The sequence below is a fragment of the Micromonospora sp. NPDC047738 genome (assembly GCF_040642675.1).
In the GTDB taxonomy this organism is placed as follows: domain Bacteria; phylum Actinomycetota; class Actinomycetes; order Mycobacteriales; family Micromonosporaceae; genus Micromonospora.
The window spans coordinates 624,509-679,263 of record NZ_JBEYSO010000001.1 but is presented as its reverse complement, the minus strand read 5'-3'; the positions used below and the strand labels follow the sequence as shown (position 1 = coordinate 679,263).

General features: G+C 72.5%; 57 protein-coding genes (1 of these 57 cut by a window edge). 27 read left to right on the top strand and 30 right to left on the bottom strand.

Annotation, left to right across the window (positions count from 1 at the left end):
* The 4 genes from ABZ783_RS03160 to ABZ783_RS03145 form a co-directional block, all read right to left on the bottom strand.
* Positions 1-914, bottom strand: partial view of an ABC transporter permease gene (locus ABZ783_RS03160; RefSeq protein ID WP_357434211.1) — the 5' portion only. Its footprint begins 295 nt before the window's first position; only the first 914 of its 1,209 coding nucleotides appear in the window; its start codon is at positions 912-914; its stop codon lies beyond the left edge, outside the window.
* Between the two features lie 76 nt (positions 915-990).
* Positions 991-1,761, bottom strand: a complete 771-nt coding sequence (locus tag ABZ783_RS03155; protein WP_357434209.1) for an ABC transporter ATP-binding protein — start codon at positions 1,759-1,761, stop codon at positions 991-993.
* Positions 1,758-2,954, bottom strand: a complete 1,197-nt coding sequence (locus ABZ783_RS03150) for a peptidoglycan-binding domain-containing protein (RefSeq protein WP_357434207.1) — start codon at positions 2,952-2,954, stop codon at positions 1,758-1,760. Before ABZ783_RS03150 ends, ABZ783_RS03155 begins: the two co-directional genes overlap by 4 nt.
* An 80-nt stretch (positions 2,955-3,034) precedes the next feature.
* Positions 3,035-3,583, bottom strand: a complete 549-nt coding sequence (locus ABZ783_RS03145; RefSeq protein ID WP_357434205.1) for a hypothetical protein — start codon at positions 3,581-3,583, stop codon at positions 3,035-3,037.
* 131 nt (positions 3,584-3,714) lie between these two features.
* Here ABZ783_RS03145 and ABZ783_RS03140 point away from each other — a divergent pair, with 131 nt between their 5' ends.
* The 5 genes from ABZ783_RS03140 (at position 3,715) to ABZ783_RS03120 (ending at position 7,155) form a co-directional block, all read left to right on the top strand.
* Complete coding sequence (locus ABZ783_RS03140) at positions 3,715-4,371, top strand: response regulator transcription factor (protein WP_198940137.1); 657 nt, start codon at positions 3,715-3,717, stop codon at positions 4,369-4,371.
* Positions 4,368-5,636, top strand: a complete 1,269-nt coding sequence (locus tag ABZ783_RS03135; protein ID WP_357434203.1) for a HAMP domain-containing sensor histidine kinase — start codon at positions 4,368-4,370, stop codon at positions 5,634-5,636. The genes ABZ783_RS03140 and ABZ783_RS03135 overlap by 4 nt, the downstream gene beginning before the upstream one ends.
* A gap of 136 nt (positions 5,637-5,772) precedes the next feature.
* Positions 5,773-6,480, top strand: coding sequence for a hypothetical protein (locus ABZ783_RS03130; protein ID WP_357434201.1), 708 nt, complete (start codon positions 5,773-5,775; stop codon positions 6,478-6,480).
* 13 nt (positions 6,481-6,493) lie between these two features.
* Positions 6,494-6,754, top strand: coding sequence for a hypothetical protein (locus ABZ783_RS03125; protein WP_357434199.1), 261 nt, complete (start codon positions 6,494-6,496; stop codon positions 6,752-6,754).
* On the top strand, positions 6,751-7,155 hold the full coding sequence (locus ABZ783_RS03120) for a hypothetical protein (protein ID WP_357434197.1): 405 nt from the start codon (positions 6,751-6,753) through the stop codon (positions 7,153-7,155). Before ABZ783_RS03125 ends, ABZ783_RS03120 begins: the two co-directional genes overlap by 4 nt.
* Positions 7,156-7,206: 51 nt before the next feature.
* On the opposite strand, the gene ABZ783_RS03115 is transcribed toward ABZ783_RS03120, so the two are convergent.
* The gene (locus ABZ783_RS03115) at positions 7,207-7,800 is read right to left on the bottom strand and encodes a PadR family transcriptional regulator (RefSeq protein ID WP_357434195.1); all 594 of its coding nucleotides are present in this window, start codon (positions 7,798-7,800) and stop codon (positions 7,207-7,209) included.
* 53 nt (positions 7,801-7,853) lie between these two features.
* Here ABZ783_RS03115 and ABZ783_RS03110 point away from each other — a divergent pair, with 53 nt between their 5' ends.
* Both ABZ783_RS03110 and ABZ783_RS03105 read left to right on the top strand, forming a co-directional pair.
* Positions 7,854-8,534: a DUF998 domain-containing protein gene (locus tag ABZ783_RS03110; protein WP_357434193.1), complete on the top strand. Its 681-nt coding sequence runs from the start codon at positions 7,854-7,856 to the stop codon at positions 8,532-8,534.
* Positions 8,535-8,696: 162 nt separating this feature from the next.
* Complete coding sequence (locus ABZ783_RS03105) at positions 8,697-8,945, top strand: hypothetical protein (RefSeq protein ID WP_357434191.1); 249 nt, start codon at positions 8,697-8,699, stop codon at positions 8,943-8,945.
* A 59-nt stretch (positions 8,946-9,004) separates the two neighbouring features.
* Here the strand turns inward: ABZ783_RS03105 and ABZ783_RS03100 are convergent, their stop codons facing one another.
* From ABZ783_RS03100 to ABZ783_RS03075, 6 genes are all read right to left on the bottom strand, one after another.
* Entirely contained in the window at positions 9,005-11,782 is a 2,778-nt protein-coding gene (locus tag ABZ783_RS03100; RefSeq protein ID WP_357434189.1) for a BTAD domain-containing putative transcriptional regulator, read from the bottom strand.
* Positions 11,783-11,902: 120 nt separating this feature from the next.
* Complete coding sequence (locus ABZ783_RS03095; RefSeq protein ID WP_357434302.1) at positions 11,903-12,217, bottom strand: GYD domain-containing protein; 315 nt, start codon at positions 12,215-12,217, stop codon at positions 11,903-11,905.
* Positions 12,218-12,295: 78 nt separating this feature from the next.
* Positions 12,296-12,517 (bottom strand): hypothetical protein, encoded by a 222-nt coding sequence (locus ABZ783_RS03090; RefSeq protein ID WP_357434187.1) that lies wholly within the window; start codon positions 12,515-12,517, stop codon positions 12,296-12,298.
* A gap of 28 nt (positions 12,518-12,545) precedes the next feature.
* Positions 12,546-13,136 carry a dihydrofolate reductase family protein gene (locus tag ABZ783_RS03085; RefSeq protein WP_357434185.1) on the bottom strand — a complete coding sequence of 197 codons (591 nt, stop codon included), beginning with the start codon at positions 13,134-13,136 and terminating at the stop codon, positions 12,546-12,548.
* Positions 13,133-13,588 carry an SRPBCC domain-containing protein gene (locus ABZ783_RS03080; protein WP_357434183.1) on the bottom strand — a complete coding sequence of 152 codons (456 nt, stop codon included), beginning with the start codon at positions 13,586-13,588 and terminating at the stop codon, positions 13,133-13,135. The genes ABZ783_RS03085 and ABZ783_RS03080 overlap by 4 nt, the downstream gene beginning before the upstream one ends.
* Positions 13,585-13,920 carry a metalloregulator ArsR/SmtB family transcription factor gene (locus tag ABZ783_RS03075; RefSeq protein ID WP_357434180.1) on the bottom strand — a complete coding sequence of 112 codons (336 nt, stop codon included), beginning with the start codon at positions 13,918-13,920 and terminating at the stop codon, positions 13,585-13,587. The genes ABZ783_RS03080 and ABZ783_RS03075 overlap by 4 nt, the downstream gene beginning before the upstream one ends.
* A 185-nt stretch (positions 13,921-14,105) precedes the next feature.
* Between ABZ783_RS03075 and ABZ783_RS03070 the strand changes: the two genes are divergently transcribed.
* Positions 14,106-16,031, top strand: coding sequence for a metallophosphoesterase (locus tag ABZ783_RS03070; RefSeq protein ID WP_357434178.1), 1,926 nt, complete (start codon positions 14,106-14,108; stop codon positions 16,029-16,031).
* Between the two features lie 140 nt (positions 16,032-16,171).
* Entirely contained in the window at positions 16,172-19,543 is a 3,372-nt protein-coding gene (locus ABZ783_RS03065) for an AAA family ATPase (protein ID WP_357434176.1), read from the top strand.
* A 122-nt stretch (positions 19,544-19,665) separates the two neighbouring features.
* Here the strand turns inward: ABZ783_RS03065 and ABZ783_RS03060 are convergent, their stop codons facing one another.
* The gene (locus tag ABZ783_RS03060; protein ID WP_357434174.1) at positions 19,666-20,550 is read right to left on the bottom strand and encodes an NAD(P)-binding domain-containing protein; all 885 of its coding nucleotides are present in this window, start codon (positions 20,548-20,550) and stop codon (positions 19,666-19,668) included.
* Between the two features lie 91 nt (positions 20,551-20,641).
* Here ABZ783_RS03060 and ABZ783_RS03055 point away from each other — a divergent pair, with 91 nt between their 5' ends.
* A complete protein-coding gene (locus tag ABZ783_RS03055) occupies positions 20,642-20,953 on the top strand; it encodes a helix-turn-helix domain-containing protein (protein WP_357434172.1) in 312 nt (103 codons plus the stop codon).
* A 170-nt stretch (positions 20,954-21,123) separates the two neighbouring features.
* Here ABZ783_RS03055 and ABZ783_RS03050 read toward each other — a convergent pair whose 3' ends face one another.
* From ABZ783_RS03050 to ABZ783_RS03040, 3 genes are read right to left on the bottom strand one after another with little or no spacing between them, the layout of a single operon-like run.
* Positions 21,124-21,978 carry an ABC transporter permease gene (locus tag ABZ783_RS03050; RefSeq protein WP_357434170.1) on the bottom strand — a complete coding sequence of 285 codons (855 nt, stop codon included), beginning with the start codon at positions 21,976-21,978 and terminating at the stop codon, positions 21,124-21,126.
* Positions 21,975-22,988, bottom strand: coding sequence for an ATP-binding cassette domain-containing protein (locus ABZ783_RS03045; protein WP_357434168.1), 1,014 nt, complete (start codon positions 22,986-22,988; stop codon positions 21,975-21,977). The genes ABZ783_RS03050 and ABZ783_RS03045 overlap by 4 nt, the downstream gene beginning before the upstream one ends.
* Before the next feature lie 22 nt (positions 22,989-23,010).
* Positions 23,011-23,565, bottom strand: a complete 555-nt coding sequence (locus tag ABZ783_RS03040) for an NAD(P)H-dependent oxidoreductase (protein WP_357434166.1) — start codon at positions 23,563-23,565, stop codon at positions 23,011-23,013.
* A 145-nt stretch (positions 23,566-23,710) separates the two neighbouring features.
* On the opposite strand from ABZ783_RS03040, the gene ABZ783_RS03035 reads away from it, so the two are divergent.
* Positions 23,711-24,223 carry a GNAT family N-acetyltransferase gene (locus ABZ783_RS03035; protein ID WP_357434164.1) on the top strand — a complete coding sequence of 171 codons (513 nt, stop codon included), beginning with the start codon at positions 23,711-23,713 and terminating at the stop codon, positions 24,221-24,223.
* Between the two features lie 263 nt (positions 24,224-24,486).
* On the opposite strand, the gene ABZ783_RS03030 is transcribed toward ABZ783_RS03035, so the two are convergent.
* The 3 genes from ABZ783_RS03030 to ABZ783_RS03020 form a co-directional block, all read right to left on the bottom strand.
* Positions 24,487-25,854 (bottom strand): glycosyltransferase family 2 protein, encoded by a 1,368-nt coding sequence (locus ABZ783_RS03030; RefSeq protein ID WP_357434162.1) that lies wholly within the window; start codon positions 25,852-25,854, stop codon positions 24,487-24,489.
* A gap of 296 nt (positions 25,855-26,150) precedes the next feature.
* The gene (locus tag ABZ783_RS03025) at positions 26,151-27,134 is read right to left on the bottom strand and encodes an aldo/keto reductase (protein ID WP_357434160.1); all 984 of its coding nucleotides are present in this window, start codon (positions 27,132-27,134) and stop codon (positions 26,151-26,153) included.
* 98 nt (positions 27,135-27,232) lie between these two features.
* Positions 27,233-27,982 carry an SDR family oxidoreductase gene (locus ABZ783_RS03020; RefSeq protein WP_357434158.1) on the bottom strand — a complete coding sequence of 250 codons (750 nt, stop codon included), beginning with the start codon at positions 27,980-27,982 and terminating at the stop codon, positions 27,233-27,235.
* A gap of 103 nt (positions 27,983-28,085) precedes the next feature.
* Here ABZ783_RS03020 and ABZ783_RS03015 point away from each other — a divergent pair, with 103 nt between their 5' ends.
* Positions 28,086-28,922 carry a helix-turn-helix transcriptional regulator gene (locus ABZ783_RS03015; RefSeq protein ID WP_357434156.1) on the top strand — a complete coding sequence of 279 codons (837 nt, stop codon included), beginning with the start codon at positions 28,086-28,088 and terminating at the stop codon, positions 28,920-28,922.
* 12 nt (positions 28,923-28,934) lie between these two features.
* Here ABZ783_RS03015 and ABZ783_RS03010 read toward each other — a convergent pair whose 3' ends face one another.
* Positions 28,935-29,789, bottom strand: a complete 855-nt coding sequence (locus ABZ783_RS03010) for an aldo/keto reductase (RefSeq protein ID WP_357434154.1) — start codon at positions 29,787-29,789, stop codon at positions 28,935-28,937.
* Between the two features lie 243 nt (positions 29,790-30,032).
* Between ABZ783_RS03010 and ABZ783_RS03005 the strand changes: the two genes are divergently transcribed.
* Genes ABZ783_RS03005 through ABZ783_RS02990 form a run of 4 tightly spaced genes read left to right on the top strand, consistent with a single transcriptional unit; the run spans position 30,033 to position 34,730 of the window.
* Positions 30,033-31,661, top strand: a complete 1,629-nt coding sequence (locus ABZ783_RS03005) for a VWA domain-containing protein (protein ID WP_357434152.1) — start codon at positions 30,033-30,035, stop codon at positions 31,659-31,661.
* Positions 31,658-32,257: a hypothetical protein gene (locus ABZ783_RS03000; protein ID WP_357434150.1), complete on the top strand. Its 600-nt coding sequence runs from the start codon at positions 31,658-31,660 to the stop codon at positions 32,255-32,257. The genes ABZ783_RS03005 and ABZ783_RS03000 overlap by 4 nt, the downstream gene beginning before the upstream one ends.
* Before the next feature lie 9 nt (positions 32,258-32,266).
* Entirely contained in the window at positions 32,267-33,409 is a 1,143-nt protein-coding gene (locus ABZ783_RS02995; RefSeq protein ID WP_357434148.1) for a hypothetical protein, read from the top strand.
* A 13-nt stretch (positions 33,410-33,422) separates the two neighbouring features.
* The gene (locus ABZ783_RS02990; RefSeq protein ID WP_357434146.1) at positions 33,423-34,730 is read left to right on the top strand and encodes a toxic anion resistance protein; all 1,308 of its coding nucleotides are present in this window, start codon (positions 33,423-33,425) and stop codon (positions 34,728-34,730) included.
* A gap of 223 nt (positions 34,731-34,953) precedes the next feature.
* Here the strand turns inward: ABZ783_RS02990 and ABZ783_RS02985 are convergent, their stop codons facing one another.
* From ABZ783_RS02985 to ABZ783_RS02975, 3 genes are all read right to left on the bottom strand, one after another.
* Positions 34,954-35,505, bottom strand: a complete 552-nt coding sequence (locus ABZ783_RS02985) for a DUF1697 domain-containing protein (protein WP_357434144.1) — start codon at positions 35,503-35,505, stop codon at positions 34,954-34,956.
* Between the two features lie 198 nt (positions 35,506-35,703).
* A complete protein-coding gene (locus ABZ783_RS02980; protein WP_357434142.1) occupies positions 35,704-36,150 on the bottom strand; it encodes a Rho termination factor N-terminal domain-containing protein in 447 nt (148 codons plus the stop codon).
* On the bottom strand, positions 36,147-37,157 hold the full coding sequence (locus ABZ783_RS02975; RefSeq protein ID WP_357434140.1) for an AAA family ATPase: 1,011 nt from the start codon (positions 37,155-37,157) through the stop codon (positions 36,147-36,149). The genes ABZ783_RS02980 and ABZ783_RS02975 overlap by 4 nt, the downstream gene beginning before the upstream one ends.
* 348 nt (positions 37,158-37,505) lie before the next feature.
* On the opposite strand from ABZ783_RS02975, the gene ABZ783_RS02970 reads away from it, so the two are divergent.
* On the top strand, positions 37,506-39,635 hold the full coding sequence (locus ABZ783_RS02970; protein ID WP_357434138.1) for a hypothetical protein: 2,130 nt from the start codon (positions 37,506-37,508) through the stop codon (positions 39,633-39,635).
* A 77-nt stretch (positions 39,636-39,712) separates the two neighbouring features.
* On the opposite strand, the gene ABZ783_RS02965 is transcribed toward ABZ783_RS02970, so the two are convergent.
* From ABZ783_RS02965 to ABZ783_RS02950, 4 genes are read right to left on the bottom strand one after another with little or no spacing between them, the layout of a single operon-like run.
* On the bottom strand, positions 39,713-40,222 hold the full coding sequence (locus ABZ783_RS02965; protein WP_357434136.1) for a hypothetical protein: 510 nt from the start codon (positions 40,220-40,222) through the stop codon (positions 39,713-39,715).
* 60 nt (positions 40,223-40,282) lie between these two features.
* The gene (locus tag ABZ783_RS02960) at positions 40,283-40,999 is read right to left on the bottom strand and encodes a hypothetical protein (RefSeq protein WP_357434134.1); all 717 of its coding nucleotides are present in this window, start codon (positions 40,997-40,999) and stop codon (positions 40,283-40,285) included.
* 2 nt (positions 41,000-41,001) lie between these two features.
* Complete coding sequence (locus ABZ783_RS02955) at positions 41,002-41,793, bottom strand: ABC transporter permease (RefSeq protein WP_357434132.1); 792 nt, start codon at positions 41,791-41,793, stop codon at positions 41,002-41,004.
* A complete protein-coding gene (locus ABZ783_RS02950; RefSeq protein WP_357434130.1) occupies positions 41,790-42,686 on the bottom strand; it encodes an ATP-binding cassette domain-containing protein in 897 nt (298 codons plus the stop codon). Before ABZ783_RS02950 ends, ABZ783_RS02955 begins: the two co-directional genes overlap by 4 nt.
* A gap of 132 nt (positions 42,687-42,818) precedes the next feature.
* Here ABZ783_RS02950 and ABZ783_RS02945 point away from each other — a divergent pair, with 132 nt between their 5' ends.
* On the top strand, positions 42,819-44,066 hold the full coding sequence (locus tag ABZ783_RS02945) for a histidine kinase (RefSeq protein WP_357434127.1): 1,248 nt from the start codon (positions 42,819-42,821) through the stop codon (positions 44,064-44,066).
* Positions 44,063-44,746, top strand: a complete 684-nt coding sequence (locus ABZ783_RS02940) for a response regulator transcription factor (RefSeq protein WP_357434125.1) — start codon at positions 44,063-44,065, stop codon at positions 44,744-44,746. The genes ABZ783_RS02945 and ABZ783_RS02940 overlap by 4 nt, the downstream gene beginning before the upstream one ends.
* A 174-nt stretch (positions 44,747-44,920) precedes the next feature.
* Here ABZ783_RS02940 and ABZ783_RS02935 read toward each other — a convergent pair whose 3' ends face one another.
* A complete protein-coding gene (locus ABZ783_RS02935) occupies positions 44,921-45,694 on the bottom strand; it encodes a D-Ala-D-Ala carboxypeptidase family metallohydrolase (RefSeq protein ID WP_357434123.1) in 774 nt (257 codons plus the stop codon).
* 332 nt (positions 45,695-46,026) lie between these two features.
* Here ABZ783_RS02935 and ABZ783_RS02930 point away from each other — a divergent pair, with 332 nt between their 5' ends.
* Both ABZ783_RS02930 and ABZ783_RS02925 read left to right on the top strand, forming a co-directional pair.
* Complete coding sequence (locus ABZ783_RS02930) at positions 46,027-46,668, top strand: hypothetical protein (protein WP_357434121.1); 642 nt, start codon at positions 46,027-46,029, stop codon at positions 46,666-46,668.
* A 44-nt stretch (positions 46,669-46,712) separates the two neighbouring features.
* Positions 46,713-47,177 (top strand): PPOX class F420-dependent oxidoreductase, encoded by a 465-nt coding sequence (locus ABZ783_RS02925; protein ID WP_357434119.1) that lies wholly within the window; start codon positions 46,713-46,715, stop codon positions 47,175-47,177.
* A 5-nt stretch (positions 47,178-47,182) separates the two neighbouring features.
* Here the strand turns inward: ABZ783_RS02925 and ABZ783_RS02920 are convergent, their stop codons facing one another.
* Both ABZ783_RS02920 and ABZ783_RS02915 read right to left on the bottom strand, forming a co-directional pair.
* On the bottom strand, positions 47,183-47,824 hold the full coding sequence (locus tag ABZ783_RS02920) for an NAD(P)H-binding protein (RefSeq protein WP_357434117.1): 642 nt from the start codon (positions 47,822-47,824) through the stop codon (positions 47,183-47,185).
* A gap of 261 nt (positions 47,825-48,085) precedes the next feature.
* Entirely contained in the window at positions 48,086-49,318 is a 1,233-nt protein-coding gene (locus ABZ783_RS02915; protein ID WP_357434115.1) for a serine hydrolase domain-containing protein, read from the bottom strand.
* A 65-nt stretch (positions 49,319-49,383) separates the two neighbouring features.
* On the opposite strand from ABZ783_RS02915, the gene ABZ783_RS02910 reads away from it, so the two are divergent.
* From ABZ783_RS02910 to ABZ783_RS02885, 6 genes are all read left to right on the top strand, one after another.
* On the top strand, positions 49,384-49,977 hold the full coding sequence (locus tag ABZ783_RS02910; protein ID WP_357434113.1) for a pentapeptide repeat-containing protein: 594 nt from the start codon (positions 49,384-49,386) through the stop codon (positions 49,975-49,977).
* Between the two features lie 54 nt (positions 49,978-50,031).
* Positions 50,032-50,484: a pyridoxamine 5'-phosphate oxidase family protein gene (locus ABZ783_RS02905; RefSeq protein ID WP_357434111.1), complete on the top strand. Its 453-nt coding sequence runs from the start codon at positions 50,032-50,034 to the stop codon at positions 50,482-50,484.
* Between the two features lie 121 nt (positions 50,485-50,605).
* Entirely contained in the window at positions 50,606-51,118 is a 513-nt protein-coding gene (locus ABZ783_RS02900) for a hypothetical protein (RefSeq protein WP_357434109.1), read from the top strand.
* A gap of 118 nt (positions 51,119-51,236) precedes the next feature.
* Positions 51,237-51,578 (top strand): DUF1330 domain-containing protein, encoded by a 342-nt coding sequence (locus ABZ783_RS02895; RefSeq protein WP_357434107.1) that lies wholly within the window; start codon positions 51,237-51,239, stop codon positions 51,576-51,578.
* A gap of 78 nt (positions 51,579-51,656) precedes the next feature.
* Positions 51,657-52,628 (top strand): hypothetical protein, encoded by a 972-nt coding sequence (locus ABZ783_RS02890; protein WP_357434105.1) that lies wholly within the window; start codon positions 51,657-51,659, stop codon positions 52,626-52,628.
* A gap of 89 nt (positions 52,629-52,717) precedes the next feature.
* Positions 52,718-53,044 (top strand): hypothetical protein, encoded by a 327-nt coding sequence (locus tag ABZ783_RS02885; RefSeq protein ID WP_357434103.1) that lies wholly within the window; start codon positions 52,718-52,720, stop codon positions 53,042-53,044.
* Positions 53,045-53,089: 45 nt separating this feature from the next.
* Here the strand turns inward: ABZ783_RS02885 and dacB are convergent, their stop codons facing one another.
* A complete protein-coding gene (gene dacB / locus ABZ783_RS02880) occupies positions 53,090-54,682 on the bottom strand; it encodes a D-alanyl-D-alanine carboxypeptidase/D-alanyl-D-alanine-endopeptidase (protein ID WP_357434101.1) in 1,593 nt (530 codons plus the stop codon).
* Positions 54,683-54,755: the final 73 nt, after the last annotated feature.

Sequence of the window (54,755 nt, the reverse complement as noted above, 5' to 3'; positions counted from 1 at the left end):
TCCAGCACCGAGATGACCATCGTGTTCGCCACCCCGACGCCGCCCACCAGCAGGGCGACCGCGCCGAGTCCGAGCAGCAGCCCGGTGAAAGCCTCGTCGGTGGCCTGCTTTGCGGCGAGCGCGTCGGACGGCCGTGCCACCTTCACCTCGTTCGGCGCCTCCGGGTTCGCGGTGGCGCCGAGCACCGCGCGTACCGCCTCGACGGCGGTGTCGGCGGAGCGGGTGTAGACGGTGGTCGGGTGCCCGTCGAAGTCGAGATAGGACTTCGCCGCCTCCCAGCCGACCAGCGCGGACAGGTCCAGCTCCGGGGCCAGCGGCGCGGGCGCCAGGATCCCCACCACGGTGAACCAGCGCCCACCGAGCTGGACCTGCACGTCCGGCCCGGCGGCGCCGATCCCGAGCCGCCGCGCCGTGGTGGCGCCGAGCACCACCGCCGGATAGCGGGCGGTGGCGGCGTTCAGCCAGGTGCCGCTCGCGACCGCCAGCCCGACCGTGTCCCGCAGCTCCAGGCTGGCCGCCCGGGTGGCGATCCCGCCGCTCTCGCCCCGAGCGATCAGATCCGACCGGTACACCTTCGCGTCGGCCAGCAGCGCGGTGGCGGCCACCGCCCGTACCGGCCCGATCCGCCCGATCATCGCCACCGATTCGGTCGGCAGTTGGGCGTCGTCGCCGAAGAGGGTGTTGCCCGGGCTGACAGTGAGCAGGTTGGTGCCGAGTTGGGCGAGCGTGCGGTCCAGCTCCGCCCGGGACGACGCGGAGATCCCGACGACCGCGACCATGGCGGCGATCCCGATCGCGATGCCCAGCGCGGACAGGAACGCCCGCAGCGGCCGGGTGCGCAACCCGACCCCGCCGACCCGCAGGACGTCCCGTGGGCGCAGCCGGGCGGGTGCCAGCCGTACGCGTTCGCTCATGTCGTCGCCTCGCTTCGCTCGCCGACGCCATGAGGCACCACTGCGCTGAGCTGGCTGATTCGCTCGCTGCGCTCGCTCATGTCGTCGCCTCGCTTCGCTCGCCGACGCCATGAGGCACCACTGCGCTGAGCTGGCTGATTCGCTCGCTGCGCTCGCTCATGCCGGCACCGCCACGGTGGTCGGCGACGATCCGGCCGTCGCGCATCTGCACCCGGCGGGGCAGGCCGGCCGCGATCTCCAGGTCGTGGGTGATCACCACGATGGTGGTCCCGGCCGCGTGCAGGTCGCGCAGCAGCGCCAGCACCCCGGCGCCGGACGCGGAGTCCAGGTTGCCGGTCGGTTCGTCCGCGAGCAGCAGCCTGGGTGCACCCACCACCGCGCGGGCGATCGCCACCCGCTGCCGCTCGCCGCCGGACAGCTCGTGCGGCCGGTGGTCGAGTCGGTGCCCCAGCCCCACCCGGTCCAGCGCGGCCTCCGCGCGCCGCCGCCGCTCCCGCAGGGGTACGCCCGCGTAGAGCAGCCCGTCGGCGACGTTGTCCCGCACCGGCACGTTCGGGGCCAGGTGGAACTGCTGGAAGACGAAGCCGATCCGGGACGACCGGAGGGCGGAGAGCTGCCGGTCGGCGAGGGCGGCCACGTCGTACCCGTCGATGCGGACCCGGCCGGTGGAGGGGCGGTCCAGGGTGCCGATCAGGTGCAGCATGGTGGACTTGCCCGACCCGGAGGGGCCGACGATGGCCACCAGTTCGCCGTACCGGATGGTCAGCGACACCCCGTCGAGGGCCCGTACGCCGCCCGGGTACACCTTGGTCACCTCGGCCAGCTCCACCACCGCGTCGCCGGTCACGTCGGCATCCCCACGGTCGCCCCCTCGGCGAGCCCCGCGCCGGAGACCTCCACCCGGCCGGACGCGAACAACCCGGTCTCCACAGCGACGATCCGCGTGGTGGAGCCCTCGACCAGTTGCACGCCGTAACCGCCCTCGGCCAGCGCCAGCAGCGCGGCGACCGGCACGGTCAGCACGTCCCGGCGCTCGGCGGCGGTGAACGCCACCTTCGCCGAGGACTGCTCGAAACCGGTCAGCGCCTTCGGGTCGGCCACGGTCACGGTGACCTCGATCTTGGTCTCCGGGTCGCCCTGGCCGCCCGCTCCGCCGCCGGTGCCGGTGTCGATCACCGTCTCCGTGGCCGCGACCGTGCCGGTGACGTCCTTGTCGTTGGGCAGGGTGACGCTCACCTTGGTGCCCCGCTTCGCCAGCCGCTCGTCGTCGACGTCTAGGGACACCGTCACCACCCGGGCGGTGCCGGTGTAGGTCAGCACCGCCTGGCCGGGCTGACCCGGGTCGCCGAGGTCCGCCTCGTGGCTGTCCACCCGGACCGCGCCGTCGGCGTAGACGACCCGGCCCAGCTCGACCCGGCCGGTCTCGGGCAGGCCCAGGTCGTCCTGCCACCGCCGCACCGCGTCCGCCGTCGCCGAGGTGTAGTCGTCGTCGACGGTGAACCCGGAGTAGCCCAGCGCCTTGAGGTTCTCCTCGAACTGCCGCACGTCGGCGCCGGACACGCCGGGCCCGAGCGTCCGGTACGCCGGCAGCCGCCCGTACAGCAGCAGCACCTTGGCGTTGTCGACCGCGAACAGCGGCTTGCCCCGGCTGACCTGGCTGCCGGTGGCGGCCAGCGAGGTGATCGTGCCGCCGGTGCGCAGCGTCGCGGTGTGGCCGGCGCCGTAGCCGAGTTCCCCGTCGAAGCTCTCCGAGTCCACCAGGGTCTGCCGGGTGACCTGGGCGGTCGCCGGCGGCAGCCCGCCGCTGGCCGGCGTACCCCCGGTGCGGCCCTCGGCCCCGACGGCGGCCGCGACGCCCGCGGCGGCGGCGACCACCACCGCGGAGGCGACCACGATCGGGGTACGCGCGCGGCGGCGGCGACGGCCGCCCCCAGCGGGTGCGGCGGCCGGCGCGGTGGCGGTGGTCGCCGTCTCGGCCGGCGCGGTCGTGGCGCTGGCGCTCAGCGGGACGATCTCCGCTTGCGACTGCGGGGCTCGCAAGTCCGGCTCACTCCTCGCGCTCGCGGAGTTTGTCTCTGTTCGCGACTGCGGGGCTCGCAAACCCGGCTCACTCCTCGCGCTCACTGGGTCCTCTTCATCAGTAGCGGCGCGCCGTCCTGCCGGCACTTCTCCATGGCGGCCTGCACCGTCGGGCTTTTCGGGTCGAAACCGTCCCCGTTGAGTTCGATGGCGCCGTCCGGGCCCGGGTCCGGGAAGTCCGGCACCCCGTTCTCCCGCATGCACCGGGCGAGCTGCCGCACCTTCTCCACCTGCTCCGGGTCGAGCTTGATCTCCTTGCCGCCGTTGGGCATCAGGCTGCGGCACTTCTCCATGGCCGCCTCTCCCTTCGCCCGGTCAGCTCCGTCCGGCATGCGGATGCGGACCTTGCCGTCGGCTGTCTCGGGGTCCGGGAAGTCCGGCAGCCCGTTCTCCCGCATGCACTTGGCGAACTCGCGCTGCCGGTCCTCGTCGCTGACCGGGACGAGGCTGGCGCTCGGCGAGGCACTGGCCGCACCGCCGCCGGCCGTGGCCACCTGCTCCCCGTCCGAACCGGTCTTCGCGCAGCCGGCGACCGCGAGCCCGAGCAGCAGGGGCAGGACGAGCAGTGTGTCCGACATTCGTCGGCGCATGGCACAACTCCTTCCTCCGGGCCGGCGCGGATCGCCGGCCGATACGGACGAGTCGACCGCAGCGGCGGTATCCCGGGCGTAACCGTCGGTGTTAACGCCGTGGTTATCCGTGGCCGCGTCACCATGGGACGGTGCGAGTGCTTGTGGTCGAGGACGAGACGCTGCTGGCCGACTCCATCGCGGAGTGGCTGCGCCGGGAAGCGTTCGCGGTGGACGTCGCCTACGACGGGGACGCGGCGCTGGAACGGCTCGGCGTCACCGACTACGACGTGGTGGTGCTCGACCGGGACCTGCCGGTGGTGCACGGCGACGACGTGTGCCGGGCGGTGGTGGACAGCGGCGGCGAGACGCGGGTGCTGATGCTGACCGCCGCCGCGGCCGTCCGGGAACGGGTGGCCGGCCTGGCCCTCGGCGCCGACGACTACCTGGTCAAACCGTTCGCGCTGGTCGAACTCTCCGCCCGGGTGCACGCGCTGGCCCGGCGGGCCCGCCCGGCCGCTCCGCCGAAGCTGAGCCGGGCCGGCATCGTGGTCGACCCGGCCCGGCGTGAGGTCTACCGCGACGGCCGGTACGTCGCGCTGTCCCGCAAGGAGTTCGCGGTGCTGGCAGAACTGGTCCGGGCCGGCGGGGCAGTGGTCTCCGCCGAGGAGCTGCTGGAGCGGGCCTGGGACGAGCACATCGACCCGTTCACCAACGTGGTACGGGTGACCGTGATGAAGCTGCGCCGCAAGCTCGGCGACCCGCAGGTGGTCGAGACGGTGCCGGGAGTGGGGTATCAGATCCGGTGAAGCGACTGACCATCCGGGCCCGCCTGACCCTGGTGCACGGCGGCCTCCTGCTGCTCGCCGGCGTGGTCCTGCTCGGCGTCACGTACGTGCTGGTCGACCAGCGGATGCGCCAGCCGCTGGCCGGCGTCAAGACCCAGATCACGACGACCAACCCGTTCAGCAGGCTGCCCGGCCCGGGCGAGGCCGACCAGGTGCGGGTCCTGATCCAGGAGGCTCAGGACGAGGCGAAACGGACCGCGCTGGAATCGCTGCTCACCCAGGGCGGGGTGGCGCTGTTGCTGATCTCGGCGATCGCCCTCGGCTTCGGCTGGTTGATCGCCGGGCGGGCGCTGCAGCCGCTGCACCAGATCACCGGCACCGCCCGCCGGATCGCCGCCGCCGGCGCAGTCGGGCGGGGCCTGCACGAGCGGATCGCGTTGCGGGGGCCCCGGGACGAGGTGCAGGAACTGGCCGACACGTTCGACCTGATGCTGGAGCGGCTCGACCGGTCCTTCGACGGCCAGCGGCGGTTCGTGGCGAACGCGTCGCACGAGCTACGTACCCCGCTCGCGCTCAACCGGTCGCTGCTGGAGGTGGCGATGTCCCGGCCGGGCGCCTCCGCCGAGCTGCGGCAGCTCGGCGAGACGCTGCTGGCGATCAACGAACGCCACGAACGGCTCATCGACGGGCTGCTCACCCTGGCCGACTCGGAGCAGCAGGTCGTCGACCGCACCCCGGTGGACCTCGCCGAGATCGCCCGGCACGTCCTCGACCAGGCCGCCGGCACGCCGGAGCTGACCGTACGCCGCCAGCTCGCGTCCGCCGCCACGGCCGGTGACCCGGTGCTGCTGGAGCGGCTCACGCAGAACCTGGTGGAGAACGCGGTCCGGCACAACCTGCCGGCCGGCGGCGAGGTCGACGTGAGCACCGGCCTGGTCAACGGCTGGGTCACCCTGGTGGTCGTCAACACCGGCCCCGTGGTGCCCAGCTACGAGATCGAAACCATCTTCCAGCCGTTCCGGCGGCTGCGTCACGACCGCCTGGCCGGCCCGAGGGGGAGCGCCGGTCGGGGCGGCGCCGACGACCGGGCCGGCGCGGGACGCGGGTTCGGGCTCGGCCTGTCGATCGTGCGGGCGGTGGCCCAGGCGCACGGCGGCGCGGTACACGCCTACCCCCGAAACGGTGGCGGGCTGGTCGTGACGGTCACCCTGCCACCGCTGGGCGCGATCGTCCCCGCCCAACCGGTGCGGACGCTGCCCACCGTGACGCATGGCGGTCAGGCGTGAGTTCGTGCCACAGGAACACCGGTTCACGCCGCCGTTGATCTGCGGCGTTCCTGTCGGGCTCCCGTCACGGGAGCTGTTCATCTGATCGCCTTCGATCGATAGCGTCGTGGCACTGGCCGACGACGAAAGGCCGACGATGAACCACAACGGACACCCGTTCTCGCGCCGGCGGCTCCTCGCCGGCGCCGCGGTTGCCTCGGCGGTCACCGTGACCGGCGTGGCCACCGCCCCGACCGCCGCCGCGGCGAACCCCACCCACGCCACCACCCCACTGGTCACCCGCGACCGGATCGGGTCGGCCCTGCTCCACGACCCGGGCGGCGGCCCGGCCGTGGCGCGCTTCCAGGCCGATTTCCACGACCGGCTCGCCGCCTGGCTCGCCTTCTGGTCGGCGAACTCACCCGCCGCCTGGAGCTCCCCGGTCCAGGTCGTCGGCCGGGTCGACCGGTCCGGCGACACGTTTACCCTGCACGCCGTCCGCTATCGGCGCGCCGACGAACTGCACGACGGCTTCGCCGCCGGCCGGGTGGACGGCAGTCACTGGGCAACCCTGGCGAGCCTGCACCACCACTTCCCGATCGTGGCTCCGCTGCCCGGCGGCCCGGTCCAGGTCGGCGACGGGGTCGCCGGCTTCACCGGCAGCGCCGGGCAACTCGCCTTCGCGGTCGCGGCCTGCCGCGAGCTGTGGGGCGAGCGCGCGGCGACCGCTGTCGGCTGGCGGGAGCACGCCAACCAGGTGCTCAGCCGTGCCGGGCAGCGGGGCGATGTCGCCTCCCGCGCCGGCTGGGCGGCCTTCACCCGGACCAGTCTGCGGCGCGGGCTGGGCACCGAATCGTACGAATGACCGGAGGTAGTACATGTCCCGCAGCGAGTTCCGGTTCGTGGTCGACGGCGTCGACCTGACCACCGAGCAGCAGACCCTCATCTCCCGCGAGATCCAGAAGGCGGGGCTGGCCGCCCTCTCCGCAGCCAACGCCAAGCTGACCAACCCGCTCACCGTCGGCCACTCCAACCTCAAGCTCCGCCCCGAGTGGCGCGGTCTCTGGGTGCTCGACGGGATCAACGCCGACGAGCTGGGCCAAAAGATCAACGACATCGGGTTCTGGATCGAGCGGTGACCGATCCCGCCGTACGTCCTGACCCGTCGGAGCGGATGTGCCCGAGTACGCCCGCGGCCAACGCCACGGTCTTCCTCGGCATGATCACTCCGGCGGGTCGGGTCGCCTACGTCACCCCGGCGACCCCGGCCGAGGTCGCCCTGGCCGCGGCCGGCGACGCCGACACCCCGGTCGAGTCCCGCTACCGGCTCGCCGGGCCCTGCGTCACCTCGTCCTGCGGGTTCTGGACCGGTGACCACTGCGGCCTGGGCGCCCGGCTGGCCGCGTCATATCAGGAGGCCGTCGGCCCGACCGAGGTGGAGCTGCCGAAGTGCGCGATCCGGCGTACCTGCCGATGGTTCGCCGAGCAGGGGCCGGCGGCCTGCCCGGCCTGCTCGCACGTCGTCACCGACACCCGCTGACCGGCGCGGCTCCGTAGCCACGGCTGGACCATCCGGCGACCGGGCCCTCGCTCAGCCCGGCCAGACCGGCGCACCGTCGACGAACGGCCAGGTGATCCGCTCGGCGCGCAGGTCCTCGATCAGGGTGCGGACGTACGCCAGCTCCGCGGCGATGACCTGGCGTTGGTATTCCGACTCGATCGCGAACAGTCGGGGCAGGAACCGGCCGACTTCGATGATCTCCTCGTCGAGCGCGGTCAGCCGCTCCGCGAGCCGGGCGGCGCGGGTGTTCAGCGCGGCGAGGGCGTCGGCCGGGGCGAGGTTCGGCAGGAAGGACAGGGCAGCCGGGAACTCGGGGTACTCCGGGGCCGGGGTGGAGAGCATGACGCGCAGCCACTCTCCCAGGGCCGCCCGTCCGGCGTCGGTGATGCGGTACGTCGTGCGTTCCGGCCGGTTCTCGGCGCGTTCGGTGGACTCCACCGCCACCAGGCCGTCCCGGACCAGCCGCTGGATCGTCTGGTAGACGCTGTTGCGCTGGCTGACGTTGACCACGTCGTCCTTGCGCCGTTCCTTGATCAGTTGCTGCATCCGGTACGCGTGCATCGGCTCCTCGGTGAGCATCGACAGCACGGCCAGCGCGAGCACGGAGCGGCGTGGTGAGGTCACCGGCCGAGCTTAACGCTTGACACTTGCATAGTCATAAAATGTATAGTCACTCCATGACTATAGCGACGATGCTCCCACGCCCCCACACCTCCCGCTCGACCCGACGGCTCGCCCTCGGAGCTGTTGTCGGGCCAGTGCTGTTCACCCTCGCCTGGCTCGTCCTCGGCATCCTGAGCCCCGGATACACCTTCTTCGGTCACCGGTTCACCGACTACTCGCCGATCAGCCAGCCGATCAGCGGGCTGGGCCTCGGCGTGACCGCCCCGTACATGAACATCGCCTTCGTCGTCACCGGGCTGGTCCTGACCGTCGGCGTGGTCGGCGTGTTCCGCGCCCTGCCGCCCACCCGGCCCGCCCTGCGGCGCTGGTCGGTCGCGCTGCTCGCCTGTACCGGGATCGGTCAGGTCGTGTGCGGGATCTTCAACCTCGAAGCCGCGATGCCGCACTCGCTCGGCTTCACCCTCGCCGTCGGGACCCCGATCGCCGCCTTCCTCGTCGCCGGGCGCTACCTCCGCGGCGTCCCCGGGTGGCAGCGATTCGGCACCATGCTGCTGCTCGGCAGCCCGCTGACCCTGGTGCTCCTGGTCGCCTTCTTCGCGACGTTCCAGCCAACCGCCGACGGCGCCGAACACGGCATCGCGGGACTCGTGCAGCGGCTTCTGGTGCTGCAGGTGCACGCCTGGTTCGTGGCCATGGGCTGGCTGGCCTACCGGCACGCTCCGGCCGGTGAGTGAGACTGCGCCACCACGCGCCACCAGGAACGGCCGCGCCGGACCGGTCGACCGGCGACGACGAGGGCCGGCCCAGCAGCAGCTTTCACGCTTCTTCCACAGCGCTTCCACAGACCGCCGCCACAGTTGGCACCAGCAGACTTCCATCCGGGCGCGGGGATTCCCATGCACGACAAGTTCCTGACCATCCGCCAGGGCAGCGAATCGACCCTCCACACCGCCAGCCACAACCTGCCCTACCGGGCGCTGCGCCACCACGAGGAGAATCTCCTGTCGCTGCGCAACCACCTGCTCAGCACACCGTTCCAGCGGCGGTTCGACTCGCACCACCGCGAAAGCCTGCGCCACGACCCGCAGACGGGCGTCGCCGCGACCTCGGACGAGACCGACGACGAGGTCGCCGACCGAGGGTGACCATGCGATCCACCGTGGCGGTGCCATACCGATGACGGGGGGTACGGCACCGCCACGGTCTACCCGTCCGCAGCCAGCAGCGCCCGGACCCGCCCGGCGTCCGGGTGCTCGATCTCGGTGAGGATGTCCAACGCCTGCCGCCAGGACCGCCGGGCCGCATCGGCGTCACCGTACGCGTGCTGGCTCTCGCCGAGATGGCGAAGCGTCACCGCCTCGTTCGGCCGATCGCCGAGCCCCTGGTACAGCAGCAGCGCCTGCTGATAGCAGGAGATCGCCTCGGCGAGGTCCACATGCCGGTACGCGTAGCCGAGGCTGTCCCACGCGCCGGCCATCCCGACCGGGTCACCGAGGCGCTCCAGCAGGGACAGCGACCGCCGGCAGTGCACGATCGCCTGCTCGTGGTCGCCGAGCAGGGCGTGACACCAGCCCACCGAGTTGAGCGTGTTCGCCTCGCCCCGCTCGTGGCCGGCGCGGTGGAACAGCTCCAGCGCCCGCTGATCGTGGCGCAGCGCCGCACCGATGTCGCCCTGCTGCTCGCACAGCCAGCCAAGGCTGCGGCAGGTGAAACCCTGCCCGACCAGGTCGCCGAGGACGCCGAACAACTCCAGCGCCTGCCCGTAGTGCTCCCGGGCGACGGCGAACTGGCGCAGCCGCACGTGCGCGCCACCCAGAATCCGGTGCGCCTCCGCCTCGGCGGCGCGGTCGCCCTGCCGCCGCGCGGCGGCGACCGCGGCCCGGCCCGTGCGTACCCAGTCCGGCCAGTGCCCCCGCCGGGCGAAGAAATTCGTGGCCGCCCACGCCAACCGCCACACGTGCCCGTCGAACCCGCCGCGCGCCGCCTGGTCCACCACGGCGAGCAGGACCGCGTGCTCCGCGGTGAACCACGCCAGCGCCGACGGCCGGTCCTCGAACACCTCGGCGGTCACCCCGGCGGCGACCGGCGGCACGGCCAGCGGATCCCGATGCGGCCACAGCAGCCCGTCGGCGGCCAGCGCGGTGTGCAGGTAGTGGTCCAGGAGCCGCTGCTGCGCCGCCGACAGCTCGTCGTCGCGGCCCAACTCGGCGGCGTACAGGCGGAGCAGGTCGTGCAGCGCGTACCGGCCGGGACGATGCTCACCGACGAGCTGCGCCGTGACGAGTTCCCGCAACGCGGGGCGGACCCGGTCGGCGGGCAGGCCGGCGAGACTGGCCGCCGCGGCGGCGGTGAGGTCCGGGCCCGGGTGCGCCGCCAGCAGCCGGAACAGCCGGGCCGCCGCCGGGTTCAGATTCCGGTACGACCAGGAGAAGACATCCCGTACGTCGGTGCTGGCGTCGCCGCCCGCGAACGCGTCCAGCCCCGGGCGCAGTTCCTCAACGAGCGCGTCGAGCGGGAACTCGGGGTGGGTGGCGGCGCGGGCGGCCACGATGGCCAGGGCCAGCGGAAGCCGACCGCACGAGTCGATGATCCGGTCCACCGCCGCCGGCTCACCGGCCAGCCGGCCGGCGCCCACCCGGCGCACGATCAGCTCCCGCGACTCGCCGCGACTGAGCAGATCGAGCCGCAGCGGGCGGGCGTCCTCGGCCACCACCAGGCCGGGCAGCTGGTTGCGGCTGGCGACCACCGTGGCGCAGCCGGGCGCGCCGGGCAGCAGCGGCCGGACCTGCTCGGCGTCCCGGACGTTGTCGAGCACCACCAGGATCCGCCGGTCGCGCAGCAGGTCGCGGTAGAGCCCGGCCTGCGCCTCCACCGTGGCCGGCAACTGCTCGGGCGGTACGCCGAGCGCGTCGAGGAAGCCCAGCAGTGCCTCAGCCGCCGCCATCGGTGCGCCGGTCGGATCGAACCCGCGCATGTTGACGAACAGCTGCCCGTCCGGGAACTGATCCAGCACCGTGTGCGCCAGCCGCAGCACGAACAGGGACTTGCCGATGCCGGCCGGCCCGCCGACCAGCACGAGCGGCGGCCCGCCCGACGCGGAGGACAGCAGGTCGCGGCCGGTGGCCAGCTCGTCGACCCGGCCGACGAACTGCGGTGGGTCCGGTGGCAGCAGACAGGGGCGCAGTGGCTTGCCGCGGTCCGCCGGCAACAGGCCCGGCGGCAGCCGGCGCTGCAGAATGTCCCGCTGGAGTTCCTGCAGCTCGGGGGCGTCGAGCCCGCGGTCGCGCAGCAGATGCACGCCCGCGCGGCAGACCTCGGCCGCCTCGTCCACCCGCTGCTCGGCGTAGAGCGCCAGGGCGAGCAGCCGCCGGACGCCCTCGTCGTAGGGGTCGTCGACCACCGCACCGGAGAGCTGCGGGATCGCCTCGGCGTGCCGACCGAGCGCGGTGAGCGCCTCCGCGTAGCCACGGCGCGCATCCCGCCGCACGGCGTCGAGCTGGGCGACTCTCGGCAAGACGAAGGAGCGGTCCGCCACGTCGGCGAAGGCCGGACCGCGCCACAGCCCGAGCGCCCGCTCCAGCACCGCGGCGGCCCGTTCGGTCAGGTCGTTGTCGCCGGCGGAGAGCAGCCGGCGACCCTCCGCGCACCACCGTTCGAACCGGTGCGCGTCGACGGCGTCGTGCGGCACATCGAGCCGGTACGCCCCACCGGCGCCCGACCCGACGGTCACCACCACTGGATCGTCCGGCGCGGCGAGCGCGCGGCGCAGGTGCGACACGTGACTGCGCAGCGTGGCCTGCGCCCCGGACGGTGGCGAGCCGGCCCAGAGCAGCTCGACCACCCGGGCGGCCGGCACCGCCGAGCCCGCGTCGATCGTCAGGATCGCCAGCAGCTCGACCAGCTTCGGGCCGAGCCGGACGGGCTGGTGTCCGCGCGTCACCTGCACCGGGCCGAGCACGCTGATGCGCAACACCCAGAACACTCCCCAGTCCCTCGGCAGACCACTACCGTAGTGGATCGCCGCGATGACGCTGAGTGCGCCGACTGGACTTGTCCCGGATGGCGGTCATCGCCCGGCGGGCAGGGTGAGCGCCCCGCCTGATTATCGGCCTGGCGGCTCGTAGGGGGGCTCTGCCCGGGTCGCCTCGTCGATCTCCGCGGGCGTGATCAGCGGAATCACCCGGGTGTCCACCCCGCCCGCCGCTCGGATGGCGATGGCCAGCGCCGCCGCGCTCTTGTGGTCCGGCAGGTCACACAGGACGTAGGTGTCGTACTTACCGAACGAGAAGTGAAGCGAGTCCATCCGTCCGCCGTTGGCCTCGATCGTGTTTCGGACAACCTGGGCGCGTCTGGTCCCACCGTCCGTGATCAGCCCCTTGACCCCGTCGATGGTGTAGGTCGACTGCAACAGGAACATGGACACCTCGATCAACTCCCCGACGTGCTGGCGGCCCTCGGACTGCCGCGACTGCCCGCTCGAATCAGCCCAGGACGCTCAGCGCGTCCCCTGGCGTTGGACCCGCTCGCCGCCCTCGACCCTCGCCCGGCCGTGGTCGCGTTCCGTGCCCGATGTTCCGGTCGCGGCCCGCAGGTGCCGCCGGTCCGGCGAGTGCTCCACCTCAGAGCCCTGCCGGCCCCGTGCCCCGCTGCCCGGATTCCGCCCGGCGCGCGCCGACTCGCCGCCCGGATCATGCTTGTTCTGCTTGTGGCTACCCATGCGGGCGGCGTACCCGCTCCGCCCGCCGCTAGTCCTGCCCGCCCGCGGCGCGCTCGTAGTGCAGCAGCAGCGACCCGGTGCTGGTCGGGGTGCAGCGGGTCAGGGCGTACGACTGCAACGTTCCGTCGGATGGCCAGATCCGCTTGCCGCCGCCGAGGCGTACTGGGTCGACCATCAGCCGCAGCTCGTCCACCAGGTCGGCGGCGAGCAGGGCGGCGGCGAGCTGCGCGCTGCCGATGACGTGCAGCTCGCCCTCGCCGGACCTGGCCAGCTCGGCGACGGCGGGCAGGTCCTGCAGCACCGACGAACCGGTCCACTCCGGGGCGGTGAGCGTCGAGGAGACCACATACTTGGGCTTGTTGTTGAGCGGGTCGGCGACCACCTGCTCCGGCCCGGTGACGTGCGGCCAGTGCGCGGCGAACCGGTCGTAGGTGCGGCGTCCGAACAGGAACGCGGCGGCGGCGTTCAGGTTGTCGACCACCCACTGCCGGGAGGCGTCGTCGAACCAGCGCAGGTGCCAGCCACCGTGCGCGAAGCCGCCGCTGGGGTCCTCGTCGGGTGCGCCGGGCGCCTGCACCACACCGTCCAGGCTCATCCACTCGACCACCACGAGCTTCACGCCGCCACCTCCGCGAGCTTGTCCAGCGCCGACTCCCAGCCGCCCGCGACGTTCGCGGCCACCTGCGGCAGCGCCGCCGCCAGCTCCGCCAACCGCTCGTGTACGAGGGTGAGCGCGGTCCCGCCGTCCGGGTTGCCGTCGAGGGTGACGGTGAGCAGCGAGTCGAAGTGCGGCGCGTCGGTGCGCTGCGGGCCGACGAACCCCCACCGCCAGACGATGCGCCGGTCCTGCTCCAGCTCGACCAGCTCGCAGTCGAAGCCGCCGACCTCGGTGCCGGCGTCGGTGTGCCAGATCCGGTACCGGCCGCCGACTCGCGGCTCGACCTCGGCGCGGGTCACCTCCAGCCCGCCGGGTGCCATCCAGCGGCGCAGCAGGTCGGGGTCGAGCCAGGCCCGGTAGACCTTGTCGGGTGGGGCGGGGATGTCGCGGTGCAGCCGTACGACCGTGCTCATCGTTCGGTCCCTTCGTCGGTGAACAGCGCTTCGAGGGCGTCGAGGCGCTCGGCCCAGTGGCGCTGGTAGAAGTTCAGCCAGGCCGAGGCGGTGGCGAGCGGGGCGGGCTCCAGCCGGCAGACGTGCCGCCGGCCGGTGACCGTCCGTTTCACCAGGCCGGCGCGTTCCAGCACCTGGACGTGCTTGGAGGCGGCGGCCAGGGACATCGCCAGCGGTTCGGCCAGCTCGCCGACCGTCAGCTCCCGCTCGGCGAGCCGGCGCAGCATGGTGCGGCGCGCGCCGTGCGCGAGGGCGTGGAACACCTCGTCCATCCCCACCGGATCCTCAACCATGTGGTTGAGGATAGTGCTCGGCCAGGCAATGTTCAACTGATTGGTTGAGCTTCTGTTCGGCATCCAGGTCGTCCACGGGTGTTGTCGCCGAGTTCACCTCCAAGATCGCCACGATTCCTAGCCTGACCAGGCCCCGGGGCTGTGCCCGTACGCGCGGCCTGCCGGATCGAAGCTTGGAGGGACACATGATCCTGCAACGCCCCCACGGCCGGGCGTTGATGGCCTTCGCCATCACCGGACTGCTCCTCGGCACGCTGGGCGGACCGGCGTACGCAGCGGGCACGACGCCCGCCACCTCCGTCCACGACGGCGACGTCATCCGCGGCGTCACCACCGTCTACGCCACCGGCTCACCCCTGCCCTCGCTGGACCTGGACGGCAGCCCGCTCAGCACCACCGGGGTGTCGAGCCTGCCCGCCACCCTTCGCTTCGAGGGGGAGGGCATCCAGAGCGGATCCCAGAAACTGCTGAACTCGGTCTGGGTGAACGGCAAGATCGTGACCCTGATCAACAAGGACTACCTGGGCTACGCCACGGCCGAGATCCCGATTCCCGCCGGCTACCTGACCGCCGGAACCAACACCCTCACCATCCGCGCCGGCAGCTCGATCTCGCCCACCGACCTCACCGCGAACCACGACGACTTCACCGTCCGCAACGTGCGGATCACCACGCTCGACGGTACGGACATCGCTGATCCCGCCGTCCCGCCAACCCGCAAGGTTTCCCTCGGCGACGGCTACCCGGGCGGCAACGCGACCGAAGAGCAGGTGACCGCCAACTTCGCCATCACCCTCGACGAAGCTCAGGCGCACGGCGTCGCCGCGAGCGTGGACACCCGCCCGTTGCCCGACGGACCGCACGCCCTCACCGTTACCTCGGCCGGCACCGCCACCGTCGTCCGGTTCCTGACCGACAACAGCGGGCCGGTCGTCACCGCCACCACTCCCGCCGACGGCACCACCGTCACCGGGGACCGCATCGAGGTCACCGTGTCGGCGGCCGACAGCGTCTCCGCCGTCGCCTCGGTGACCGCCAAGCTGGACGGTCGCACCATCCCCGTGCCCAACTCCTTCCCGACCGGCAACATCCCGGCCGGCGAGCACACCCTCGCCGTCACCGCCACGGACGCTGCCGGCAACGCGAGTACGAAGAACGTCACGTTCCGGACCCCACCGCCGAGCATCGCGCCCGGCGCCTACGACCGCGGCCAGATCCGGCCCGACCGCCCCATGGCCGGCCCCGACGTGGCCCGCGTCGTGGCCGCGGGCGACATCGCCTGCGCGGCGACCAGCCGCACCACCCCCACGACCTGCCAGCAGGCCGCCGTCGCCGACACGGTGCGGTCGCTGAACCCCGACGCCGTGCTCACCCTCGCCGACAACCAGTACGACGTCGGCACGCTCCCCGCATTCCTCGCCTCCTACGACAAGTCGTGGGGCGCGGTCAAGGACATCACCTACCCGGTCGTCGGCAACCACGAGTACGGGCAGGCCTACCACCCGGGGGCCCGCGCCGACGGCTACTTCGACTACTTCAACGGCGTGGGCGCGCCGGACGGTCGGGCCGGCGACCGGGAGAAGGGCTACTACTCGTACGACATCGGCCGCTGGCACGTGGTGGCGCTCAACAGCGAGTGCGGCGTGGTGTCCTGCGCTCCCGGCTCGGCCCAGTACGCATGGCTCGAGCAGGACCTCCAACGGCACCACAACATGTGCGTGCTGGCCACCTGGCACAAGCCGGTGCACACCGGCACCTTCCGCGGCGGGATCTACGGCAACCCCGACAGCAATTCGCTCTACGAGCTTGCCGACCGGTACGGGGTGGACGTGATCCTCAACGGGCACGACCACAGCTACCAGCGGTTCGCGCCGCAGGACGTCGACGGCAACCCCCGGCCCGACGCACCGCGGGAGTTCATCGTCGGCACCGGCGGCGTCGGCTTCCACGGCACCCCCGACCAGGTCCCCAACCTGGAGGTCGCGCAGGGCGACACCTTCGGGGCGCTGGAGCTGACCCTCAAGCCCACCGGCTACGACTGGCGATTCGTGCCGATCGCCGGCAGCACCAGCGGCTTCACCGACTCCGGCTCGGCGTCCTGCCACCGGTAGTCGCCACCTGCGGTGACCCCGCCGGCCCCATCCGGGTCGGCGGGGTCACCAGTCCGACGAAAATTCGCCGCGGCGAAGCTGCCCGGTCATCCTCCGGGTGTCCTCCCGGTGTCGGAGGCTTCCGCTACGGTCGGAACGTCATGGAGCCGCGGTTCGGCGAGGAGATCATCGGGCGGGAGCACCCCGCCGGGCTGCTGCGCGCCGAAGTCGACCGGGTGACCGCGAGCCACGGCGGCCTCGTCCTGGTCACCGGCGAGCCCGGCATCGGCAAGACCACGCTGGTGACCGCGACGGCAGAGGAGGCCCGGCGGCGCGGCGCGCTCGTGCTCGGCGCCGCCTGCTGGGATTCCGACAGCGCACCCGGCTACTGGCCGTGGGTGCAGGTGCTGCGCGGCCTGCGCCGCTCGCCCGACGAGTGGGCCCTGGCCCGGGAGGCCGCCGAGCCCGGGCTCGCGGTGCTGCTCGGCGAGACCCCCGGCGGTCGTGGCGGCGACGACGGGGACGACGGGGACCAGGAGGAGTTCGCACTGCACGACGCGGTGACCACCGCCCTGGTCGCGGCCTCCCAGCGCCGGCCGGTCGTGGTCGTCCTCGACGACCTGCACTGGGCCGATGCCGCGTCGATGCGGCTGCTGCAGTTCGCCACCCAGCACACCTGGTTCGAACGGCTGCTGCTGATCGGCACCTACCGCGACGCGGAGGTCGAGTCCGGCGACCACCGGCTGCGCCCGCTGCTGATGCCGCTCACCGCGAAGGCCACCACCATCACCCTCACCGGCCTGTCCCGCGACGAGGTGGCCGCGCTGATGACCCGCACGGCGGGTTCCGAGCCCGACGCCGAGCTCGTCGACGAGGTGCACCGGCGCACCGGCGGCAACCCGTTCTTCGTCGAGCAGACCGCCCGGCTGTGGCGCGCCGACGGCCAGGTCAGCACCATCGCTCCCGGCGTCCGGGAGGCCGTACGGCGGCGGCTGGCCCAACTGCCCGCCCCGGTGGCCGAGGCGCTCACCGTCGCCGCCGTGCTCGGCCGCCACTTCCACCGCCAGGTCCTCGCCGCCTGCGTACCCACCCCGGCGGCGCAGGTCGACCGGCTGCTCGACCGCGCGGTGACCGCCCGGCTCGTGATCTCCCGCGGCGGCGGCCGGTTCGCCTTCGCCCACGACCTGGTCCGGGAAACCCTCTACGACGGGCTGCCCGACGACGACCGGCGCGCCCGGCACGCCACCGTAGTCCGGGCCGTCGACCACTCGGCGGCGCTCGCCGAGCGGCTCATCCCCGCCGACCTGGCCCGCCACGCCTGGCTCGCCGGCACCGACCTCGACCCGTCCCGGGCCGCCGACCTGCTCGTCGCCGCCGCCCGCGACGCGGGTGGCCGGCTGGCGGTGGAGGAGTCGGCGCTGCACTTCCGCCGCGCCCTGGAGGTGACCGAGCAGCCGGCGCAGCGGGTCAAGATCATGGTGGAGCTCGCCCAACTGCTGCTCCACATCGTCGGTGACGAGGCCCAGCGGCTGCTCGCCGACGCCGCGGCGCTCGCGCTCACCCTCGACGAGCCGGCGGTGCTGGCCCGGGTCGCGCTCAGCGTCCACCGGCACCAGACCTTCACCGGCCGCCTGACCGACGCCGAGGAGCTGCTGCGCGAGGCGTACCGGCGGTTCATCGGCGAACCCGACGGCCGCATGCCGCTCAGCACCGTCGTCGCCGACCTCATCACCGCCACCGAGACGCTCGCCCGGCGCGGCCAGGACGACGAGGCGCTCACCTTCAGCCTGTGGGCCCGCCACGACACCACCTGGGGGCTCGGCACCGCCGCCGACCGGGCCGCGCTCACCGCCGAGATCCGCGACGTGGCCCGCCGGACCGGCGACCGGGAGACCGAGCTGTGGGCGACCTCGCTGCGCTGGGTCGCGCTGCTCGAACTCAACGACCCGCGCTACCACCAGGAGCTCACCGCCTTCGTCACCGCCGGCCGGGACGGCGACGTCGCCCGCCACAAGATGGCGGCGGCCATCGACGGCGCCATCATCGCCGGCTTCCGGGGCGACTTCGCCCAGGCCGACGAGTTCCTCGCCGAGCTGGCCGACCTCGGTGAACGGGAGCACGCCGACCACGGGTTCATGAACCAGCACCTGCACTGGTCGCGGCTGCTGCTGCAGGGCCGGTTCGACGAGATCGACACCCTGCTCGACGGGGTGGATCCGACCGACCGCTCCCACCTGGAGCTGGTCAGGGCGATCACCGCCGCCGAGCGCGGCGACGCCGAGACAACCGCGAAACTGACCGCCGGCATCGAAGCCGCCGGCACCACCTACGCCCGGCCGATGTCCCCGCTGTGGCTGCGCCTGCGCGCGCAGGCCGCCGCCGCGACCCGCGACCCGCACCGCTGCGCGCAGGCCCGGCAGGCGCTCGCGCCGCACCGCGGCCAGTGGATGGCCGCCCTGTTCGGCTGCGACATCAGCGGCCCGGTCGACCACTGGCTGGCCGTCGTCGACGCCGCGCAGGAGCGCTGGGACGACGCGATCGCCGGGTTCGAGGCGGCCCGCGACGCCGCCGACCGGATGGGCGCCCGACCGTGGTCGCTGATCAGCCGCGCCGCTCTGGTGGACGCCCTGACCGCGCGGGGTCGCGCGGGCGACGCGGAGGCCGCCGCCGAGCTGCGCGCCGCCACCGCGGCCGAGGCGCGAGCGCTCGGCATGGCGCAGGTCCTGCACCGGCTGGGCGTCCCGGCGGCGGCACCCGTCGAGGTGGGCGGCCCGGCGTCGGCCGGATCAGGCCAGGTGCCCGCAACCGCGGGCGGCTTCGTCGCCCCGGCGACGGCGGCCGAGGTCGGGCCCGTTAGTGAGCAGGCCCTGGTGCCGGCGGCACCCGGACCCGAGCACCGGTCCGCCGCGCTGGCGACACCCGGACCCGACCAGCCATCCGCCACGGTTGCCGCCACACGGGCAGCACCCGGCCCGGCTCCGGTTCCGGACTACGAGTTCCGGCGTGACGGCGCCGTGTGGCGGCTCGCGTACGCCGGCACGGTGGTGCACCTGCCCGACGCCAAGGGCCTGCACGACCTGCGCCTGCTGCTGAGCCGCCCGGGCGTCGACGTGCCCGCCGTCGAGCTGCTCGACCCCGCCGCCGGGCCGGAGCTGGTGGCCGCCCGACGCCTCGGTGGTGACCCGGTACTCGACGACGAGGCCAAGGCCCGCTACCGGCGCCACCTGCAACGGCTCGACGACGAGATCGACCGGGCCGCCGCACGCGGCGACGAGGCGAAGGTGGCCGCCTTTGACGCCGAGCGTGCGGCGCTGCTGGACGAGCTGCGCGCCGCGGCCGGGCTGGCCGGCCGCAGCCGCCGGCTCGGCGACGAGGCCGAACGGGCCCGCAAGGCGGTGACCGCCCGGATCCGCGACACCCTGCGCCGGCTCGACGACCGGCACCCGGCGCTGGCTGCCCACCTACGCGACACGGTCTCCACCGGCAGCTCCTGCCGCTACCTGCCCCCGCAGCCGCTGCCGTGGCGCCTCTAGGCCGGGTCGCCGGGCCGGCCCGGCACAACCGGGACCTGGGGTGGTTGGGGTGTCGCGCTCTGGCGCGGGCCGCCTCGGCCGCCATCCGGGCGGCGTCGGCGTCGGCCCGGGCCCGGTCCGCGTCAGCGGCGTCCCAGGACCTCGGCGATCCGGCTGAACCCGTCCGTGCCGTGGCCCAGCCCGATCGTGCGGCGGGCCATCCCCTCTGCCGCCCGCATCACGCCGGCGTCGATGCCGTGGGCCTCGGAGGCGTGCACGATGTGGGCCATGGACGACGCGGCCGAGGTGATCGGGTTGCCCTCGCCGGAGTAGGTCCCGTTCGCCACGTCCTCGGCGAACTGCTCGAAGATCGGCGGGATGATCGCGCCGATGCCCTTGGCGAACGGCGCCAGCTCACGTGCGGTGACGCCCTCCGCCTGCGCCACCGCCAGGGCGTGCGCGTAGCCGGCCATCGCGGTCCAGAAGATGTCGAGCAGCGCGATGTCGTACGCCGCTGCCCGGCCGATCTCCTCGCCGAGGTGGGTGTGGGTGCCGCCCAGCGCGTCCAGCACCGGCCGGTGCTGCTGGTAGAGCTCCTTCGGACCGCTGTGGATGAAGACCCCGGCCGGCGTCCCGATGGTCGTGGCCGGTGTCATGATCGCGCCGTCCAGATAGCCGATGCCGTGGGTGGCCGCCCAGTCGGCGCTGTCCCGGGCCCGGTCCGGCGTGTCGGCGGTCAGGTTCACCACCGTCCGCGCCTTGAGCGCATCGGTGACCGCCGCCGGGCGGAGGATGGCGTCGCTGGCGTCGTAGTTCACCACGCAGACCACGGTCAAGTCGCTCGTGGCGACCGCCTCCTCCGCCGATTCGGCGCCAACCGCACCCCGCTCGACCAACGCCTGGCCTCGGCCCGGGGTCCGGTTCCAGATCGTGGTTCGCACGCCGGCGTCCAGGAACGCACCGGCCAGCGAGCGTCCCATCGGACCCAGGCCGAGCACGGTGACAGACTTTTCGGTGTCCGAGGACATGCCTCTACTCCTCATCGGCAGATACCAACAAACAGTGACGAATGGGGCGGAGATGACGCGCAGTCGTGCCCAGGACCTGAACGTGTGCGGAGTGACCGCCGCGATCGCCGTGATCGACGGCAAGTGGAAGACGATTCTGCTCTGGCTGCTGGAATCCGGTCCGCGCCGTCCCGGAGAGCTACGGCGGAGCCTGCCCGGCCTCACCGAGAAGGTGCTGACTCAGGCCCTTCGGGAGATGGAGGTCGATGGGCTGGTGCACCGGGAGGTACACGACGAGCTGCCGTTGAAGACTGAATATTCCCTTACCGCCTTCGGTCGCGAACTCTCCGAGGCGCTGGCACCCCTGTCGGACTGGGGCCACCGTCGCCTGGCGAAGCTCACCAACGCCCAACCGGCGTCCTGAAGCATCGCCACCTCCGGCTCGTTTCGCACACTGGCGGTCCCTCGACCGCCCATGACCAGCTTGGCCCCGCCGTCAGCCGCCGCCAAGTACCCACAAAAAGGTGGCTACTCAGCTCCGCAAAGGACGGACGACGGGCGCCCCAGCCGGGACGCCCGTCGTCGAGCGGAGGATCAGCGGCGGTTGTAGCGGTACATGGTCAGCGAGCCGAAGACCACGATGAACCCGACGCTCCACAGCAGCAGCCACATCGTGTTCGCCGCGTCGGACGAGCCGGCCATCGCCGCGCGTACCGAGGCCACCAGATGGGTGATCGGGTTGACCTTGACGAACGCCTGCAGCCAGCCCGGCATGGTGCTCGGGTTGACGAAGACGTTGCTCAGGAAGGTCAGCGGGAACAGCACCATCATGCTGACCCCCATCACCGACTTCTCGCTGCGCAGCACCAGGCCGAAGAACGTCCAGACCCAGGAGAACGCGAACGAGAAGACCACCAGCAGGCCGATGCCCGCCAGCACGCCGAGCAGCCCGCCGCCGGGCCGGAAACCGAGCGCCAGCCCGACGCCGAGGATGACCACCGCGGCGAGGATGTAACGCAGCACGTCGCCGAAGATCATCCCGACCAGCGCCGCCGGCCGCCAGACCGGCAGGGTCCGGATCCGGTCGAAGACGCCCTTCTCGATGTCGTTGTTGAGGCCGACCCCGGTGTACATGGTGATCATCACGACGCTGGTCACCATGATTCCGGGCAGGAAGAACTGCAGGTAGTCCCGCGGGCTGCCGGCGAGGGCGCCGCCGAACAGGTACGTGAACATCAGCACCATGATGATCGGGAACGCGGTCACGTCGAACAGCTGCTCCGGCACGTGCTTGATCTTCAGCAGCGCCCGCCAGCCGAACGTGAGCGACGCCGACAAGGCATTCGGCCGCGGTGGCCGGGCACCCGGCGCGAGGACCGTCGCCAACGCCTCGGCGGACGGCACGTAGACGGACGGCGCCCGCCCGGTGGTGGTCGCGGTGTCGCTCATCGGGCTGCCTCCAGCTGGTCGTCCCGCTCGTCGGCCGCGACGGCGGGGTGGTCGGTGAGGGCCAGGAACACCTCGTCCAGGCTCGGCTGGCCGAGGGAGAAGTCGTCGACGACGATGCCGGCGCGGGCCAGCTCCCCGAGCGCCCGAGCGGCCTGCTCGCTGGCCTCGAGGTCGCTGCCCTCCTCGCCGACCCGGGCCGTCATGGCCACCGGATCCGGTTCGAGCTGCACCGGCACGCCGAGCGCCGCCTGGAGCACCTTCTCGGCCTCCGGCCGCTGGCCCGCGTCGCGCAGCCGCACATGGATGGTGCCGGAGCCGACCGACGACTTCAGCTCGCCCGGGGTGCCCTCGGCGATCACCTTGCCGTGGTCGATCACCGCGATCCGGCCGGCGAGCTGGTCGGCCTCGTCCAGGTACTGCGTGGTCAGCAGCACCGTCGTGCCGTGCGCCACCACCGCCCGGACGATCTCCCACACCTGGTTGCGGCTGCGCGGGTCCAGCCCCGTCGTCGGCTCGTCCAGGAAGAGCAGGTCCGGGGTGTTCAGGATGCTCGCCGCGATGTCGATCCGCCGCCGCATCCCGCCCGAGTACTTCTTCACCTGCCGGCCCGCCGCGTCCGTCAGACCGAACGCGGCGAGCAGGCTCTCCGCTCGCGCCCGGGCGGCCGGCTTGGGCAGCCCGAGCAGGCGGCCCAGCAGGACCAGGTTCTCCGATCCGGTCAGGTCCTCGTCCAGCGAGGCGTACTGGCCGGTCAGGCTGACCCGGGCGCGCACCGCGTCGGCCTCCGTCACCACGTCGTGGCCGAACACCCGCGCCCGCCCGCCGTCGGGGCGCAACAGCGTCGCCAGCACCCGCACCGCCGTGGTCTTGCCGGCACCGTTCGGGCCGAGCAGCCCGTAGACGGTGCCGGCCGGGACCTGAAGGTCCAGGCCGTCGAGCGCGCGGGTCGCGCCGAACGAGCGGACCAGCCCGTCGGCCTCGACAGCCAGACCGGTGTTCCGTTTACTCATGATCACTACCTTCCTTCGACAATCAGGAGACGTACGGGCGCGCCGCCCGGCCGTCGCGCAGCGCCAGTCCCCACCAGCAGAGCTCGTCGAGCAGCACCTGGGCGTCCTGGCGCAGTTGGTCCTCGACCTGCGGCGTCGACTCAGCACCGAGCAGGTCGACACCGACGAAGTCGCGCACCGTCACGGCGTGCAGGGCGGTGAAGACCGTCCGGAGCTGGTCGACCGCGTGCAGGCCGACCGAACGGCAGCCGTACGACACGAAGCCGACCGGCTTGGCCTGCCACTCGTCGTACGCGTAGTCGATCGCCTGTTTCAACGAGGCCGGGAAGCTGTGGTTGTACTCGGGGGTGACCACGACGAACGCCTCCGCCCGGCTCACCTCCTCGACGAACGACCGCATGGTGGCCGTCGGCTCAGCGGGGTAGCTGGCGGGAAAGTCGTACGCGGCGAGGTCGACGACCGACACCGCCATGTCGTCGCGCTGCCGCGCCTGGTCGACGAACCAGCGACCGATCCGGTCGCCCATCCGCCCCTCGCGGGTACTGCCGATGATCACGGCGAGCTGTAGCGGCGCCATGCTTCCTCCCCGGCTCCGTCGGGCCTCACCCGTCAGGCGCGAGACGCCGGCCGGCAGCCGCCAGATCGGATCTGGCGGAGCCGCCGAACGCGGCCCGGAGTGTCGGTGGCGGCTGCTTCAATGGCGCCCGAGACGAGGGGGCGGCATGGCCGACGTGCGCATCCAGCCGTGGATCGAGGGCGACCTGGACCTGTTGCGGCAGCTCAACTCGCCGGAGGTGCGGCGGCACACGGGCGGGCCGGAGACCGACGAGCAGGTCGTGAGCCGCAACGCCCGCTACGCGCGGTCGAGCGGCACCGGTCCGGGTTGCATGTTCACCATCGGGCTGCCGGACGGGACCAAGGTAGGCAGCGTCGGTTACTGGGAGCGCGCCTGGCGCGGCGAGCAGGTCTGGGAGTTGGGCTGGGCGGTGCTGCCGGCGTACCAGGGGAGAGGGCTGGCCACCGCGGCGGTGCTCGCGACGCTGGACGCGGCCCGCGCCGAGGGGAGCCGGCGCTGGGCGCACGCCTACCCGTCGGTCGAGAACCCGGCGTCGAACGCGGTCTGCCGCAAGGCCGGTTTCACGCTGCTCGGCGAGACCGAGTTCGAATACCCGCCGGGGCACCTGATCCGCGCCAACGACTGGCGCATCGACCTGACCGGCACGACCGAGAAGTGACGGCGCCGGCGGCTGAGAGACAGCCGACCCCGGCGACGCGTCGTTGCGTCGCCGGGGTCGGTCGGACCGGTCGGGTCAGTGTCGCGGTAGCTTCACCGAGACCGGCGAAGCTTCGGAGCGATCCGCATCAGCGCGGATCCGACAGCCACCATGGCGAACCCCGCCAGCACGACCCAGACGGTGCTGGCTCCGGTGACGGCGAGTCCACCAGAAGTAGCTGCACCAGCAGCCGCAGGGGCAGTCACGTTGTTGTACATCTCTGGTTACCAGTTCCTTTCTCGGCGCAGAATGGCATCTGCGTATGCCTTGGCGTGGACGAATTGCAGAAAGAGGTCAAGGACCAACTCGTACATCGTTGCCGAAGCGAGCATGTACTTCCAGCCGCGATAGCGGACGGTCACCACCCGCTCGACGACAAAGATGCTGGAAATTGCCAGCCAGAACGGCTGGATGTGGATTCCCCCGTAGGCGACCACGGTGTACACGAGGGATCCGAGATACGCGAAGGTGACGAGCACCCCGAGGAGGGTCATCAACTGCCTGCCCCAGTACCGCCACGTCACACGCGTGAGCCCGTACTGAAAGCAGTTCTCGACGGCCCCCCGCTTCCAGCGCAGGCGCTGCCTCCAGAGGTCGCCCCAGGTGCCCATGACCTCGGTGACCAGTGAACATTCCTTGGGGGAGAGGACCGTGTAGCCGAGATGGCGCAGGGCGAAGGTCATCTCATTGTCCTCGGTCAGGACGGTGGTGTCGTAGACGCCACCCACTCCGTCGCCCGTGGGGAGCTTGCCACTGAGTCTCGCCGCGGAGATTTCCTTCAGGGTGCCTGCCCGGAACACCGCAGCGGTCCCGGTGACCACCAGGCACTTCCCGTTCAATCGGGCCAGGTCCCGGGCGTAGCGCATGTACTCGTTGCGTTGCAGGTGGCCGACGAACCCGCTGCCGCTGCTGCCCCGGAACACGCCCCCTACGGCACCCAGCCGCCGGTCGGCGCTGAGCTTCGCCACCGCGTGCGTCAGGAAGTGCGGGTCCAGGACCGAATCAGCGTCCACCACCATCACGAAGTCGTCACTCGCCAGCCGCGGTAGCAGTTGGGCGAGAGCCTGATTCAGCGCGCCCGCTTTTTTGTGTCGGTTCTCGTACGTCGTGAAGACGCGTGCACCGGCCTGTGCGGCCAGTCTCGCCGTTTCATCGCGACAGTTGTCGGCGATGACCACAACCTGTGTGGGCTGGTACGTCTGCCGCAACAGCGCGGTGACCGCTTCGCTGATCCCCTGGGCTTCGTTGTGCGCAGGAACCAGCACGATGAGCCGCCCAGGCACCGTGGCGCTACCACGGGCCGCAGCCGCGTTTCTTCTCATCGAGTGCCCCGCGTCGCGCCGCCCGGCGCCGCGCTGGCGCTCCCGGGCAGGCCGGCGGTGCCGGCCCTGGCGGTGCGGGGTCGGGTGGGGCCGGTGCCACACCTCGGTTGCGGCGCGGCCGGTGATGGCGGCGGTGTCGTTGGAGCGGTTGTTCGGCGCCACGACGGGCCGGTCCACCGGCCGGGTCTGGGCGACCCGTGCCCGCCCCCTGGCCACCTCGTTGTACGCGGGCAGCGCCACCACGACCGGGGGCCGCCGGTAGGTGCTCATGGGATGCGAGGTATCCGTTCCTGTTGGTGCTCGCGCCATCGGCGCCGCCGCCTACAGCCGCGCGGCGTCGATCCTCCGGTCGCTTACAGTATTCGGCGATCGCGATCTGTACCCCACAGCAATACGAACCAATCTCGCTGCCTGACTGTCCCGTCAGCCAGACCCATGTCGCCGGCTTGCCCGGCGGTACGGCCCCGGCCACGCACAGGTGGCGGACCCTGGCGTGCCGGTGAGGGCGGCCGGGCCGCGCGGACGGCCGGGCTGGCCCGGCCGAACGGTGGATCGGTGGGCATCCGTCACCGGGCCGCGTCCAGCCTCGCCCGCTGCTCCGCGGTCAGCACCAGGTCGACCGCGGCGAGGCTCTCGTCCAGCTGCGCCACCGAGGACGCGCCGACCAGCGCGATCGCCGGAATGTCCCCGCCCATCAGCCAGGCCAGGACCACCTGGTTGACCGTGCCGCCGGTCTCCGCCGCCACGGCATGCAGCGCGGCCAGCCGGGCCGGGGTGCTCGGCAGGTCATACTCGACGCCCAACCGGTCGGGCCGGGCGTACGCGCCCTTGAGCAGCGGCGAGTACGCGACCAGGGCGAGGTGCGGCTCGGCCCGCAGATAGCTGGCCAGGTCGGGGCCGACCCAGCCGACGTCGCCGTCCGGGTCCAGCTCGCTGGGCAGGTCCAGCCGCGGGGGCAGGTAGCTGCGGTGATACTGGAGCACCTCGTACCCGGGCAGGCCGGCCGCGGCGGCGATGCTCCGGGCCCGCTCCACCCGCCAGGCGCGGTGGTTGCTCGCACCCAGCAGCCCGACGGTGCCCTCGCCGACCAGCTCCGCGAAACCCTCCACGGTCTCCCGCAGCGACACCGTCCGGTCCTCGATGTGCGCGTAGAGCAGGTCGAGCCGGTCCACGCCGAGCCGCTCCCGGCTCCGCTCGGCCGACTCGCGGATCACCTTCGCCGACAGCCCCTCCGGGTTGTCCACATAGCTGGTGCCCGGGGCCAGGGGCCGCGCGCCGAGCTTGGTGGCGATGAACACCTCGGCGCCGACGCCGCGGCTGCGCCGCCAGCGGCCGAGCAGTTCCTCGCTCTCCCCGCCCTGGCCCCCGTTCTGCCAGAAGGCGTAATTGTCCGAGGTGTCGATGAACGTGCCGCCGGCCTCGACGTAGCGGTCGAGGATGGCATACGAGGTGGCCTCGTCGGTGGCGGTGCCGAACAGCATCGCGCCGAGGCTGAGCACGCTGACCTCGCGGCGGGTGGCCGGGTCGGTGCCGATCGTGCGGTATCTCATGGATTCCTCCCCGTGGGATGAGCGCCGTCGCCGACCACCCTCGACCTTCGAGCCTGCTCGAAGTCAAGCCCGCGCCACGGCGGCAGCCGGGTAGGCCCTCACCACGGCAGCACGCCGTAGCCGCCGCCGGCGTCCATCTGAAAACCCCACAGCAGCCCGCTCGGCCCGTCCGCCGGCAGCGTCGCCAGGTGCACGCTCACCTCCGCGCCCTGCTCCGGGGTACGGAAGCCGGAGTGGTGGTTGAGGTCGGTGGCGCAGTAGCCGGGGTTGGCCGCGTTCACCTTGATCGCGGTGTCCCGCAGTTCCTTGGCGTACATCGCGGTGACCATGTTCAGCGCCGCCTTCGACGACGGGTACGGCACCGAGGTCAGCTCGAACAGGGCGCCCTGCGGGTCGGTCATCACCGCGATGGAGCCGACCTCGCTGGAGACGTTCACGATCCGCGCGGCGGGGGCCTTGTGCAGCAGCGGAAGGAACGCGTTGGTCACCGCTACCACCCCGAACACGTTCGTCTCGTACACCTCGCGCAGCGTGGCGAGGGTGGTCTCGCTGGGCAGCGCCGACCCGTCGGCGCGGATGATGCCGGCGTTGTTGACCAGCACGTCCAGGTGGCCGTACTCCCGCTCGACCAGCTCGGCCACGGCGGCGACCGACGCCTCGTCGGTGACGTCCAGTGGCACGAACCGGGCGTCCGCGCCCTCGGCGCGCAGCGTCCGTTCCGCCTCCCGGCCCCGCGCGGCGTCCCGCGCGCCGACCAGCACGGTCCACCCGCGCGCGCCGAACTGCCGGGCGGTGGCCAGCCCGATTCCCTTGTTGGCCCCGGTGATCAGGGCGATCGTCGTCGTCATGGCACCGAGGCTGCCGCCGCGACGGGCCGGCCGGGAGAGGCCCGCCGAGGCTGGTACCGGCGGTACCACCCTCGGCGGTCGGGGTTGCGGCAGGCTGGAGTGCATGACGAGCCTGCGCCGTGATGAGCTGGCCGACTTCCTGCGCACCCGCCGCGCCCGGTTGCGCCCCGCCGAGGTCGGCCTGCCCGAGGGGGTACGCCGCCGCACGCCGGGCCTGCGCCGGCAGGAGGTCGCCCAGCTCGCCGGCATGTCCATCGACTACTACATCCGGCTGGAGCAGGGCCGGGGCCCGCACCCGTCCCGGCAGGTGCTCGCCGCGCTGGCCCGGGCGCTGCTGCTCGGCCGCGACGAGCGGGCGTACCTGTTCCGGATCGCCGGGGAGAGCCCGCCGGAACCGACCGGGCCGAGCCGGCAGGTGCCGCCGGGGCTGCGGCACCTGCTGGACGCGATGACGGAGACGCCCGCGTACCTGGTCGACGCCGCGTACGAGGTGCTGGCCTGGAACCGGCTGGCCACCTGGTTCGTCGGCGAGCTGTCGGCGGTACCGGCCGACGAACGCAACATGATCCGCTGGATGTTCGGCCGGAAGGTCCCGGAGTCGCACTGGACCGACCCGGAGGCGCTGCGCTTCGCCCGTACCACGATGGCCGACCTGCGGGCCGCGTACGGCCGTTACCCGACCGACCCGGCGATCGCCGGGCTGGTCACCGAGCTGCTGGGGACGTCGCCGCGGTTCGCCGCGCTCTGGGCCGAGCACGAGGTGGGGGAGCGGCGCCCCACCGTCAAGCGGGTGGCCCATCCGGAGCTGGGCCCGCTGGAGTTCGAGTGCCGGGTGCTGCACGTGCCGGAGACCGACCAGCGGCTCATCGTCTACGTCCCCGAGCCCGGCTCGCCGACCCAGGCGGCCTTCCGCCGGATCGGTGAGCGCGTCCGCTCCTGACGGAGTTCCTGGTCAGCTCGGTACGTAGTCGAAGGTGTCCGGGTTCGGCCCCTGCCGGCCGGCCTCGCCCTGGCCCAGGCCGCCGATCCGGTCCATCGTGGCGCCGTCCAGCTCGAAGTCGAAGATCCGGAAGTTCTCCTCGATCCGCTTCGCCGTGGTCGACTTCGGGAAGACCACGTCGCCGCGCTGGATGTGCCAGCGCAGCACCACCTGAGCCGGGGAGCGGCCCATCTCCTCGGCGATGTCGATGATCGTCGGGTCGTCCAGCACCTTGCCCTGGGCGATCGGGGACCACGCCTCGGTGATGATGTTGTGGGCCTGGTCGTACGCGCGGACCTCCTCGTTGCCGAAGTACGGGTGCGCCTCGATCTGGTTCACCGCCGGCATCACCTGCGCCTCGGCGGCCAGCCGCTCCAGGTGCGCCACCTGGAAGTTCGACACGCCGATCGACTTCGCCCGGCCGTCGCGCTGAAGCTCCTCCAGCACCTGCCACGTCGAGACGAAGTCCCCGTCGTACCGCGTGGGGAGCGGCCAGTGGATGAGGAACAGGTCGAGGTAGTCGAACTTGAGCGCCTGCAACGTCGACTCGAACGCCTTGCGGGCGTCGTCGGGGCGGTGGAAGCCGTTGCTGAGCTTGCTGGTGACGAAGACCTCGCCGCGGTCCAGCCCGGAGGTGCGGACCGCCTGTCCGACCTCGGCCTCGTTGCCGTACATCTGGGCGGTGTCGATGTGCCGGTAGCCGACCTGCAGCGCCGTGCCGACGGCCTGCGCGGTCTCCTGCGGCGGGACCTGGAAGACCCCGAAGCCGAGCTGCGGGATGGTGTTGCCGTCGTTGAGTGCGATGGTCGGAACGCCGTTCGCGGCCATGAAAGCCTCATCTCCCATCGTCGGGGGTGCCCGGAAGCGCTTCCACGCCCTCGTCCGGGCCATGCCACCAGCCTCTCCTACCCGATCGGGGCGGTTCCTCACGACGGGCCGACGGTGATCCGCGACAAACGATCATGACACCTGGAGTTCACCCAAGGTTGGCCGTCCCGTTGGTTTGCCGGTGCTACCAACGACCTCGATCCGCCCGAATGCGGATTTCCACCGGACAGGAGCGGGGTGCAGGTGCGGGCCAAGAGACTCACGGCGCTGGCTGTGGCGGTGCTGGTGCTGATCACCGGCTGTACGACGGACAGGCCGACGACGCGGCGGACCGACGGGCCGGCCACCGGCACCCTGCGCATGGTCGCCGGCAGTGAACAGCAAACCGTCGTCGACACCGTCGTGAAGCCGTGGTGCGCCGAGCGGCACTACCAGTGCGAGGTCACCTTCAAGGGTTCGGTGGACCAGGCCCGGATGCTCGCCTCCGGCAGCACCGACTTCGACGCGTACTGGTTCGCCTCCAGCGTCTTCCTGCAACTGGGCGACCGGGCCAGCGCGCTGCGCGACGTGCAGCCGATGTTCCTCACCCCGGTCGTCTTCGCCGCCTGGCGCTCCGAGATGGACAAACTCGGCTTCGCCGGCCGCTCCGACGTGCCGATCGCCGACATCCTGCAGGCCGTCGAATCGGGGCGGACCAGGGTGTGGATCACCAACCCCACCCAGTCCAACTCCGGCGCCACGGTGCTCTTCGGCTTCCTGAACCACTTCGCCGGCAACGGCCCGGGCACCCCGCTCACCCAGCAGCAGCTCGACTCGCCCGCCGTCGAGCAGGGCGTCACCCGGTTCGTCAAGGCGATGGACCAGACCCCGCCCTCCACCGGCACCCTGATGACCGAGTGCCTCGCCCGCCCGGACCAGTGCCGGGCCATGTTCACCTACGAGGACCTGGTCATCGAGAAGAACACCGAGCTGGTCAAGGCCGGCCGGGAACCGCTGCTGGTGGCGTACCCCCGGGGCTCCCTCGCGGTCAGCGACGCGCCGCTGGGCTTCCTGCCACACGACGGCAACGACAACGCCCACCGGATCTTCACCGAGCTGCAGAACCACCTGCTCAAGGACCCCGGTGCGCAGGCCGCGCTGCTCAAGCTGGGCCGCCGCCCCGCCGCCGGCGTCGGGCTCACCCTCGACAAACCCGACCCGGCCGTGTTCAACCCGGCCTGGGGCATCCAGGGCACCATCAACGAGCAGGCCATCCAGTTCCCGTCCGCCCCGGTCATCCAGGCCGCGCTGGACCGCTACCAGACCCGCTACCGCCGGCCGGTCGCCGTCTACTACTGCCTCGACGGCAGCGGTTCGATGGGCGACAACGACGGGTGGACCGGCATCCAGGCCGCCGCCGGGCAGATCTTCGACCCCGAGCAGGCCGCCCTGAACTTCCTGCAGACCCACCCGAAGGACACCACGACCGTCAGCATCTTCAACGGCGACATCACCGGCGGCAGCCCGTGGACCGTGCCCGGCAACGACCCCGCCGCACTGCGCGACCTGGTCCGCAAGGTCACCGGCTACCAGCCCGACGGCGGCACCGACATGTACGCCTGCCTGCTCCGCGCCGCCGACGAACTGGCCCGGCCGCAGCCCGACGACCGCAAGCGGCTGGTCGTGCTGATGACCGACGGCCAGTCCGACAGCAAGCGGCGCGGGAAGGCCCTGGCCGCGCTACGGTCGGCCGGCGTGCCGGTCGTCGCCATCGCCTTCGGCCGCGGCGCCGACCCCACCCAGCTCCAGGAGGTCGCCGACGCCACCAACGGCACCTTCGTCCGACAGGACGACCTGGTGGCGGCCCTGCGGCAGGCGGCGGGGTACAAGTGAGGCGCCGGCTGGCCGCGCCCGTCGCCCTGGCCGCCGCGGTCGGCGCCTTCGCGCTGGTCTTCGCCCTCACCGGCAGCCTGCTCTGGGCGCCGCTGCTCGCCGCCGCCGTCGCGCTCGGGCTCTACCTGATGCTCGACGACCGCTCCGCCGCGCGCGTGGCCAGCGACAGCTACGCCGACGAGGCCGACGACCGGGTGGGCGAGGCGCTGCGCGTGCTGCGCGGCGTCGAGCGACTCGCCCGGGACGTGCGCAGCCCGGCGGCCCGCCGCGCCCTGGACGACGCCTGCCGGTACGTCCCCGAACTGTTCGAGCGGGTCCGCGACCGCTCACCGGACAGCCTCTACTCCACCGCCGCCCAGGTCGGCGGCCATCTGCGCAGCCTCGACGGCGCGGTACGCCAGTATCTCGACATCCAGCGCCAGCCGGTGCTCTACCACGACCCGGAGATGCTGCGCCGCAACGGCGAAGCCGCGTTCCGACGCTTCGCCGACTTCGCCCTGGACAGCGTCCGGCTGGTCAACCAGGGCGACATCGCGCAGTACACCGCCAACCTGGACACCGTCGCCCCACCCAGCCTGCCCGACCTGGGCCGATAAGGAGTCACGTTGAGACTGCCCAGCACCCGGTTCCTGATCGGGCTGGTCACGGTGATCGCCGTCTGCGTCGTCGCGGCGCTGCTCTGGCGCCGCTCCGCGGACACCCCGGCGACCGCCGGCCCACCCACCACGGTCACCTGCGTGGGCGGCTCCGAGAAGTCCGAGCTGATGGCCGACGGCGAGGTCAAGCGGATCCTGCGCGAGGACTACCGGCTGGCGGTCGCCTTCCAGCCGCTGGGCTCCTACGACCAGGTGCAGCTGAGCACCGACGAGATCAAGGCCCGCAAGCTGGACTGCCTCTGGCCCTCCAGCGCCAGCGCCCAGAGCGTCTTCGAGGCCCAGCACGCCGGAGCCTTCCCGGACTACCGGGCGGAGAACCTGCTCCAGTCGCCCGAGGTCATCTACGCCGGACCGCGCGGCACCGACGCGCTCCTGCGCAAGGGCATCGTGCAGCGCCGCGGCGACCGGTACTTCGTGGTCGACATGAAGGGCCTGCTCCTCGACCACGTCGTCAAGCGCGGCACCTGGGAGGCGATCGGCGCGGCCGATTTGCGTGGCCCGATCACCGTGGCCAGCACCGATCCCGCCAAGTCCAACAGCGGATTCACCCTGGCGCAGCTCCAGCTCAACATCATCGCCACCGCCGACGGGTTCTCCGCCCCGAGCCTCGCCCAGGCACGCCGGGCCCTGCCCACGATGCGCGCGCTGCACGACGCGCAGGGCCTGCAGTCCCGCAGTTCCGACTCGGGCTTCCGGGAATGGCTCACCCAGGGCGGCGAGTTCAAGGCCCCGCTGTACGCCGGCTACGAGAACCAGATCATCCAGCAGGTGGTGCAGAGCGGCGACAACAGCGCCAACCTGCTGAAGAACGTCCGGGTGCTCTACCCCGACCCGACCATCTACAGCGACCACCCGGTACTCGCCCTCGACCCGGCCGCCGGCCGGCTCATCGACGCGCTCAAGGACCCGAAGATCCAGGACATCGCCTGGCAGCGGTACGGCTTCCGCTCGGCCGTGCAGGTCGGCGCGAACGACGTCACCGACTTCCCCGACATCGGGCTCGCCGACCAGATCCGGGCTGCTCCCGCGCCCGCCGCCGACGTGACGCTTGCGCTGCTCAGCTGCATGAAGGACGCCACCACCTGCAAGTGAAGGGACCCACGTCATGACCGAGGGACTCCAGATCGACTTCGGCAGCATCGTCGGCGGCTCGGCCGACCCGCCCGCCGGCGCCGCCGACGCGGCCATCACCACCGCGCTGGCCACCGCGGAACCGAAGACCTTCTCCTGCACCGCCCTGCTCACCCCGGCGCAGCGGACCCAGGCCGAGCAGGCCGCCCGCCAGCTCTACCCGACCATGCTGGCCAACACCGAGGCCCTGGCGAACTTCGGCAACCAGGCCTTGGACCAGGTCAACGCGCAGGTCAGCCGGATCTTCCGGGAGGTCGGCCGGGTCGACATCCCGGAACTGACCAGCATCATGCACGAGATCAACGACCGGATGCGCAGCTTCCGCCGCAAGTACGACCCGAGCGACCCCAAGGTGCGGGAGACCTTCACCAAGTTCTCCGACGCCATCCGCGGCCTGTTCCGCAAGGGGCGGGATCTGCTGGAGATGCTGTTCGAGGAGGCCCGGACGGTCGAGCAGCAGCTCGACCGGGTCGCCGGGCAGCTCAGCGACAAGCAGTTGCAGCTACGCCGCAACGTGGTGCTCTGCGACGAGCTCTACAAGGCCAACGAGGCGGCCATCGGGCAACTCGTCGGCGTCATCGCGGTGATGGAACTGATCCGCGACGCGGCGCTGGCGGACGCCAGGTCGATCACCGTCGCCCCCGGCGCGCCCGACGAGCGGGACCAGCAGGAACGACTCTCGCTGGTCACCGAGTTCGTCCAGGCGCTGGAGGTGCGGATCAACGAGTTCCAGCAGCGCCTCTTCGTCGCCTGGTCGACCTCGCCGCAGGTGCGTAACATCCGCACCCTCAACTACGGGCTCGGCCAGCGTCTCGCCCTGCTGATGAACCTCACCATCCCGACGATGAAGCTCACCATCGCCCAGTGGGCGCTGCTGTTGCAGGCCAACCAGGCCGCCGACATGCAGCAGGCGGTCGCCGACGGCGCCAACGACGTGCTGTCGGCGTACGCGGCGGCATCGAAGACGGCCGTGCCGCAGATCGCCCGGGTGATCCAGACCCCCACCGTCCGCCCGGAAACCATCCTGGAGGTAGCCGAGTCGATCGACGCGCAGGCCCGGGGCATCGAGGACGCCGTCCGCTACGGCCAGCAGAAGCGGGCCGAAGTGGTCACCGCCATCGTCACCGCGAACCAGTCCATGTCGGAGTCCGCCCAGCGGCTCAGCCGGACCGTGGTCGACCTGGTCACCCGGGCCAAGGAGCCGGTGGCGCTGCCCCCCGGCCCGCAGCTTCCGACGGCCGTGCTGGAGCAGGCCCCGGCAGTCGTCCCCGCCCCGCGCTGACCGGCGCGTCACCGGCCGGCGTCAGCGCGGCCGGTGACTGGCCCGCCTCGAACAGCACCGGCCACGGGCGGGCGGCCGACGCGACCGCCGCCGGCCCGGGCGCCGGCTCGACCACCGCCAGCACCTCGGCCGCGAGCTGGGCGCAGCCGCGTGCTGCTGCCTGAGTACCACACCGCGTACCACTTCTGACGCCGGCCGCGGCGGGGCCCGGCGGTCCCGCCGCTCAGCCCCCGGTCAGGTCGCGCAGGGCCAGCACCGACTTCCAGTTGCGGGTCGTCGCCACCACCCCCAACTTCTTCTCCAGGTACGCGTTGGTGAACTTCGTCCGCCCGTAGCCGCCGTCCGGGAAGTGCAGGTGCAACTCCCGGCCGGCCACCTCGTACTCGATGTTCTCGCCGGCCGGCACGGTCAGGTCCTTGACCTTCGCCGCGGTGGGCTTGGCCGACAGGAAGGCCACCAGCACCCGGGTCGGGTCGTCCTGCTTCGCCGCGTACGGGCTGGCGTCGGCGACCGCCGCCAACTCGCCGCCGTTGCGGACCAGCACCGGCACCCGCAACCCGAGCTCGTCAGCGAGCTTGCGCTCGATGCCCTCGGCCAGGATCTCGTCCCTCGTCGGTGGGCTGGTGAAGACCACGTTGCCGCTCTGCAGGTACGTCTTCACGTCCTCGTGGCCGAGGTCGGCGACCAGGCGACGCAGGTCCGCCATGGCGAGCCGGGTGCTGCCGACGTTGACACCCCGCAGCAGGGCGGCGTAGCGGTTGCTGCCGTCGGCCATCCTGGGCCTCCTCGCCTCGACATCGCTCCTGCCCAGCGTAGGGCCCTCGGCGCTGCCCGGCTGGCCGCGTCCACCCGCGTGGTGTGAATCGCCTGCGACATCAGGTCGACAGCGACTCACGAGGTATCTGCCGGGCGGCTCAGCAGGCGGCGGCGGACACACTCCTCCTCCCGGACCGCTGCGCCGCGACGTCGCGGCTCAGCGCTGGCGGATGGCGGTGGAGTTGAGCCGGAAGCCGATGGTGCGCTCGACGATCCGCTCGACCAGCTCCATCTTCCGCAGCCCGGCGATCCCGCGCAGTCCCAGCCGGGCGGCCAACGCCCGCAGTTCCCGGGTCGTCCACGACCCCAGGTACGCCGTACCGTCCTCGCGCCGGGGCATCGCCGCGAGCGCGGCCTGGGCCCGCTCCACGTCCTGGATCACGCCCGGCACCCCGCCCGGTGGCGCCGCCCGTCCGGCGGCTGCCGGCGCACTGCCCCCGTTTTCCGGCACCGGGGCGACGCCGGGGGCGGGCGGCGCGGGGTCGGCGGCGGCCGGGAGCAGCGCGAGCCGGGCGCGTCCCGCAGCCAGGTCGGCCACCTCCGTCGCGGACAGACCGCCGAGGAACGCGGCCACCCGGGCCAGCACTTGGGTCGGGTCGCTCATGCGTCCGCCCCCGTCGCGCCGCTGGTGACGGGGACGGCGGGGGTGGCCGCCGCGCCGCTGGCGGCGGGGGAGGAGGGCGCTGCCGCCGAGGCGGGCTGGAGGTGGGCCAGAAACTCGGTGGTGATCTGACGCAGCTCCTCGCGGACCGCCGGCGCGGTGACCCGGTCCCGCAGCACCACCGGCACCCCGCGTGGCGTGTTCGTGGCGAACAGGGTCACGTTCTCCCGCAGCGCGGTGGGGAACACCGGCACGCCCAGCGCCCGTACCTGGTCCATGTAGCCCTGGTGCGCGGCGATCGGCTGCTGCGCCATCAGCTGGATCATCGTGAACACCACGCCCGCGATGTCCGGGGCGACCTTGTGGTGACGCCGGATCTTGGCGAATCGGCGGGAGTCCGCGTTGTACCGGTCGACCAGCTCGCGGACATTGCCGTGCAGGTAGTCGATGCCGAGGGTGGACAGGTAGTCGGCCTTCGCCGGGATGAGCAGGTGGTCGCTGGCGATGATGGCCGACTGGGTGACCACGTTGAAGTTCGGCGGGCAGTCGATGAGTACCAGGTCGTACGGGTCCAGCGCCGGGTCGTGCAGCCCCTGGTCGAGCGAACCGCGGACCCGGAACAGCTCGGCGTCGTACTCGTCGCCGTCGGCGACACCCCGGGCCAGGGCCAGGTCGATGTCGACCAGCTGGAGGTGGGACGCGATCAGGTCGAGCCGCCCGGCACCCTTCAGCTGGGCGTTCGCCGGGCCGGGCGAAACCACCAGCTCCCCGAGGGCCACCGCCGGGGTGTCCCCGCGCAGCCCGTCATACCAGCGCTTGACCGTCCGCTCGTCGCGCAGTCGGTCCCGCCAGTCGTCCGGCTCGTAGAAACTGAACGTCAGGCTGGCCTGCGGATCGAGGTCGATCAGCAGTACCTTCATCCCCCGGTTGGCCAGCTCGGCCCCGAGGTTGGCGGTCATGGTGGTCTTACCCACCCCACCCTTGTAGTTGATCACCGATACGACGTACACCTGCACCTCCCCGACCGGAACGGTAACGGGCGGGCCGGAATCCCGTGCTACCTCCCCGGCTCTCCGGCATCACCGTTCCGAGCGGCTTTCACTCGCCACCGCCCGGCCAACTCCGGGCGGTGCCGGCGTACGGATGGTTCGCGCCAATCGTCCGTATGACGGGACGCGTCGCCCGATCGTGTCGTACTTGTGACCTGCCGCCGCTTCGCAGCGCACTGTCCCAAGTGGTTGCCTGAAGCCAACATCCCCTGGTCAAAAGCTGCTCAGTGGAGCATTCACCGGGGTGACCCTGTTAACCGACGGCGGTGGCCGACGCTGATCACCGCCTCACCAGCAGGAGGAATCCGCGTGCTATTGAAACGACCGAGCCGGATCGCGGCCGCGGTGGCGGGCGCCACCGCGCTCGCCTTCACGGTCTCGGCCCCGGCCCAGGCCAACGATCACGAGAACCTTCCCGGCGAGCCGACCATCACGTTGCCGATCAACGACAGCGCGGCGGGCGGCACCTACAACCAGGACTTCACCCGGGTGTACGCCAACACCACGCCCGACGGCACCCCGGTCTACATCTACGTCCCGAAGGGCACCCCGCTCGACGGCACCGCGCCGGCCGGCGTGGCCAGCCTCGACCCGCAGTTCGACCACAACCCGGGCGACGGGTTCACCCCCTGCGCCACGGCCACGGCGGCGCAGTTCACCCTCACCCAGGCGCAGATCAACTACGTCGGCGACAAGCTCGCCAACCAGATCGTCGCGGTGGACGAGGAGCACTTCGGCCCGATGGACGCGGCCGACCCGGACGAGCCGGCCAGCGACTCGCTGGTCATGGTGCTCTACAACATCCAGGACGACGCGTACTACGACTGCGCGCAGACGTCCTACACCGCCGGCTACTTCGCGCCGGACTTCATCCAGACCAACGGCATGAACGTCATCGTGGTCGACGCCCTGGACTGGGCCAACCGGGTCGGCCCGAACGACTCGCCGTGGCGCGACAACAACCCTGCCAACGACCGCCCCGAGCTGTACGAGGGCACCGTCGCGCACGAGCTGCAGCACCTGCTGCACAACTACAGCGACCCGGGCGAGCTGTCCTGGGTCGACGAGGGCCTGGCCGACTTCGCCATCTTCCTCAACGGGCTGGACGCCGGCGGCTCGCACCTGAGTAACCAGCAGGTCTTCTACGAGGAGACCTCGCTGACCCGGTGGGGCAGCACCCTGGCCAACTACGGCGCCTCCTTCACCTACTTCCAGTACCTCTGGGAGCAGGCCGGCGGCAACGGCGACGGCACCTACACGCCGGACAAGCAGTACGACGGCAAGGCCGGTGACCTGCTCATCAAGAAGATCTTCGAGGAGCAGGCCGACGGCATGACCGGCGTGCAGAACGCCATCGACAGCTTCAACGCGGCGACCGGCGGGCACCTGCGCAGCGCGGCCGACCTGTTCCGCGACTGGTCGGTGGCGGTCTACCTGGACGACGAGAAGTCGCCGATCTACGACATCAAGGCGTTCGACTTCGGCGACCCGGCGGACACCTCCTGGACCATCGACATCGCTGACGACGTCTTCTGGGGCGGCCGGGGCCACTACCAGGGCGCTACTCCGGAGGCCAAGTGGGCGCGGCTGAAGAACCGCCCCGACACCACCGCCGTGCCGTTCGGCATGTCCGTCGAGCGGTTCCGCAACCCCGGCCCGACCGTGGCGCTGGCCTTCGACGGCGACGACGAGACGGTGATCGCGCCGCACACCGGCACGACCCACTGGTACGCCGGGTACGAGAGCCAGGACGACAACATCCTCGACGTCGACACCTCCGGCGGCGTGACCTCGCTGGACTTCTGGAGCTGGTACTTCATCGAGGAGGGCTGGGACTACGGCTTCGTCGAGGCCCTGGTCAACGGCAACTGGGTGACGGTGCCGGTGCGCAACGACGCCGGCCAGGTGGTCACCACCAACGACGACCCGCACGGCAACAACGAGGAGGGCAACGGCCTGACCGGCACCTCCGGCGGCCGGTACTTCGTGGACGACCCGGCCTACCTGCACCTGACCGCCGACCTGCCGGCCGGCGCGACGGACGTGCGGTTCCGGTACTCCACCGACGCCGCGTACATGGACACCGGCTGGTTCGTCGACGACGTTCGGGTCAACGGCGCCGATGCGAACCTCACCTCGGCGGCGGGCAACTGGTTCGCCACCAGCGGCGTGCAGGACAACAACTGGACGGTCCAGGTGGTCAGCCACTGTGATCTCACCCCGGGCGTCACCTCGCCGGGGGAGACCACCGACGGCGCGGGCAACTGGGTCTACCGGTCCACCGGCGACCAGTTCACCGCCAGCGGCCTGAAGACGAAGTGCGCCAACGGCAAGCAGGACGACTTCGCCGTCCTGATCTCCAACCTGCCGACCGGTGACCTCACCTACCTGGACGCGGACTACACGTTCCGGGTGACCAACACCGGCAACGCGAAGTAAGTTCCGTACCCCTTCGGGCCCGCGCCGCACGTCGGCGCGGGCCCGTCGCGGTCACCGGCCGGCCGCGGTGCCGGAGGTCAGGACTCCTGGTAGACCGGGAGGCCGAGGGTGGCCCGTACCTTGTTGGCCTGCTCGCCGCCGTCGTGTGCGGCGGCGGCACGGATCTCCCGCATCAGCGCCTCGGCGCTGGTCGTCTCGGCGGCTAGCTTCCAGTGCCGCAGCGCCACGTCGTTCTCCTTAAGCAGCGCGGTGACCGGGGCCTGCACCGCCGCCGGCCACACTGTGGTCCGCAACTGCTCGGCGTGTGTGGCGCTGGTGACGGCGACGGTCCGGGCCAGGTCACGGCACGTCCGCCACGGCTTGCCAGCCTTGAGCGCCTCCTCCAGCGCTTCCAGCGCCGTGTTGTACGGCGCCACGATCGCCAGGTATCGGCCCTTCGCCTCCTTCGGGCTCAGCGGCGCCGGGGCGGTCGGCGACGGGGTCTGCCAGACCGGCGGCTGGAGGGTGCGGTCGACGCTCTCGCCGCAGCCGGCGAGCAGCAGGACCAGGGCCAGGGCGGCGGGCCAGCGACGCACAGGACTTCCCATCTGGGCGAGGTCAGGTCACCGGGGAGTCTAAGGCCGGCCCGGCGAGCCCATCGGCCCCCGCTACCGGCGGTCGCCGTCCCGCTCGGGCTGGCCCGGCACCAGCCGCCAGTACTGCCGCTTCCCGTCGTCGCGAACCACCACCCCGAGCCGGCCCAGTTCCTCGCGCAGCTCCCGCACCTCGCCGCCACGGTCGGCCTCGACCGCCCGCTGCCGGGCCCGCAGCAGCGCGTCCGCCCCGGCCGGCAGCCCCGGCAGCCCCTCCACCCAGCGCCGGTACGCCGCCCGGTGCGGGTCCTGCTCCAGCCACGGCCAGCCCTGCCCGGTGAACGCGGCACGCAGCCGGCCCTGATCCAGGTCGGACTTCTCCCGGGCCAGTTCCCCACCCTCGGCGTCGAGCAGCACCAGCGCCTTCCCGTCCAGGAAGACCCCCGCGACCCCGGCCCGGGCGACGTCCCGGCCGTGGCCGTCGCGGTGCAGCCGCACCCCGGTCCGGCCCACCGTCACGGTCAACCGCTCCCGGGTGCCGAGGTAGGCGACGATCAGCCCGACCAGCGCCAGCGCCGCCGCGCCCCCGGCGTACGCCCGCTCGTCGGGCAGCCGGGCCAGCAGCTTGAACCAGCCCTGGAACGGGAACCAGGGCAGGCCGGCCAGCCAGCCGGACGCGGCCGTGAGCGCCGCGCCCAGCCCGGCCCCGAGCAGCGGGAACCCGGCCCACATCAGCACCAGCTCCCCGGCGCCGCCGCTGACCACCGTGTCGCCGTACCCCCGCGTGGTCATGGTCAGGACACCTCCCGCCGTAGCGTCCGGACCAGCCCGGCGGCCAGCGGTAGGACCATCCACACCAGCAGCGACACGGCCAGGCGTGCCCACTGCCCCGCGGTGACGTCGGGTCCGAGTAGCGGCTCCATCGTCACCCCGGTGTCCAGCCAGCGGGCGGGCCCGCGCAGCGCCGAGATCATCCCGCCGAGGATCGTCCAGAGGGTGGGCAGCAGCAGGTAGGTGACGATCGCCAGCGGCGTGTTGAGCAGCAGCAACCCGAACCCCGCGCCCATCAGCACGCTGACGACCTGCAGCACGGCCGCGTGCAGGAGCATGGACCCGTCGAACGACCAGGCGCCCGCGCCGCCGGTGGCCCGGGCGAGCAGCGTGGCGACGGCGGCCACGGCCAGGCTGACCAGCACCGACCCGAGCGCGGCCAGCACCATCGCGGCGAGCTTCGCGAAAACGACCCGCTCCCGCCTGGGCACCAGGGTGAACGTGGTCAGCGCGGTCCGCTGCGACCACTCGGCGGTGATCGACAGAATGCCCAGCACCGGCAGCAGCAGCCCCACCGGCAGCAGCGACGGGACGAAGAAGTCGGCGAAGTTCTGCTGCTCGTCGTCGAGGACGAAGAGCTGCACGGTGACGATGCCGGCGGCGACCAGGCCGATGGTGATCAGCAGCCAGTATCCGGCCCGGGTGTCGGCGAGCTTACGCAGCTCCACCCCGGTCAGCCGGGCCAGCGACGGCTGGTGCCGGTCGGCCCGGCGGGTGACGGTGGTCGGGGCGGGTGCGGGCGTGGTGGTGGTCATCGGGCGTCCTCCCTGGTCGGCGCGTCGGAGGTGAGGGAGAGGAAGAGCTGTTCGAGGCCGGAGCTGCTGGCCGGTCGCAACTCGCTGAGGGCGACGCCCGCGTCGGCGGCGGCCTGTCCGACCGCCTCGGCCTCGGCCCGCACCAGCAGGCCGTCGGTGACCTGGTCGGCGTCGAGCCCGGCCCGGTCCAACGCGACGCGCAACGCGCCCTGGTCGCGGGCCCGGACCAGGGTGCCGGCGCCGGCGAGCAGTTCGTCCTTGCCGCCCTGGGCCACCACCCGGCCGTTGCCGATCACGACCAGCCGGTCGGCGACCGCCTCCACCTCGCGGAGCAGGTGCGAGGAGAGCAGCACGGTGCCGCCCCGGTCGGCGAAGTCGCGCAGCAGGCCGCGCATCCAGAAGATGCCCTCCGGGTCGAGGCCGTTGGCCGGCTCGTCGAGGATCAGCACCCGGGGGTCACCCAGCAGGGCCAGCGCCAGGCCGAGCCGCTGCCGCATCCCCAGGGAGTACGCCCGGACCCGGCGCTTCGTCGCGGGCCCGGTCAGTCCGACCAGGTCGAGCTTCGCGGCGACCTCCCGCCGGTCCACGCCCATCGTGCTCGCGGCGACGGTCAGTGCCTCCCGACCGGTCCGCCCGACGTGCTGCGCGGACGCGTCGAGCAGGACGCCCACTTCCCGGCCGGGGTTGCCCAACTGCCGGTAGGGCAGCCCGGCGACGGTGGCGCTGCCCGAGGTCGGCGGGGTCAGGCCGCAGATCATCCGCATGGTGGTGGACTTGCCCGCGCCGTTCGGGCCGAGGAAGCCGGTCACCGTGCCCGGCTCGCAGCGGAACGAGACATCGTCGACGGCCGGGTGCGGGCCGTAGCGCTTGGTCAGGTGGTCAACCTCGATCATGCCGGTGAGCCTGCCCGCGCCACCCGGCCACCCGCAGCGGCCGGCGGTCGGCATCGCCTCGACCGAGGTCGACGCTCAGGTGTCGACTTTGGTCGCTGGTCCGACTCGCCGGGGCCCGCCTAGCATGAGGGCGTGACCAGCAGCGCCGTGCCCGAGCACCCCTGGCTGCTGCCGGGGGTGCTGACGCTGAATCCGGCGGCGGGAGCGCGACCGCGACGCACCATGCGGGACTGGATCATCGACAGTCTGTGCTTCCTGCTCGGCCTCGGCTGGGTCCTGGTCGCCACGGCCGATGCGGCCTCGCCCGATCCGGAGATGGCCGAGCCGCTGGCGCAGCCGTGGATGATCACGGCCGACGCGCTGCTCGGGCTGGCCTGCTGCGTCCTGCTCTGGGTGCGGCGCCGGTGGCCGCTGGGCCTGGCCGTCGCGACCCTGCCGTTGACTCTGTTCTCGTTGGCGGCCGCGGGTCCCCTGTTGATCATCTACTTCACCGTGGTGGTGCACCGCCGGACGGCCGTCGCGCTGGGGGTCACCGCCGCCGGCCTGGTCACCAACCTCGCCTTCAACTACCTGCGCCCCGAGCCCACCATGCCGTACTGGGCGGCCACCGTCTGGGGCGTGGTGCTCAGCTTCCTCGTGCTCGCCTGGGGGATGTTCGTGCGGGCCCGCCGGCAGCTGGTCGTGTCGTTGCGGGAGCGGGCCGAGCGGGCCGAGGCTGAGCAGCAGCTGCGGGTGGCGCAGGCCCGACAGCTGGAGCGCACCCGGATCGCGCGCGAGATGCACGATGTGCTGGCCCACCGGATCTCCCTGCTCAGCCTGCACGCGGGCGCTCTGGAGTTCCGTCCGGACGCACCGCCGGACGAGGTGGCGAAGGCGGCCGGGGTGATCCGGGGGAGCGCCCACGCCGCCCTGCAGGACCTGCGCGAGGTGATCGGCGTGCTCCGCGCGGAGACCGGCGCGGAGCGGATTCCGGAACGTCCGCAGCCCACGCTGGCGGACCTCGCGGCTCTGGTCGAGGAGTCGCGGGCGGCCGGGATGCGGGTCGATCTGCGCGATCGGGTGACCGCGGCGGAACGAATGCCGGCGGCCCTCGGGCGCAGTGTCTACCGGATCGTGCAGGAGGGCCTGACCAACGCCCGCAAGCACGCCGCCGGGGCCGCGGTCACGGTGGAGCTGGCCGGCGGGCCCGGCGCGGGGCTCACTGTCGAGATCCGTAACCGCTGGCCGGTCGGCGGGTCCAGGAGTCCGGAGCTGCCGGGTGCCGGGACCGGCCTGGTCGGCATCGCCGAGCGGGTCAGCCTGGCCGGCGGCCGCCTGGAGTACGGGCGCGACGACTCGGGCGACTTCCGGCTCGCCGCCTGGCTGCCGTGGCCGGCGTGAACGCCGGCCCGGAACCGGTCCGGGTGCTGATCGTCGACGACGACGCGCTGGTCCGGGCCGGCCTGTCGATGATCCTCGGCGGGGTGCCGGACGTCCGGGTGGTCGGGGAGGCGGCCGACGGCGCCGAGGTGCCGGCCGCCGTGGAGGCGTACGCGCCGGACGTGGTGCTGATGGACATCCGGATGCCCCGGATGGACGGGCTGACCGCCACGGAGGCACTGCGGGCGCTGCCCCGGCCGCCCGAGGTGCTGGTGCTGACCACCTTCGACGCCGACGACCAGGTGCTGCGGGCCCTGCGCGCCGGCGCCGCCGGTTTCCTGCTCAAGGACACGCCACCCGCCGAGATCGTCCAGGCGATCCGCCGGGTGGCGGCGGGGGAGGCGACCCTGTCGCCGACGGTGACCCGCCAGCTCATCCGGCACGTGACCGCCGCCGCCCCGGCCGAGGTGGGCGCGGACCCCCGGCGGGACCGGGCGCTGCGGCTGCTGGACGGGCTCAGTGAGCGGGAGCGGGAGGTCGCGGTCGCGCTCGGACAGGGCCGGACCAACGCCGAAATCGCGGCGGAGCTGTTCATGAGCGTGGCGACCGTGAAGGCGTACGTGTCGCGCCTGCTGACCAAGCTCGAGCTGAACAACCGGGTGCAGGTGGCGCTGCTCGTCCACGACGCCGGCCTGGTCTGAGCGGCGCCGGACCGCTCGCCGGGCGGATTGCAATCATTCTTGGTTGTACCTCTGCTTCACCGCCTCTGCGCGCACTCCGAGCCGGAATGGCGCCCGAGGCGACGCCGGCGGCGGCCCGGCCGCAGGGCTCCCCACCCCTGCGTCGGGCCGCCGTCGACATCGACTCCGCCCGGGTCAGATCCCGCAGCGTGCGGCGGACCAGGTGGTCGTGTTCGCGCTCTTGTCGGCGTTGTTCTCCCGGCGCGCGTCCACGTGGACCTGGTTGCTGTGGCCCGGGTAGCCGGGGCCGAAGATGCCGCTGAAGCCGTGGCTGCGGGCCTCCCGGGCGATCCGGCACAGCGACGAGGTACGCGAGGTCAGGTCGGCCGCGTTCCCGTAGAGGTGCTGGCTGTCCGACGCGCCGCCGACGCGCCGGTTGCAGGTGAAGCTGCGGAAGCCGCTGTTCACGTGGAGGGGCTGGTCGCCGAGACTGTGGCGCAGCGCCTCCAGCTTCCACATCAGCCGTAGCGCGTTGGCCCGGGTCGCGCTCGCGGAGAGCGGGCCGCCGGTCCAGCCACCGATGCCGCAGCCGTTGTCCAGCTCGGTGTAGCTGAAGTGCTTCGGCGTGCAGTCGTTGTCCTGCAACTCGTAGAGCTTGGCGAAGGTCTGCGGGCCGGCGATGCCGTTGGCGCGCAGCCCGTACGCCGACTGGAACCGCCGGACCGCGGCGGCCGTCTCGGGACCGTACCGGCCGTCGACGCGGACGATGTTCCGGTACGCGGCCCAGCCGGCCACCCGGATCTGCAGCTGGCGGACGTCCTCGCCGGAGCGCCCTTGGGCGAGGGTGCGGTTCCAGGTGTAGCAGCCGTCGGCGTGGGCCGGCGGCGCGGCGACCACCGTGGCGATCGCGGCCCCAGGCAGAGCCAGCGCGAAGGCGACGGCGATCCGTTTCAAGGTATGGACGCGCACAGATTCCTCCTGATTGGAGTGCGACTGGGGAGCGATCAGGGCATCGGGCGGGACGTCCCTGGCTCATCCACCCTGGCACTGTTTCGACCCATCAGCAGGCAATTACCCGAATTAGCCTCGTAACCGCAGGTCAGAGGCTGTTTGCGCAAATTGCACCAATTCTCGGAAACGCCCATTCCGGCGGTCGACGCGCGCTCCGGCCCAGCGGGCACGGAAACGGTTGCCAAATCGTGCCGACGGTGATGTTGCCGGGCGGCCCGCGGCCGGTAACGTCTGCGCCGGGAGGCGGGCACGGCTTCCCGGGCGGCCTTCGCTGGCGGGGGAGGTGGGCGTTGGCGCGGGGTGGCGTCTTCTGCGTTGAGGGGCAGTGGCACCGGGACCTGAACGAGCGCGGCTCCGTCCTGCCCACGCTCGAACTGCTCGAACGGCTGGGCCGGATCCGCTTCATCCACAAGGACGCCGCCACCCGCGACGAGCTCTTCTACTTCATCGACCGCTGGCTGCTCAAGCAGTACGCCGACTACCGTGTCGGCTTCTTCGCCATGCACGGCGAACCGAGCCGGCTCTGCCTCACCGACTGGGACTCGGTGGAACTGGCCGACGTGGCCGACCGGATGGCCGGCCGCTGTGACGGGCGGCGCCTCTATTTCGGCAGCTGCTCCGTGCTGCGCGCCTCCGACGCCGCGCTGCGGGAATTCCTCGACGTCACCGGGGCGGCCCTGGTCTGCGGCTTCACCCGCGAGGTGGACTGGGTCGAGTCGGCCGCGTTCGAGACCGTGCTGCTCGACGTGCTGGCCAACGGGCAGCGACACAACGCCGCCGAGCTGCGGATGGGCTCGGCACACTGGGCGCCCCTCGCCGCATACCTCGGCTTCCGGGTGATCTACGCCAATGGCCGGGCCTGGCGGCCGACCGCCCGGCCCCGGGTGCCGGCCCAGGCCACCCCACGCCGGGTTGCCCATCGCCCCCGCTGAGCCCGCGCCGAATCCCTGACCCGGCGGACTGGTAGAACCGACGCATGGCACGCACCATCGCGACCAATACCCGGGTCGACCGGGACGCCCTGATCGAGTTCCTCCGCCCCCGGCACAAGGTCCTGCTGATGACCACCCGCGCCGACGGCCGGCCGCAGTCCTCCCCGGTGTCCTGCGGCATCGACGCCGCGGGCCGGCTGGTGATCTCCACCTACCCCGAACGGGCGAAGGTGGCCAACATCCGCCGCGACCCCCAGGTCTCCGCCTGCGTGCTCTCCGACGTCTGGAACGGGCCCTGGGTGCAGGTGGACGGCACCGCCGAGGTGCTCGACCTGCCCGAGGCCCTGGAGCCGCTGGTGGAGTACTTCCGTAGCATCTCCGGCGAGCACCCGGACTGGGACGAGTACCGCGAGGCCATGGTCCGGCAGGGCAAGTCGCTGATCCGGATCACCATCGAGCACTGGGGCCCGATCGCCACCGGCGGCTTCCCCGCCCGGCTGGCCGACTGACCGGCTCAGTAGGCCGCGGTGAACCGCGTGTTGGTGAACCGCGGGTGCTCGATCTCGTCGACGATGACCACCGCCAGGTCCTCGTAGGTGAGCACCGACCGGCCCTGCGCGTCCGTCACCGGGTGGTCGGTGCCCGTGCGGTAGTGCCCGGTCCGCTCGCCTGGGTGGAACTCCAGTGGCGGCGGGGAGATGTACGTCCAGGTCACCCCGTCGTCCGCGGAGCGGTAGATGGCCAGCGCCTCGGCCTGGCCCAGCGCCGCGTCCCGGTATTCCGCGGGGAAGTCCGGCTCGTTCAGGTACGGGGTGCCCTTCGACGTCAGCAGCGTCGCCCCGCCACCGACGTGGATCACCCGGGGCGGGTTCGGCAGCTCGCGGAGCGTGTCGACCAGTGTCCGGGCCGCCTCCCGCCACAGCTCCCGCTCACCGCCGCCGATCGCCACCACGAACACGTCCGCGTCCTCGGCCAGCTCGCGTACGCTGCGCGCCGAGGTGGCGTCGCCGGTGACCGTGCGTACGCCGGGCGCCAGGTAGCTGGTCGCCTCCGGGCGGCGCACCGCCGCGGTGACCCGGTGCCCCCGGTTCATCGCCTCGTCGGTGATCCGCGACCCCGCGGTGCCACCGGCGCCGAACACGACGATGTTGCTCATGCGGCCACCTCGCTCCGCTCGGCGACCGCATGAGGCTCCACGGCACTGCGCCCGATGATTCGCTCGCTGCGCTCGCTCATGCGGCCACCTCGCTCCGCTCGGCGACCGCATGAGGCTCCACGGCACTGCGCCCGATGATTCGCTCGCTGCGCTCGCTCATGGCTGACCACCTCCCCGCCCCAGGTGCCTCGCCCCTCAGGCTAGGGAGCCGATCGCCCGGCCGGTGCCGTAACGGCGATCCCGGCCGGGCGGCGAGCCGGGTCAGTCGATCAACGCGGAGTAGACCAGCTGGCGCAGCTGCGTACGCAGCGGGTACGTGCTCGACGGCATGAGCTGGGTGAACAGCAACGCGGTGATCTCCTCCACCGGATCCACCCAGAACGCGGTGCTGGCCAGCCCACCCCAGTAGTACTCGCCCACGCTGCTCGGCACCCGGACGGGCACCGGGTCCAGCACCACAGCGAAGCCGAGGCCGAAGCCGATGCCGTCGAGCACCGTCTCGGCGAAGCCCTCCGGCTCGAACGAGGCCAGGTCCCGGCCGTCGGGCAGGTGGTTGCGGGTCATGAAGCGCACCGTCCGCGGCCCCAGCAGGCGTACCCCGTCGAGTTCGCCCCCGCGTAGCAGGAACTGGGTGAACCGGTGGTAGTCGGCGGCTGTGGAGACCAGCCCGCCGCCGCCGGAGAACCAGCTCGGCTCGGTCAGCGCGGCCTGGCCGATGCCGTCGTGCCGCGTCGCCTGTCCGGTGGCCGGGTGCGGGGCGTACAGCGCGGCCAGCCGCTTCGCGTCCCCCTCGGCGACCCACCACCGGGTGTCGGTCATGCCCAGCGGACGCAGGATCCGCTCGGCGAAGAACGCGTCCAGGCTCTGCCCGGAGACCACCTCGACGAGCCGGCCCAGCACGTCGGTGGAAACGCCGTAGTTCCAGCTCGTGCCGGGCTGGAAGAGCAGCGGCAGCCGGGCCAGCCCGGCCGAGGCCGCCGCCAGGTCCGCACCCGGCGGCACGCCCAGGTCGAAGCCCGCCGCCCGGTACAGGCCGTCGACCACCGTGCTCTGGGCGAAGCCGTACGTCAGGCCGGCGGTGTGGGTGAGCAGGTGCCAGACCCGGATCGGCTCGACCGCCGGCACCGTGTACGGCTTGAGCACCGACCCCTTGTCATAGACCCGGGCGTCCGCGAACTCCGGCAGCCAACGGCTGATCGGGTCGTTCAGCTCGAACCGGCCCTCCTCCCAGAGCATCATCGCGGCCACGGAGGTGATCGGCTTGGTCATCGAGTAGATGCGCCAGAGGGTGTCCGCCTCGACCGGCGTGCCGGCCTCCCGGTCGCGCAGCCCGTAGGTCGAGGAGTGGGCGATCTCGCCCCGGCGGGTCACCACGATCTGCCAGCCGGCGAGCCGGCCGTCGTCGACGTACCTGCCGAAGTGCTCGTCGATCCGCGCCAGCCGGGCGGGGTCGAATCCGATACGGGCCGGGTCGGTGCTCACTGCGACGCTCACGCCGCCGAACCTACCGGCCGGTACGCCGACCGGGAAGTGTCGGCGGCCACCACTAACCTTGCCTCATGCCGGAGCCGACAGAGGACGTCACCTACCGCCACGAGGACTGGTATGCCGAGGAGTTGGCCGACCGGCACTTCGTCCGCTGCTCCTTCTTCCACGTCGACCTCACCGAGGCGGTCAGCCAGGGCGCCGTCTTCACCGAGTGCGTCTTCGGCAACGTCGCCTTGAACGCCTCCCGGCACACCGACTCGGCCTTCACCCGCTGCACCTTCAAGCGCTGCAACCTGTTCGAGGCCGAGTTCACCGGCTGCAAGCTGGTCGGCAGCAGCTTCGAGCAGTGCGACCTGCGCCCGCTGCGGGTCAGCGGCGGGGACTGGTCCTTCGTCGCCCTGCCCGGCGCCGACCTGCGCGGGGTGCACCTCACCGACGTACGCATGCGCGAGGTGGACCTGACCGGCGCCGACCTGACCGGCGCGACCGTCACCGGCGTCGACCTCTCCGGCGCCCAGCTGCACGCGGCCCGGCTGGTCCGGGCCGACCTGCGTGGCAGCGACCTGACCGCGCTCGACCCCACCGCCGTGGAGCGGGCCGGGGCGATCGTCGACGCCGAGCAGGCGATCGTGCTGGCCCAGGCGCTGGGCTTCGAGATCCGCTGAGCAGTCCGGAAAATACGCCGCAGGGTGTCAGATTTCCCTGCCAGGCTGGCCCGCATGGCATGGTGGTCCGACCTGGTGGCAGCCGAACCCGACTTCGCGGCGCGCGTCCGCGCCCGATTCACCGTCCGCAAGCACGGCACGATGGCGACCCTGCGGCGGGACGGCTCGCCGCGGATCAGCGGCACCGAGTTCGACTTCTCCGACGACGGTCAGCTCCGGCTGGGCAGCATGGCCGGCGCGATCAAGGCGCTCGACCTGCGGCGCGATCCCCGCGTGGCGCTGCACTGCCCGAGCGAGGACGCCCCGGAGGACGACCCGGCGTCGTGGGGCGGGGACGCGAAGATCGCCGGCCGGGCGCACGAGGAGCCGCCCGGCGAGGACGGTTCGCACCGGTTCCGGATCGAGTTGACCGAGGTGGTGCTGACCCGGGTCGGCGACCCGCCGGACCATCTGCTGATCGAGAGCTGGCATCCCGACCGTGGCCTGCGGCGGCGCGAGCGGCGCTGACCGGCCAGCTGTCGGGAACACGCCTCCGCTCGACGGCTACTCGACGATCGAGGCGTGTGTCATCCTCCCTGCGGCGGGCCACGGGGGCGACCGCCGGCGCCGGTGGCCGAGGGAGGGATCGGTGGCTGAGGACGAACTCACGCAGACCGGTATCCGGGTGGGTGGGTGGCTGCCCGCCGTATCGGCCGAACCGGCGCGGGCACCGGAGCAGGCGTTGACCATGCCGCGGCGGCTGCCCGCCGACGGTGAGACCGCGTCCGATCCGGCGCCGGTCCGCGACCGCCCCGATCCGTCGCTCGTCCGCGACCACGCTCAACCGGCGATCGTGGTCGACCGGCCAGGGGAGGGTGATCCCGAGCCGTTCAGGTCCCCGGCCGAGCCCGCCGCACCGCCGGTCACCGGGCCGCGGCCCGGCGCCGTGGCGCCGGCCCGGCACTCGTCGCTGAGCGTCGGAGGTCGCCTCGCCGAGTTGCTCGGTCCGGCGGCCGCCAAGGTAGGCACGGCCGTCGGGATCATCCCCGACGGGCCGGTCACCCGGGTCGGCGTGGCCCGGGCCCGGCGGCGCCGGCGCCGGCTGTTGTTCGGGGTGGCGGCCCTGGCCGCGCTGGCGCTGGCGCTGGCGTACGTCCGGTAGGGGCCGGACCCGCGGGCGAGCCGCCCACGCCCGCGGCACCCGACGAGAAGCCGCCGGCCGCAGAATCGATGCCAGGCCCTGCGCCGTCGAGTCGGCGCACGTCACCGGGGAGGGACAAATGCCCGCGTTCGCGCTCGCCCACCTGCGTACGCCGCAGATCAACGAGGACGTCCTGGAATACCTGGAGAAGATCCAGGCGACCCTCGACCCCTACCAGGGGCGGTTCCGGGTGCACGGCGCTCCGCCGGAGGTGATCGAGGGGGAGTGGCCGGGCACGGTGGTGGTCATCGAGTTCCCGGACGTCGAGCAGGCCCACGCCTGGTACGCCTCCCCGGCGTATCAGGAGATCCTGCCGCTGCGCCTGCGACACATCGAGGGCTCGGCGATCATCATCCAGGGCGTCGGGCCGGACTACAGCGCCGCGCGCACCGCCGCCCGGCTGCGCCAGGACGCCGGCTGAGACGGATCCCCCGCCCGGGGGAGTCGGTCCCCTCCCGCTCGGGAGGGACCGTGGGCGCGGCGGCGGCAGGGTGGACGCATGACGCTCACCGTGCCGCCGCCGACCGCCGCCGTCACCCGGCGCCGTGCCGCCTGGCTGGCGTACGCCGCCGTGGCCTGGGCGATCGGCTACGGCACGCTGCGCGCGGGCTGGGCGATGACGGGTACCCCGTCGTTCGGGCCGCTCGGGACCGACCTGGTGGTGGTCACCGGCTGGTGGTCCGTGGCGCTCCAGGCCGCCGCAGCGACGGCCGGCGTCGGGCTGGCCCAGGCCCAGGCCTGGCGGCCGGCGCTGGCCGCGGCGGCCTGGGCGGTCTGCGCCGCCATCCTGCTCTCTGGCGCACTGCTGCTGCTGGACCTGGTCGGTTTCCTCATCCTCGACCTCAGCCCGGCGTTCACCCTGGCCGGGTTCCTCAGCCGGGCGGGTGCGCTCACCGGCGCCGTGCTGCTGCACGCAGCGGCGCTCGCGCACCTTCGCCGATTCCGGGGGGACTGCGGCCGGTGCGGTCGCGCTCGCAGGTCCGGTGGGCCGGCGCCGCGCTGGGCCCGGGTCGCGGCGTGGGCGGCGGTCGCCGGCTGCCTGGTGCGGCTCGCCGCCCAGGTGGCGGTGGGTTTCGGGGACCTGCCGCTGGCGCAGGGCGCCTCGGTGGTGGCGTTCGAGGTGGGGTTCCTGCTCGCTGGGGTGCTGCTGCCGCTGGCCCTGGTGTACCGGTGGGGGAGGGTGTGGCCGGGGTGGGTGCCGCTGCTCGCCGGCCATAGGGTGCCCCGCCTGGTGCCGCTGGCACCGGCGGTCGTCTTCGCGGTGGGGCTGATCTGCTACTTCGGTGTCGGTCTCGCCCAGCTCGCCGTCGAGACCGTGACGGGCACCGTCGACCTGGGCGACGGGCGTTACCCGCTGGGCTTCTTCTGGTTCGCCGAGTCCGGCTACTGGTTGTGGGGCTGGGGGCTGGGCGTCGCCGCAGTCGGTTATCACCTGCGGACCCGTCGGACGTGCCGGCACTGCGGCCGGTGACGGCGGGACAGTTTGTCCGTCAGGGGCGGCATGGGCCGTCGTACCTTTCCGATGTCCCGGTTCGACCGTCCCCTGTGGAGGTTGTCCTCATGTGCAGCAGTGCGTCCGTCGTCCGTCCCGTCGGCCTGTCCGGCCCGGGTGACCCGTCCGGCGAGGTGCTGCGGGAGATCCCGCTGCCGCCGTACGTGACCGGCGAGGACGCCCAGTTCGCGGCCCGGGCGGTGGTGGTGCATGCACCGCGGCGCTGGTCGGGCGGGACGATCTGCCGCAATGACGCCAGCCCGCATCCCTGCCGGCTGCACCGCTGGGGGCGGCGGGTGCTGGCACTGCACGGGCTGCCGCCCGCCGAGATCGACGCCCTGATCGAGCGCGGCGATCCGAACGCCGAGCCGCGCCCGCACCGGCCCGGCGCCTGACCGGTGAAGCCCCGGCCCATCCCGCGGGCCGGGGCTTCACCGGAGTCAGCAGACGATCGGCTTCACCCAGGAGCACTCCCTGCCCTCGGGCACCCGCGGTGCCTCCGGCGCCGTCGGCACCGTCGGCACCGTCAGCCGCGCCGTGCTCGTCCCCTTCTCGGTGTACGCGGCCAGCGCGACCGCGATCTGGTCCTCCAGCCCCTTGACCGACGAGGTCAGGTAGTTGTTCAGCACGATGGAGAAGGCCAGCAGGCGCCCGTCCGCGTCGGTGACGTAGCCGGAGAGGCTGGACGCCCCGGTGAGGCTGCCGGTCTTGGCGTGCACGTTGTTCGCGGCGGCCGTGCCGCGCATCCGGCTGCGCAGCGTGCCGCCGACGAAGCGGTCGGCGTTGCCGGCCACCGGCAGGGCCGCGTACCAGGTGTCGAACCAGGGTTCGGCCCGGACGGCGGCGAGCAGCGCCACGAACTGGGACGGCGGGATCATGTTGCGTCGGGAGAGGCCGGAGCCGTCGCGTTGGCGCAGCGTGCCGGTGTCCACTCCGGAGTTCCCGGCGTACGTCCCGATCGCGGCGAGCCCGGCGGACCAGGTGCCGGAGCCGGACAGGACCCGGCCCAGTTCCTTGGTGAGCACCTCCGCGTGGCCGTTGTTGGAGAGTTTGAGGAACGGCACCATCAACTCGGCCAGCGGCATCGAGTCGTGGCGGGCGATCGTGGTGGCGTCGCGCGGGGTGGCCTCGCCCAGCACCGTCCGGCCGAGGACGCGCACTCCGTGGCGCAGCAGCGCCGACCGGAAGATGTCGGCGGCGTACCCGGTCGGCTCCCAGACCGTCATCCAGTCGCTCGCCGGGTCCTCGCCGACCGCGATCTGGCCGGTCACCACGATGGTGTTGCCGCCGTGCTCGCGCTCGAAGGAGATGCTCGTCTCGCCGGTGGCGACCGTCTCGGCCCGGTTGTCGATCCGCAGCCAGCCGTTGGGCGGGGTCATGGTGACCACCGGCGGCGCGCCCGCCGCGCTGGCCGGGGCGGCGTGCATGATCACCGTACCGGCGTCGTAGTCGGTGTCCGGGGCCACGGTCAGCGCCGAGACCTGCGCGGCGTAGTAGTAGGACTCGTCGTCCCAGGTCCAGTCCGGGCCCAGCCGGGTGCGGTCGTAGCGGGTGTCGTCGGCGACCAGGGTCCCGGTCACCACCCGTACGCCCGCGGCGGCGACCCGCGCGGCCAGCTCGTCGTAGTTCGCGGCGAGCATGGTCGGGTCGCCTCCGCCGCGCAGGTACAGGTTGCCGGTGAGCACCCCGGCGCGACGTACGCCGTCGTTGGCGACGTCGGTGGTGAAGCGGTGGCTGGGGCCGAGCAGTTTCATCGCCGCGGTCGAGGTGAGCAGCTTGGTGTTCGAGGCGGGGATCAGCCGGCGGTCACCGTTGCGGTGATAGAGGGTCCGCCCGGTGGCGGTGTCCACCACGACCACGCCCGCCTGCGCCCCGGCCAGCCGGGAGTCGGCGAGGACCGCGTCGATGGTCGCGTTGAGCCGGGTCTGCGCGGGGGTGGGCGACTCGGCGGTGGCGGTCGAGGCGCCGGCCGTGGCCGCGGTGGCGACCACTGCCAGCACGGCGAGCGCCCGCGGAAAGAGACGACGATGCATGTATCGATGCTGCCATGGCGTTTTCTTCCGGAAAAGGCTCTGGAGCGAAAGTTATTGCCGTAATGGTCGCCGC

Coding starts and splice junctions, on each gene's coding strand:
- ABZ783_RS03095 (WP_357434302.1), bottom strand. CDS start 12,217: ATGTTCCTGTTGCAGTCGACCTACACCATCGACGGGGTCAAGGGGCTG.
- ABZ783_RS02920 (WP_357434117.1), bottom strand. CDS start 47,824: ATGAGCAACATCGTCGTGTTCGGCGCCGGTGGCACCGCGGGGTCGCGG.
- ABZ783_RS03125 (WP_357434199.1), top strand. CDS start 6,494: ATGTCCCGCAGCGAGTTCCGGTTCGTGGTCGACGGCGTCGACCTGACC.
- ABZ783_RS03065 (WP_357434176.1), top strand. CDS start 16,172: ATGGAGCCGCGGTTCGGCGAGGAGATCATCGGGCGGGAGCACCCCGCC.
- ABZ783_RS02905 (WP_357434111.1), top strand. CDS start 50,032: ATGGCATGGTGGTCCGACCTGGTGGCAGCCGAACCCGACTTCGCGGCG.
- ABZ783_RS02910 (WP_357434113.1), top strand. CDS start 49,384: ATGCCGGAGCCGACAGAGGACGTCACCTACCGCCACGAGGACTGGTAT.
- ABZ783_RS02990 (WP_357434146.1), top strand. CDS start 33,423: ATGACCGAGGGACTCCAGATCGACTTCGGCAGCATCGTCGGCGGCTCG.
- ABZ783_RS02890 (WP_357434105.1), top strand. CDS start 51,657: ATGACGCTCACCGTGCCGCCGCCGACCGCCGCCGTCACCCGGCGCCGT.
- dacB (WP_357434101.1), bottom strand. CDS start 54,682: ATGCATCGTCGTCTCTTTCCGCGGGCGCTCGCCGTGCTGGCAGTGGTC.
- ABZ783_RS03040 (WP_357434166.1), bottom strand. CDS start 23,565: ATGGCGCCGCTACAGCTCGCCGTGATCATCGGCAGTACCCGCGAGGGG.
- ABZ783_RS02950 (WP_357434130.1), bottom strand. CDS start 42,686: ATGATCGAGGTTGACCACCTGACCAAGCGCTACGGCCCGCACCCGGCC.
- ABZ783_RS03110 (WP_357434193.1), top strand. CDS start 7,854: ATGACTATAGCGACGATGCTCCCACGCCCCCACACCTCCCGCTCGACC.
- ABZ783_RS03030 (WP_357434162.1), bottom strand. CDS start 25,854: ATGAGCACCTACCGGCGGCCCCCGGTCGTGGTGGCGCTGCCCGCGTAC.
- ABZ783_RS03145 (WP_357434205.1), bottom strand. CDS start 3,583: ATGCGCCGACGAATGTCGGACACACTGCTCGTCCTGCCCCTGCTGCTC.
- ABZ783_RS03060 (WP_357434174.1), bottom strand. CDS start 20,550: ATGTCCTCGGACACCGAAAAGTCTGTCACCGTGCTCGGCCTGGGTCCG.
- ABZ783_RS03025 (WP_357434160.1), bottom strand. CDS start 27,134: ATGAGATACCGCACGATCGGCACCGACCCGGCCACCCGCCGCGAGGTC.
- ABZ783_RS02960 (WP_357434134.1), bottom strand. CDS start 40,999: ATGACCACGCGGGGGTACGGCGACACGGTGGTCAGCGGCGGCGCCGGG.
- ABZ783_RS03015 (WP_357434156.1), top strand. CDS start 28,086: ATGACGAGCCTGCGCCGTGATGAGCTGGCCGACTTCCTGCGCACCCGC.
- ABZ783_RS03020 (WP_357434158.1), bottom strand. CDS start 27,982: ATGACGACGACGATCGCCCTGATCACCGGGGCCAACAAGGGAATCGGG.
- ABZ783_RS03090 (WP_357434187.1), bottom strand. CDS start 12,517: ATGGGTAGCCACAAGCAGAACAAGCATGATCCGGGCGGCGAGTCGGCG.
- ABZ783_RS02955 (WP_357434132.1), bottom strand. CDS start 41,793: ATGACCACCACCACGCCCGCACCCGCCCCGACCACCGTCACCCGCCGG.
- ABZ783_RS02895 (WP_357434107.1), top strand. CDS start 51,237: ATGCCCGCGTTCGCGCTCGCCCACCTGCGTACGCCGCAGATCAACGAG.
- ABZ783_RS03050 (WP_357434170.1), bottom strand. CDS start 21,978: ATGAGCGACACCGCGACCACCACCGGGCGGGCGCCGTCCGTCTACGTG.
- ABZ783_RS03130 (WP_357434201.1), top strand. CDS start 5,773: ATGAACCACAACGGACACCCGTTCTCGCGCCGGCGGCTCCTCGCCGGC.
- ABZ783_RS02925 (WP_357434119.1), top strand. CDS start 46,713: ATGGCACGCACCATCGCGACCAATACCCGGGTCGACCGGGACGCCCTG.
- ABZ783_RS02965 (WP_357434136.1), bottom strand. CDS start 40,222: ATGGGAAGTCCTGTGCGTCGCTGGCCCGCCGCCCTGGCCCTGGTCCTG.
- ABZ783_RS03045 (WP_357434168.1), bottom strand. CDS start 22,988: ATGAGTAAACGGAACACCGGTCTGGCTGTCGAGGCCGACGGGCTGGTC.
- ABZ783_RS02985 (WP_357434144.1), bottom strand. CDS start 35,505: ATGGCCGACGGCAGCAACCGCTACGCCGCCCTGCTGCGGGGTGTCAAC.
- ABZ783_RS03035 (WP_357434164.1), top strand. CDS start 23,711: ATGGCCGACGTGCGCATCCAGCCGTGGATCGAGGGCGACCTGGACCTG.
- ABZ783_RS03075 (WP_357434180.1), bottom strand. CDS start 13,920: ATGGTTGAGGATCCGGTGGGGATGGACGAGGTGTTCCACGCCCTCGCG.
- ABZ783_RS02980 (WP_357434142.1), bottom strand. CDS start 36,150: ATGAGCGACCCGACCCAAGTGCTGGCCCGGGTGGCCGCGTTCCTCGGC.
- ABZ783_RS03010 (WP_357434154.1), bottom strand. CDS start 29,789: ATGGCCGCGAACGGCGTTCCGACCATCGCACTCAACGACGGCAACACC.
- ABZ783_RS03105 (WP_357434191.1), top strand. CDS start 8,697: ATGCACGACAAGTTCCTGACCATCCGCCAGGGCAGCGAATCGACCCTC.
- ABZ783_RS02885 (WP_357434103.1), top strand. CDS start 52,718: ATGTGCAGCAGTGCGTCCGTCGTCCGTCCCGTCGGCCTGTCCGGCCCG.
- ABZ783_RS03070 (WP_357434178.1), top strand. CDS start 14,106: ATGATCCTGCAACGCCCCCACGGCCGGGCGTTGATGGCCTTCGCCATC.
- ABZ783_RS03080 (WP_357434183.1), bottom strand. CDS start 13,588: ATGAGCACGGTCGTACGGCTGCACCGCGACATCCCCGCCCCACCCGAC.